This is a genomic window from Streptomyces sp. NBC_01334 (assembly GCF_035983595.1).
GTDB classification, from domain to species: Bacteria; Actinomycetota; Actinomycetes; order Streptomycetales; family Streptomycetaceae; genus Streptomyces; species Streptomyces coriariae.
On record NZ_CP130718.1, the window covers coordinates 9,616,694 to 9,674,364 of the forward strand.

The 57,671-nt window shown below is 70.9% G+C and carries 28 protein-coding genes and 2 pseudogenes (1 of these 30 cut by a window edge); 15 read left to right on the forward strand and 15 right to left on the reverse strand.

Features of this window, described 5'->3' with window-relative positions; all coding sequences use genetic code 11:
* From OG736_RS42590 to OG736_RS42605, 4 genes are all read left to right on the forward strand, one after another.
* On the forward strand, positions 1-5,829 hold the 3' portion of the coding sequence (locus tag OG736_RS42590) for a type I polyketide synthase (protein ID WP_327187261.1). Its footprint begins 4,845 nt before the window's first position; only the last 5,829 of its 10,674 coding nucleotides appear in the window; its start codon lies beyond the left edge, outside the window; it ends in the stop codon at positions 5,827-5,829.
* A gap of 2 nt (positions 5,830-5,831) precedes the next feature.
* The gene (locus OG736_RS42595; protein WP_327187262.1) at positions 5,832-21,368 is read left to right on the forward strand and encodes a type I polyketide synthase; all 15,537 of its coding nucleotides are present in this window, start codon (positions 5,832-5,834) and stop codon (positions 21,366-21,368) included.
* Positions 21,369-21,440: 72 nt separating this feature from the next.
* The gene (locus OG736_RS42600; RefSeq protein WP_327187263.1) at positions 21,441-27,953 is read left to right on the forward strand and encodes an SDR family NAD(P)-dependent oxidoreductase; all 6,513 of its coding nucleotides are present in this window, start codon (positions 21,441-21,443) and stop codon (positions 27,951-27,953) included.
* Positions 27,950-35,569: a type I polyketide synthase gene (locus OG736_RS42605; RefSeq protein ID WP_327187264.1), complete on the forward strand. Its 7,620-nt coding sequence runs from the start codon at positions 27,950-27,952 to the stop codon at positions 35,567-35,569. The genes OG736_RS42600 and OG736_RS42605 overlap by 4 nt, the downstream gene beginning before the upstream one ends.
* Positions 35,570-35,710: 141 nt before the next feature.
* On the opposite strand, the gene OG736_RS42610 is transcribed toward OG736_RS42605, so the two are convergent.
* The gene (locus OG736_RS42610) at positions 35,711-36,742 is read right to left on the reverse strand and encodes a 3-oxoacyl-ACP synthase III family protein (protein WP_327187265.1); all 1,032 of its coding nucleotides are present in this window, start codon (positions 36,740-36,742) and stop codon (positions 35,711-35,713) included.
* 393 nt (positions 36,743-37,135) lie between these two features.
* On the opposite strand from OG736_RS42610, the gene OG736_RS42615 reads away from it, so the two are divergent.
* Both OG736_RS42615 and OG736_RS42620 read left to right on the forward strand, forming a co-directional pair.
* A complete protein-coding gene (locus OG736_RS42615) occupies positions 37,136-38,023 on the forward strand; it encodes an SCO6745 family protein (protein ID WP_327187266.1) in 888 nt (295 codons plus the stop codon).
* Positions 38,024-38,050: 27 nt separating this feature from the next.
* Positions 38,051-38,182, forward strand: a complete 132-nt coding sequence (locus OG736_RS42620; RefSeq protein ID WP_327187267.1) for a hypothetical protein — start codon at positions 38,051-38,053, stop codon at positions 38,180-38,182.
* Here the strand turns inward: OG736_RS42620 and OG736_RS42625 are convergent.
* Together OG736_RS42625 and arr are read right to left on the reverse strand one after the other, a co-directional pair.
* Positions 38,166-38,708, reverse strand: a complete 543-nt coding sequence (locus tag OG736_RS42625) for a GNAT family N-acetyltransferase (RefSeq protein ID WP_327187864.1) — start codon at positions 38,706-38,708, stop codon at positions 38,166-38,168. The two genes, OG736_RS42620 and OG736_RS42625, sit on opposite strands and share 17 nt — an antisense overlap.
* Positions 38,709-39,118: 410 nt before the next feature.
* A complete protein-coding gene (arr, locus tag OG736_RS42630; protein WP_327187268.1) occupies positions 39,119-39,529 on the reverse strand; it encodes an NAD(+)--rifampin ADP-ribosyltransferase in 411 nt (136 codons plus the stop codon).
* Positions 39,530-39,607: 78 nt separating this feature from the next.
* Between arr and OG736_RS42635 the strand changes: the two are divergent.
* A pseudogene (locus OG736_RS42635) lies at positions 39,608-39,928 on the forward strand (IS5/IS1182 family transposase); the annotation flags it as partial.
* A gap of 184 nt (positions 39,929-40,112) precedes the next feature.
* Here the strand turns inward: OG736_RS42635 and OG736_RS42640 are convergent.
* On the reverse strand, positions 40,113-40,697 hold the full coding sequence (locus OG736_RS42640; protein ID WP_327187269.1) for a hypothetical protein: 585 nt from the start codon (positions 40,695-40,697) through the stop codon (positions 40,113-40,115).
* Positions 40,698-40,865: 168 nt separating this feature from the next.
* On the opposite strand from OG736_RS42640, the gene OG736_RS42645 reads away from it, so the two are divergent.
* Positions 40,866-41,303 (forward strand): hypothetical protein, encoded by a 438-nt coding sequence (locus tag OG736_RS42645; protein ID WP_327187270.1) that lies wholly within the window; start codon positions 40,866-40,868, stop codon positions 41,301-41,303.
* A 205-nt stretch (positions 41,304-41,508) separates the two neighbouring features.
* Here OG736_RS42645 and OG736_RS42650 read toward each other — a convergent pair whose 3' ends face one another.
* Complete coding sequence (locus OG736_RS42650) at positions 41,509-41,949, reverse strand: hypothetical protein (RefSeq protein WP_327187271.1); 441 nt, start codon at positions 41,947-41,949, stop codon at positions 41,509-41,511.
* 147 nt (positions 41,950-42,096) lie between these two features.
* On the opposite strand from OG736_RS42650, the gene OG736_RS42655 reads away from it, so the two are divergent.
* The gene (locus tag OG736_RS42655; RefSeq protein ID WP_327187272.1) at positions 42,097-42,363 is read left to right on the forward strand and encodes a hypothetical protein; all 267 of its coding nucleotides are present in this window, start codon (positions 42,097-42,099) and stop codon (positions 42,361-42,363) included.
* A gap of 35 nt (positions 42,364-42,398) precedes the next feature.
* Here the strand turns inward: OG736_RS42655 and OG736_RS42660 are convergent, their stop codons facing one another.
* Positions 42,399-43,472, reverse strand: a complete 1,074-nt coding sequence (locus tag OG736_RS42660; protein WP_327187273.1) for a hypothetical protein — start codon at positions 43,470-43,472, stop codon at positions 42,399-42,401.
* Positions 43,473-44,390: 918 nt separating this feature from the next.
* Between OG736_RS42660 and OG736_RS42665 the strand changes: the two genes are divergently transcribed.
* Positions 44,391-44,759 carry a hypothetical protein gene (locus OG736_RS42665; protein ID WP_327187274.1) on the forward strand — a complete coding sequence of 123 codons (369 nt, stop codon included), beginning with the start codon at positions 44,391-44,393 and terminating at the stop codon, positions 44,757-44,759.
* A gap of 263 nt (positions 44,760-45,022) precedes the next feature.
* Here OG736_RS42665 and OG736_RS42670 read toward each other — a convergent pair whose 3' ends face one another.
* Positions 45,023-45,562 carry a YbhB/YbcL family Raf kinase inhibitor-like protein gene (locus OG736_RS42670; protein WP_327187275.1) on the reverse strand — a complete coding sequence of 180 codons (540 nt, stop codon included), beginning with the start codon at positions 45,560-45,562 and terminating at the stop codon, positions 45,023-45,025.
* Between the two features lie 173 nt (positions 45,563-45,735).
* Here OG736_RS42670 and OG736_RS42675 point away from each other — a divergent pair, with 173 nt between their 5' ends.
* Positions 45,736-46,440, forward strand: a complete 705-nt coding sequence (locus OG736_RS42675) for a GntR family transcriptional regulator (protein WP_327187276.1) — start codon at positions 45,736-45,738, stop codon at positions 46,438-46,440.
* A 50-nt stretch (positions 46,441-46,490) separates the two neighbouring features.
* Positions 46,491-47,354: an SCO6745 family protein gene (locus tag OG736_RS42680; protein WP_327187277.1), complete on the forward strand. Its 864-nt coding sequence runs from the start codon at positions 46,491-46,493 to the stop codon at positions 47,352-47,354.
* 149 nt (positions 47,355-47,503) lie between these two features.
* Here the strand turns inward: OG736_RS42680 and OG736_RS42685 are convergent, their stop codons facing one another.
* Entirely contained in the window at positions 47,504-48,547 is a 1,044-nt protein-coding gene (locus OG736_RS42685; protein WP_327187278.1) for a zinc-dependent alcohol dehydrogenase family protein, read from the reverse strand.
* A 108-nt stretch (positions 48,548-48,655) separates the two neighbouring features.
* On the opposite strand from OG736_RS42685, the gene OG736_RS42690 reads away from it, so the two are divergent.
* On the forward strand, positions 48,656-49,582 hold the full coding sequence (locus OG736_RS42690) for a LysR family transcriptional regulator (protein WP_327187279.1): 927 nt from the start codon (positions 48,656-48,658) through the stop codon (positions 49,580-49,582).
* 237 nt (positions 49,583-49,819) lie between these two features.
* On the opposite strand, the gene OG736_RS42695 is transcribed toward OG736_RS42690, so the two are convergent.
* From OG736_RS42695 to OG736_RS42715, 5 genes and pseudogenes are all read right to left on the reverse strand, one after another.
* Positions 49,820-50,533: a hypothetical protein gene (locus OG736_RS42695; protein ID WP_327187280.1), complete on the reverse strand. Its 714-nt coding sequence runs from the start codon at positions 50,531-50,533 to the stop codon at positions 49,820-49,822.
* Positions 50,530-52,176: a protein kinase domain-containing protein gene (locus OG736_RS42700; RefSeq protein ID WP_327187281.1), complete on the reverse strand. Its 1,647-nt coding sequence runs from the start codon at positions 52,174-52,176 to the stop codon at positions 50,530-50,532. The genes OG736_RS42695 and OG736_RS42700 overlap by 4 nt, the downstream gene beginning before the upstream one ends.
* Positions 52,177-52,558: 382 nt before the next feature.
* Positions 52,559-52,828, reverse strand: a pseudogene (locus OG736_RS42705) (VOC family protein); the annotation flags it as partial.
* 5 nt (positions 52,829-52,833) lie between these two features.
* Complete coding sequence (locus tag OG736_RS42710; RefSeq protein ID WP_327187282.1) at positions 52,834-54,096, reverse strand: MFS transporter; 1,263 nt, start codon at positions 54,094-54,096, stop codon at positions 52,834-52,836.
* A 31-nt stretch (positions 54,097-54,127) separates the two neighbouring features.
* A complete protein-coding gene (locus OG736_RS42715) occupies positions 54,128-54,346 on the reverse strand; it encodes a cyclophilin-like fold protein (protein ID WP_327187283.1) in 219 nt (72 codons plus the stop codon).
* Here OG736_RS42715 and OG736_RS42720 point away from each other — a divergent pair.
* The gene (locus OG736_RS42720; RefSeq protein WP_327187284.1) at positions 54,339-54,497 is read left to right on the forward strand and encodes a hypothetical protein; all 159 of its coding nucleotides are present in this window, start codon (positions 54,339-54,341) and stop codon (positions 54,495-54,497) included. The two genes, OG736_RS42715 and OG736_RS42720, sit on opposite strands and share 8 nt — an antisense overlap.
* A gap of 46 nt (positions 54,498-54,543) precedes the next feature.
* On the opposite strand, the gene OG736_RS42725 is transcribed toward OG736_RS42720, so the two are convergent.
* Together OG736_RS42725 and OG736_RS42730 are read right to left on the reverse strand one after the other, a co-directional pair.
* The gene (locus tag OG736_RS42725; RefSeq protein ID WP_327187285.1) at positions 54,544-55,209 is read right to left on the reverse strand and encodes an SDR family NAD(P)-dependent oxidoreductase; all 666 of its coding nucleotides are present in this window, start codon (positions 55,207-55,209) and stop codon (positions 54,544-54,546) included.
* 76 nt (positions 55,210-55,285) lie between these two features.
* Positions 55,286-56,302: a zinc-dependent alcohol dehydrogenase family protein gene (locus OG736_RS42730; RefSeq protein WP_327187286.1), complete on the reverse strand. Its 1,017-nt coding sequence runs from the start codon at positions 56,300-56,302 to the stop codon at positions 55,286-55,288.
* Between the two features lie 216 nt (positions 56,303-56,518).
* Here OG736_RS42730 and OG736_RS42735 point away from each other — a divergent pair, with 216 nt between their 5' ends.
* The gene (locus tag OG736_RS42735; protein WP_327187287.1) at positions 56,519-57,406 is read left to right on the forward strand and encodes a helix-turn-helix transcriptional regulator; all 888 of its coding nucleotides are present in this window, start codon (positions 56,519-56,521) and stop codon (positions 57,404-57,406) included.
* Positions 57,407-57,671 lie beyond the last annotated feature (265 nt).

The following is a 57,671-nucleotide window of genomic DNA, read 5'->3' on the forward strand; positions in this document are numbered from 1 at the left end:
ACCCTGCTTCGCGACCTGATACGCGTTCCCACACGACGTGCCGCGACCACCACGGAGGCCGGTGGGCCGGCCGCCGCTCTGCTCCAGCGGCTGGCCGGCCTCACCGAACCCGAGCAGGAACGCGCACTCCTGGACCTCGTACGCACCCACGCCGCCGGAGCGCTCGGTCACCCGAAGCCGGACGCGGTCGGACCGCAGCGCGGGTTTCTCGACATGGGCTTCGACTCCCTGATGGCGGTGGAACTGCGCAACCGGCTCAACGCCGCCGTCGACCTTCGCCTGCCCTCGACCCTGATCTTCGATCACCCGACCCCGCTCGCGCTCGCCCGCTACCTGCGGACCGAGGCGGTCGGAGGCAGGCGGACGGCAGGGGAGACCCGCGCCACCACGGCCGTCGCGGCCGACGAACCGCTGGCGATCATCGGCATGGCCTGCCGCCTGCCCGGGGACATCGACTCGCCCGAGGCGCTGTGGCGGCTGGTCGACGAGGGCCGGGACGTCGTCGCGGACTTCCCGCAAGACCGCGGCTGGAAGATCGGGGACCTGTACGACCCCGATCCCGACGCACCCGGCAAGAGCTACGCGCGGGAAGGCGCCTTCCTCTACGACGTCGCCGACTTCGACGCCGAACTCTTCGGTATCTCGCCCCGCGAGGCGCTGGCCATGGATCCGCAGCAACGACTGCTGCTGGAGGCGTCCTGGGAGGCCTTCGAGCGAGCCGGCCTCGATGTGGGCGGGCTGCGCGGAAGCCAGGTCGGCGTGTTCGCCGGCGCGATGCCCCCGGACTACGTGTCGCGGCTCAACAAGGTGCCCGAAGGCGTCGAGGGCTACACCATGACCGGCAGCACCTCCAGTGTCATCTCCGGCCGGGTCTCGTACGCGTTCGGCCTCGAGGGTCCCGCGGTGACGGTGGACACGGCGTGCTCGTCGTCGCTGGTGGCCCTGCACCTGGCCGGTCAGGCCCTGCGCGGCGGCGAATGCACGCTCGCCCTCGCGGGCGGCGTGACGGTGATGTCCACTCCTCAGGAGTTCATCGAACTGAGCCGCCAGCGCGGACTGGCCCGCGACGGCCGCTGCAAGTCCTTCTCCGCCGCCGCCGACGGCGTGGGCTGGGGCGAAGGCGTCGCCGTCCTCGTCCTGGAGCGGCTGTCGGACGCGCGGCGCAACGGGCACGAGGTGCTGGCGGTGATCCGGGGCAGCGCCGTGAACCAGGACGGCGCCAGCAGCGGCCTGACTGCGCCGAACGGTCCGTCCCAACAGCGCGTCATCCGGGCCGCTTTGGCCAACGCCGGCCTGTCCCCTTCGGACGTCGACGTCGTCGAGGGTCATGGAACCGGCACGCCGCTGGGGGATCCGATCGAGGCGCAGGCGTTGTTGGCGACGTACGGGCAGGAGCGGCCGGAGGGCCGTCCTTTGTGGCTGGGGTCGCTGAAGTCGAACATCGCGCACACGCAGGCGGCGGCGGGTGTCGCCGGTGTGATCAAGATGGTCCAGGCCGTGCGGCAGGGGGTGATGCCCAGGACGCTGCATGTGGATGCCCCGTCGCCGCACATCGACTGGTCCTCCGGTGCGGTGGAGCTGTTGACGGAGGCGCGGGAGTGGCCGCAGACCGACGGACGTCCGCGGCGGGCGGGTGTGTCGTCCTTCGGGATCAGTGGCACCAACGCGCACGTGATCGTGGAGCAGGTACCTGAGTCCTCCGTCGAGGCGGTTGCCGAGAGGATTCCGGTGGCAGTGGTGCCGTGGGTGGTGTCCGCCCGTACGGCCGAGGGGCTGGTCGGGCAGGCCGAACGGCTCACCCGATTCGTCGAGGAGCGGCCCGCGTCGGATCCGGTCGATGTGGGGTTCTCGCTGGTTGCGTCGCGGTCAGTGTGGGAGCACCGGGCGGTGGTGTTGGGCCGGCGCCGGGACGAGCTGCTGGAGGGGTTGCGGGCGTTGCCGGTGCGGGGTGTGGCCGGTGAGGGCGTGCGGGTGGCGTTCGGGTTCTCGGGGCAGGGGGCGCAGCGGGTCGGGATGGGTGCCGAGTTGACGGCCTCGTATCCGGTGTTCGCGGAGGCCCTGGATGAGGTGAGCGGCGCGTTGGGTCTGGATCCCGGCGTGTTCGCGGACGAGGAACGGTTGGGGCGGACGGAGGTGACGCAGGCTGCCCTGTTCGCTTTTGAGGTGGCGGTGGTGCGGCTGTTGGAGAGTTTCGGGGTGCGGCCTGATGTGTTGATCGGGCATTCGATCGGGGAGATCGCTGCGGCTCATGTGGCGGGGGTGTTCTCGCTGGAGGATGCGGCTCGGCTCGTGGCGGCTCGGGGTCGGTTGATGCAGGCGTTGCCGGCTGGTGGGGTCATGGTCGCCGTACAGGTGGGTGAGGCGGAAGTCGCGGCCGGGATCGCGGACTTGGCCGATCGTGTGGCGATTGCCGCGGTCAATGGTCCGTCGTCGGTGGTGGTCTCCGGTGAGGCGGAGGCTGTGGAGCAGGTGATTTCGCGGCTGGGGGAGGTGAAGTCCCGGCGCCTGCGGGTCAGCCACGCGTTCCATTCGCCGTTGATGGAGCCGATGCTGGAGGACTTCCGGGAGGTCGTCGAACAGATCACCTTCCATGAACCCGCTGTCCCCGTCGTCTCCAATGTGTCCGGTCGAATCGCCGAGCCGGGTGAGCTGGTCGGGTCCGACTACTGGGTCGAGCATGTTCGGGCCGCGGTCCGTTTCGGTGAGGGTGTCAGCGCACTGGCCGCTGACGGTGTCGGTGTGCTGGTGGAGGTCGGCCCGGACAGCGTCCTGACCGCGCTGGCCCAGGAGTCCCTCGACGGCGACGTCGGCCTGCGGGCGGTCCCGCTGCTGCGCAAGGACCGCCCCGAACCGGAGACACTGCTGACCGGCGTGGCGCAGGCGTTCGTGCACGGTGTCGAGGTCGACTGGTCGGCAATGCTGCCGGGCGGGCGTCCTGTCGAGTTGCCCACCTACGCCTTCCAGCGCCGGCGTTACTGGCTGGAGGACGCCGACTCCGCCGGTGGTGATCCGACGGCCTGGGGCCTGACCGGCGCGGATCATCCTCTCCTCGGTGCGGCCGTCCTCCTCGCAGGGGACCAGGGCTCGCTCCTGACGGGGCACCTGTCGGTGCGTACGCAGCCCTGGCTGGCGGATCACGCCGTGGCCGGGACGGTGTTGCTGCCGGGTACGGCCTTCGTGGAGCTGGCGATCCGGGCCGGGGACGAGGTGGGCTGCGGACGCCTGGAGGAACTCGCCCTCGAAGCACCGCTGGTGGTACCCGAGGTCGGTGGCGTCGCGGTTCAGGTTCGGGTCGGACCCGAAGAGGCGCCCGGCCGACGCCCGCTGACGGTGCACTCGCGTCCCGCTGAGGGCGAGGAGTGGGTGCGGCACGCCAGTGGGGTGCTCACGGTCGACACGGCTGACGCGTCCGAGGAGGCCTCCGACCTGACGGCCTGGCCTCCGGCCGACGCGGAACCCGTCGACCTCGACGGCTTCTACGAGCGTCTGAGCACGTCGGGTTACGGATACGGCCCCGCCTTCCAGGGCCTCCGGGCGGCCTGGAAGCGCGGCGACGAGATCTTCGCCGAAGTGACCCTGCCCGAGCAGCAGGACGTGTCGGGGTTCGGTGTTCACCCCGCGCTGCTCGACGCCGCCCTGCACGCTGTCCCGGCCACCGGTAGCGGTCACGAGGGCGTCCGGCTGCCGTTCTCCTGGAGCGGGGTGTCACTGTTCGCGGCGGGCGCCACGAACGTGCGCGTGCGGTTGGCTCCCTCGGGACCTGACGCGGTGTCCGTGGAGGTCGCCGACGCCAAGGGGCAGCCGGTGGTGTCCGTGGACGCCCTGGTCTCCCGGGCGGTTCAGGCGGATCAACTCCCACGCGACCAGCGCGCACGGGACAAGGACCGAGGCGCACTGTTCGCGTTGGAATGGACGCCCGCTCCTGTCGTGGACGCCCCGCCCGCCCGCTGGAGGCTGCTCGGCGCCGACGAACCTCGAGTGGCCCAGGAGCAAGCCGAGTTCGTCGTCCTGCCATGGACGCCCCGGGTGGACGACGATGATCTGCCAGGGGCGGTCCGTGAGGTCACCGGGAAGGTGCTCGACGCGGTGCACCAGTGGCTCTCGGACGAGGACAAGGACGAGGGCAAGGATGAACCCTCGGCCGCGTCCAGGCTGGTCGTCGTCACCCACGGGGCCGTGAGCGCCGGCGCCGACGACCCCGTACCCGACCTCGCGCACGCGGCCGTATGGGGGCTGGTGCGCTCGGCGCAGTCGGAACATCCGGGGCGGTTCGTCCTGGTCGACATCGATGAACGGGACGACTGGCAGAGCCTGTTGACCTCGGCGCTCCGCCAGGACGAGCCGCAGACGGTCGTGCGCGGCGGGACCGTACTGACACCCCGCCTGGTCGGCGTCGCACCCGAAGTGGACGGGAACTCGTCGAAGGAGTGGAGCTGGGATCCCGACGGAACCGTGGTGATCACCGGCGGAACGGGAGCCCTCGGCCGGCTGCTCGCCCGGCGGCTGGTGAAGGATCGCGGCATGCGACGGCTGGTGCTCGCCAGCCGGAGCGGTCCCGACGCCGACGGCGCGGCAGAGCTGCGGGAGGAACTGGAGAGTGAAGGGGCCTGCGTCTCGGTCGTCGCCTGCGATGTGACCGACCCGGACGCCGTGGCCGAACTGATCGCGAAGGTCCCGGAAGAGCATCCGCTGACGGCCGTCGTGCACACGGCGGGCGTTCTCGACGACGGTGTGATCGAGACGCTCACGCGGGACAGGCTCGACGCCGTACTGCGAGCCAAGACCGACGCCGCGGTGCACCTGCACCGGGCGACGCGTGATCTCCCGCTCGTCGACCTCGTCCTGTTCTCGTCCGTCGCCGGCGTACTGGGCGCCCCCGGGCAGGCCAACTACGCGGCCGCGAACACCTTCCTCGACGCGCTCGCCCAGCACCGCAGGGCGCAGGGTCTGCCCGGGGTGTCCCTGGCCTGGGGGCTGTGGGCGCAGGACGGCGGCATGGCCGGGGAGCTGGCCGGCGAGAACCTGGAGCGCGTCGCCCGCACCGGCCTGAAGCCCCTCACCCCCGAGCAGGGCCTCGACCTCTTCGAGACAGTCGTCCGTACGAGCCGTGCCACGGGCCGGGCACTCGCCATCCCGCTGCGCGTGAACACAGGAGTGCTGCGGGCGCGCGCGGACTCCGCCGGGCTGCCGGCCCTGCTGCGGGGCCTGGTACGCGGCCCGGTCAGACGTACGGCGCACTCCACCGGCGCGGTCGGTGCGACCGGCACGGAGGTGTCCCTCGCGCACCGGCTGGAAGACATCCCGGAGAGCGAGCAGGAGCGCGTCGTACTGGATCTCGTGAGCGAACACGTGGCCTCGGTGCTGGGGCACTCCTCGGTGAGCGGCATCAATCCGGAGCAGGCGTTCCAGGACCTTGGCTTCGACTCGCTCACCGCGGTCGAACTGCGCAACCGGCTCGGCGCGGCCACCGGCCTGCGGCTGCCCGCGACCGCGGTGTTCGACCATCCGTCACCGGTGGCGCTCAGCCGGTACGTGCGGGCGCGGGTCGCTCCCGCACCTGCCGATCCCACGACCCGGCTCCTCACCGACCTCGACCGGTTCGAGGCCGAACTGCTCGGGACGGCCCCGGACGACGACGACTCCGCACGGATCACGAACCGCCTGCGCGCGGTGCTCTCGAAATGGACCGAGCAGCGCCGACGCGTGGACGCGACCGACCAGGACCAGACGGACCGGAGCGCGGTGGGCGACCACCTCGCGACGGCGACCGCCGAAGAGATCTTCGACTTCATCGACCGCGGGCTCGGCCGCAAGAAGGGCGACAGCTAGAGATGGCCAGTGACGAGAAGCTTGTCGAGTACCTCAAGTGGGTCACGGCCGATCTGCACGAGACCCGCGAACGGCTCCAGGAACTCGAGTCCGGCAGCCGGGAACCCATCGCGATCATCGGCATGAGCTGCCGCTACCCCGGTGACGTGCGGTCCCCCGAGGACCTGTGGGAGCTCGTGCGGACCGGTACCGACGCGGTGTCGGACTTCCCCGGCAACCGCGGCTGGGACGTCGAAGGGCTCTACGACCCGGATCCGGAGCGGCGTGGAAAGCTCTACGCACGCGAGGGCGGATTCCTGCACGACGCGGACCGCTTCGACGCCGGCTTCTTCGGCATCAGCCCGCGCGAGGCGACCGCGATCGACCCGCAGCAGCGGCTGCTGCTGGAGACCTCCTGGGAGGCCTTCGAACGGGCCGGGATCGCACCCGACTCCCTCCGCGGCACCCGGACCGGCGTGTTCACGGGAGTCATGTACGACGACTACGGCGTACGCATGCGGCCCATGCCCGAGGCCTTCGAGGGGCTGCTCGGCAGCGGCAGCGCGGGCAGCGTCGCCTCCGGCCGGGTCGCCTACACGTTCGGCCTCGAAGGTCCCGCGGTGACGGTGGACACGGCGTGCTCGTCGTCCCTGGTGGCGATGCACCTCGCGAGCCAGGCCCTGCGGGACGGTGAGTGCTCACTGGCTCTCGCGGGCGGCGTCGCGCTGATGGCCACCCCCACGATCTTCATCGAGTTCAGCCGCCAGCGCGGACTCGCCCGCGACGGCCGCTGCAAGCCCTTCTCCGACGCGGCCGACGGCACCGGCTGGGGCGAGGGCGTCGGTGTCCTCCTGCTGGAGCGCCTGTCGGACGCCCGCCGCAACGGGCATCAGATCCTCGCGATCCTGCGGGGCAGCGCCGTGAACCAGGACGGCGCGAGCAACGGCCTGACGGCACCCAACGGCCCGTCCCAGCAACGCGTCATCGAGACGGCCCTGGCCAACGCGCAGCTGTCCACGAGCGACGTGGACGTCGTGGAGGCCCATGGCACGGGTACGTCCCTCGGCGACCCGATCGAGGCGCAGGCGCTGCTGGCCACGTATGGCCAAGGGCGCCCGGAGGGGCGTCCGTTGTGGCTCGGCTCGGTGAAGTCGAACATCGCGCACACGCAGGCGGCTGCGGGTGTCGCCGGGGTCATCAAGATGGTGATGGCACTGCGGCACGGGGTGCTGCCGAAGACCCTGCACGTGGACGCCCCGTCGGCGCATGTGGACTGGTCGGCGGGCGCGGTGGAACTGCTGACCGAATCCCGGGACTGGCCGCAGACCGACGGACGTCCGCGGCGGGCGGGTGTGTCGTCGTTCGGGATCAGCGGCACCAACGCGCACCTGATTGTGGAGCAGGCGCCCGAGTCCTCCGTCGAGGCGGTTGCCGAGCGTGATCGGGTGCCGGTGGTGTCGTGGGTGGTGTCGGCTCGCGGGGCCGAGGGGCTGGCCGCCCAGGCTGAGCGGTTGGCCGAGTTCGTGGAAGCGCGGGTCGAGCTGGATCCGGTGGATGTGGGGTTCTCGCTGGCAGCCTCGCGGGCGGTGCTGGAGCACCGGGCAGTGGTGCTGGGCCAGGACCGGGAGGGCCTGCTCGACGCCGTGCGGGCCCTGGCCGAGGGCACGCCGAGCGCGGGTGTGGTGTCCGGCGTGGCTCGGGGGCGGGCGCGGGTGGCGTTCGGGTTCTCGGGGCAGGGGGCGCAGCGGGTCGGGATGGGTGCCGAGTTGACGGCCTCGTATCCGGTGTTCGCGGAGGCGTTGGAGGAGGTCGGGGGTGCGTTGGGTCTGGATCCCGGCGTGTTCGCGGACGAGGAACGGTTGGGGCGGACGGAGGTGACGCAGGCTGCCCTGTTCGCTTTTGAGGTGGCGGTGGTGCGGCTGTTGGAGAGTTTCGGGGTGCGGCCTGATGTGTTGATCGGGCATTCGATCGGGGAGATCGCTGCGGCTCATGTGGCGGGGGTGTTCTCGCTGGAGGATGCGGCTCGGCTCGTGGCGGCTCGGGGTCGGTTGATGCAGGCGTTGCCGGCCGGTGGCGTGATGGTCGCGGTTCAGGCGGGTGAGGGTGATGTCCTTTCCGCTCTTGAGGGGTTCGCCGATCGTGTGGCGATTGCCGCGGTCAATGGTCCGTCGTCGGTGGTGGTCTCCGGTGAGGCGGAGGCTGTGGAGGAAGTGGTTTCGCGGCTGGGGGAGGTGAAGTCCCGGCGCCTGCGGGTCAGTCATGCGTTCCATTCGCCGTTGATGGAGCCGATGCTGGAGGACTTCCGGCGGGTTGCCGGGAAGATCACCTTCCACGAGCCGCGGCTGCCGGTGGTCTCGAACGTGTCAGGCCGACTTGCCGAGCCGGGTGAGCTGACTGCGTCTGAGTACTGGGTGCGGCATGTGCGCGAGGCGGTCCGTTTCGGTGACGGCGTCACCGCGCTGGCCGCTGACGGTGTCGGCGTGCTGGTGGAGGTCGGCCCGGACGGTGTCCTGACCGCGCTGGCCCAGGAGTTCCTCGACGGCGGCGACGGCCTGCGGGCGGTCCCGCTGCTGCGCAAGGACCGTCCCGAACCGGAGACACTGCTGGCCGGCGTGGCGCAGGCGTTCGTGCACGGTGTCCACGTCGACTGGCCCGCCCTGCTCCCTGGCGGGCGCCGCGTGGAACTGCCCACCTACGCCTTCCAGCACCAGCGCTACTGGCTGGAGGAACCGTCACGTTCCGCCGGCGACCCGGCCGCGTTCGGACTGGGCGCCGCGGATCATCCGTTGCTGACCGCCGCGGTGGGGTTGGCGGACGGGCAGGGTGTGGTGCTGACCGGCCGTCTGTCGCTGCGCTCGCATCCGTGGTTGGCGGACCATGCGGTGGCCGGGACGGTGCTGTTGCCGGGTACGGGCTTCGTGGAGCTGGCGATCCGGGCCGGGGACGAGGTGGGCTGCGGACGCCTGGAGGAACTCACCCTCGAAGCACCGCTGTTGATGACAGAGGACGACTCGCTCGCCGTGCAGGTCCGGGTCGGGGCGCCCGACGAGTCCGGGCGGCGCACGGTGGGCGTGTACTCCCGGAGCGGGAACGCGGGCGACGAGGAGGAATGGGCGCGGCATGCCAGTGGTGTGCTCACCGCCGATACGCCGGGGGAGGCGCTCGACACGGTGGAGGGGGAGGTCGACCTGACGGTCTGGCCCCCGGCCGACACCGAACCGATCGACCTGAGCGGCTTCTACGACGCGTCGGCCGCGACCGGATACGGGTACGGCCCCGCCTTCCAGGGCCTGCGGGCGGCTTGGCGGCGTGGCGACGAGATCTTCGCCCAGGTGGGCCTGCCCGAGGAGGCGGAGCCGGGAGAGCGGCCGGGGCGGTCCGGCCAGGCGGACGAGGACGAGCGCGCAAGCGGGTTCGGGATGCATCCAGCTCTGCTGGACGCGGTTCTGCACGCGGTGATCGCCGCCGAGCCACAAGGTGCCCAGCCGCAGGGTGCCGAGCCGCAGAGTGACGTGCGACTGCCTTTCTCCTGGAACGGAGTTTCGCTGCACGCCGCTGGCGCCACGACCGTGCGGGCCCGCATCCGGCTCTCCGGTACGGACGCCGTCTCCCTCCAGGTGGCGGACGGCACGGGTCGGCCCGTGATGTCGGTCGACGCGCTGGTGTCCCGCCCTGTCTCGGCCGAACAGCTGCGGCAGCCGGCCGGCGGTGACGAGAGCGGCCTGTTCGACGTCGAGTGGGTCCCCGTACCCGTCGTAGCCCGGACGGAGCCCGAGCGGACGTGGGCGGTACTCGGGCGCGATGGCCTCGGGCTGGACGATCTCGGGCAGGACACGGACACCTACCCGGCCTACGTCGTGTTCCCCTGCGCCACAGCCGCCACCGACGCCCTCACCGCCACCGACGCCCTCACCGGTACCGATGACCTGGCCGTCGCCGACGACCTGGCGGTCGCCGCACGTGCGGCCACGGTCGAGGCACTGGAACTCGTCCGGCGCTGGCTGTCCGAAGAGCAGTACGCGGACTCGCAGCTGGTGGTCGTGACCAGCGGAGCCGTCGCCACGTCGAGTGACGCACCTGTGGCAGACCTGGTGCACGCTCCGGTCTGGGGGCTGGTGCGATCCGCGCAGGCGGAGCACCCGGGCCGTTTCGTCCTGGTCGATGTCGATCTGGACATGGACCTGGACCTGGATCCGGATCTGAACGTTCGTGAAGGCTGGGAAGCGGTCCTGCCCGCCGCCTTGGCGGCCGGCGAAGCCCAGGTGGCGGTGCGCGACGGTCGGATCCTGAGCCCCCGCCTGGGCAGGACTCCTGTCACCGAGGAGAGGTCCACGAGCCCGTGGGACGCCGAGGGCACGGTGTTGATCACCGGTGGCACGGGCTCACTGGGGCGGGAGGTGGCGCGGCATCTGGTGGTCACGCACGGGGTGCGGCATCTGGTGCTGGCCGGTCGTCGGGGCCTGGAGGCGCCGGGGGCCCGGGAGGTGGCGGCGGAGTTGTCGGGTCTGGGTGCGTCGGTGTCGGTGGTGGCCTGTGACGTGGCCGACCGTGATGCGGTGGACGGGCTGTTGTCCCAGGTGTCGGCGGAGCGTCCGGTGCGGGCGGTGGTGCACACGGCGGGAGTGCTGGACGACGGCACGGTGACCGGGCTGACCGCCGAGCGGCTGGAAGCGGTCATGCGCCCGAAGGTGGACGCCGCGGTCAACCTCCACCTCGCGACACGGGAGTTGGACCTCGACGCCTTTGTCCTGTTCTCGTCGGCCGCCGGTGTCTTCGGCAACCCCGGGCAGGCCAACTACGCGGCTGCCAACACCTTCCTGGACGCGCTTGCCGCGCACCGCAGGGCGCAGGGTCTGCCCGCCGTGTCCCTGGCCTGGGGCCTGTGGGGCGAGAACGGCGGAATGGCCGGGAGCCTCCAGGACGGCGATCGGGCACGGCTGACCCGTACGGGCGCGCAGGCGCTGTCGAACGAGCAGGGGCTGGCGTTGTTCGACGCCGCCACCGCCGCCGGGGAGCGGGCACTGCTGGTGCCGATCCGTCTGGAGATGGGCGTACTGCGTGCCCAGGCCGGCTCGGGGACGCTGTCGCCGCTGCTGCGGGGCCTGGTGAGGACCCCGGCGCGTCGGACAGCCGCGGCCCGGGCCCGAGCGGGCAACCAGCCGTCGGACTTCGGCCGACGGCTGGCCGGACTCGCCGAACCGGAACAGGAAGGCCTGCTGCTGGACCTCGTGTGCACGCACGTGGCCGCCGTCCTCGGTCACGTCTCCTCCGGTGGCATCGACGCGGAACAGGCGTTCCGGAGTCTGGGCTTCGATTCCCTGATGGCGGTCGAACTGCGCAACCGGCTCAACGACGCCACAGGGCTACGGCTGCCCGCCTCTCTCGTCTTCGACCACCCCACCCCTGTGGTGCTTGCACGCCACCTCCGAGCGGAACTCGCGGGCACGCGGCACGCGGTGGACAGCACCCACACGGCAGACACCCGCGCGAGCGCCGGCAGCGCCGACGAGCCGCTCGCGATCATCGGTATGGCCTGCCGCTATCCGGGCGGTGTGCAGACTCCGGAAGACCTCTGGCAGATGGTGCTGGAGGGACGCGACGCGACCACCCCGCTCCCCGACGACCGGGGCTGGGACCCGGCGGCGATCTACGACCCGGACCCTGACGCCGTCGGCAAGAACTACGCGGTCGCGGGCGGCTTCCTGCAGGATGCCGCGGGCTTCGACGCGGACCTGTTCGGGATCTCACCGCGCGAGGCACTGACCATGGATCCGCAGCAGCGCCTGCTGCTGGAGACGTCCTGGGAGGTGTTCGAGCGGGCCGGCATCGCACCCGAGTCGCTGAGCGGCAGCCAGGTCGGTGTGTTCGCGGGCGCGATGGGCTCGGACTACATGGCCACTCTCAAGGTGCCGGACGAACTGGAGGGCTACTCGGCCACCGGCAGCGCGGGCAGCGTGATCTCGGGCCGGATCGCCTACACCTTCGGCCTCGAAGGCCCCGCGGTGACCGTCGACACGGCCTGCTCGTCCTCCCTGGTGGCGATGCACCTCGCCGGACAGGCCCTGCGCAGCGGCGAGTGCTCGATGGCGCTCGCGGGCGGCGTCCAGGTCATCGCCACACCCAAGGGTTTCATCGAGTTCAGCCGACAGCGTGCGCTGGCGCCGGACGGCCGGTCGAAGGCGTTCTCGGCGGCGGCCGACGGTACCGGCTGGGGTGAGGGTGTGGGCATGCTGCTGCTGGAGCGACTGTCCGACGCCCGGCGCAACGGCCATCGGGTCCTGGCCGTCGTGCGCGGCTCGGCGGTCAACCAGGACGGCGCGAGCAACGGCCTCACCGCCCCGAACGGTCCGTCCCAACAGCGCGTCATCCGGGCCGCGTTGGCCAACGCTCACCTCACGCCCGACGACATCGACGCCGTCGAGGCGCACGGCACCGGCACCCCGCTCGGCGACCCGATCGAAGCCCAGGCGCTGCAAGCCACGTACGGCCGCAACCGCACCACTGTCGATCCGCTGTGGCTGGGTTCCATCAAGTCCAACATCGCGCACACGCAGGCCGCGGCGGGTGTCGCCGGTGTGATCAAGATGGTGATGGCCCTGGAGCACGGGGTGTTGCCGAAGACGTTGCACGCGGACGAGCCGTCGCCGCACGTCGACTGGTCGGCCGGCGCGGTGGAGTTGCTGACCGAATCCCGTGACTGGCCGCGGACCGACGGGCGTCCGCGGCGTGCGGGTGTGTCGTCCTTCGGGATCAGCGGGACGAACGCGCACGTGATCGTGGAGCAGGCGCCCGAGTCCTCCGTCGAGGCGGTGGGTGAGCGGGCTCCGGTCGGGGTGGTGCCGTGGGTGGTGTCGGCGCGGAGCGGTGAAGGGCTGGCCGGCCAGGCGGAGCGGCTTGCTCGGTTCGTGGCGGAGCGAGCCGAGTTGGACCTGACCGATGTCGGGTTCTCGCTGGCGGTGTCGCGCTCGGTGCTGGAGCACCGAGCGGTGGTCCTGGGACAGGACCGGGACGGCCTGCTCGACGGGCTGCGCGCCCTGGCCGAGGACTCGCCGAGTGCGGGTGTGGTGTCGGGTGTGGGTGATGTGCGGGGTCGGGTGGTGTTTGTTTTCCCTGGTCAGGGGTCGCAGTGGGTGGGTATGGCGGTGGAGTTGCTGGAGTCGTCGGTGGTGTTCGGGGAGGTGTTTGCGGAGTGTGATCGGGTGTTGGGTGCGTTGACGGGTTGGTCGGTGGTGGATGTGGTGCGGGGGGTGGTGGGGGCGCCGTCGTTGGAGCGTATTGAGGTGTTGCAGCCGGTGCTGTTCGCGGTGCAGGTGTCGTTGGCGCAGTTGTGGCGGTCGGTGGGGGTGGAGCCGGCTGCGGTGGTGGGGCATTCGCAGGGTGAGGTGGCGGCTGCGTATGTGGCGGGTGGTCTGTCGTTGGAGGATGCGGCGCGGGTGGTGGTGCGGCGCAGTGCGTTGTTCGCGGAGGAGTTGGTGGGTCGGGGTGCGGTGGCGTCGGTGGCGTTGGGTGCGGGTGAGGTGGAGGAGTGGTTGGTGGGTTGGGGTGGGCGGTTGAGTGTGGCGGGGCGTAATGGTCCGGGTGCGGTGACGGTGGCGGGTGAGGTGGCTGCGTTGGAGGAGTTCGTGGCTGCGTGCCGGGGTGAGGGGGTGCGGGCGCGGTTGTTGGGTTCGACGGTGGCGTCGCATTCGGTTCAGGTGGATGTGTTGCGTGAGCGGATTCTGGAGTTGTTCGCGGATATCGCTCCGTGTGTTTCGCGGGTGCCGATGTATTCGACGGTGACGGGGCGGGTGATCGATACCGGGGGGCTGGATGCGCGGTACTGGTTCGAGAACGCGCGTCGGCCGGTTGATTACGAGGGTGCGGTGCGGGCGTTGGTGGCGGACGGTTTTCGGTTCTTCGTGGAGTCGAGTGCGCATCCGGTTTTGACGGTGGGTACGCAGGCGACGTGTGAGGACGTGGGTGTGGAGGTCGTGGCGGTGGGTTCGCTGCGGCGTGGTGAGGGGGGCATGGGCCGTTTCGTGGCGTCGGTGGCGGAGGCGTTCACGCGTGGTCTGGTGGTCGACTGGGCGGGGCTGCTGGCGGGCGGGCGGCGGGTCGAGCTGCCGACGTATGCCTTCCAACGACAGCGCTTCTGGCTGGAAGAGGCTGCGGTGCTGGCCGGTGACCCGGATGCCCTGGGGCTCGCGGCGGCGGGACATCCGTTGCTGGGTGCGGCCATGCATCTGGCGGATGACCAGGGTGTGGTGCTCACCGGTCGGGTCTCTTTGCGGACGCATCCGTGGCTTGCGGATCACGCGGTGGCGGGGACGGTTCTGCTGCCGGGCACGGCGTTCGTCGAGCTGGCGATCCGGGCCGGTGACGAGGTCGACTGCGGACGCCTCGAGGAACTCACCCTGGAATCACCGCTCGTCGTGCCCGAAGACCGTGCGATCTCGATCCAGGTACGGGTCGGTCCGGCCACGGACACCGGCCACCGCCCCGTGACGGTCCACTCCCGCACGGCTGACGATCAGGACTGGGTCCGTCATGCCGGAGGGCAACTCACCCCGGACGACACGGCGGAGGCGTTCGACCTCACGGCATGGCCCCCGGTCGACGCCGCGCCGGTCCCGCTGGAGGGCTTCTACGACGGCCTGACCGCGTCCGGCTACGGCTACGGGCCGGTGTTCCAGGGCCTGCGGGCGGCCTGGCGGCGCGGCGAGGAACTCTTCGCCGAGGTCGCCCTGCCTGCGGAGGAGGCGGAGGCCGCGACAGGGTTCGGTGTTCATCCGGCCCTGCTGGACGCGGCCTTGCACGCGGGGCTCGTGGGGCAGGAGCAGGGTGGGCAGGTGCGGTTGCCGTTCGTGTGGAGCGGGGTGTCGCTGTTCGCCCAGGGCGCTTCCAGCGTGCGCGTGCGGCTGGTGCCCACGGGCGAGGACTCGGTCTCCGTACAGGTCGCCGACGTCGAAGGCGCTCCGGTCGCGTCCGCCGACGCCCTCGTCACCCGGCCGGTCGCCACCGATCAGCTTCGGCAGTCCGGTGACCCGGACCACGGAGCCCTGTTCGGCCTCGACTGGCTCCCCGCCGCCGAGACGCGGGCATCGGCCGACTCACAGTGGGCGGTGCTGGGAGGCGAGGAACTCGCGGGTGCCGAGCCCTATCCCGAGTACGTGGTGCTGCCCTGCACCCCGGTGAGGTGCGGGGATCTCGCGGACGTGGTCCATGACGTCACCGGTGAGGTGCTCACCGCGATCCAGGACTGGTTGTCGGACCCGGCCGCCGCGGAGTCCCGGCTCGTCGTCGTCACCCGCGGAGCCGTCGGGGTGGGCACCGACGACGTGTCGGATCTGTCCCACGCCGCGGCCTGGGGCCTGGTCAGGTCGGCGCAGACGGAGAACCCCGACCGGTTCGTCCTGGTCGACGTCGACGACGCGACCGACTGGGAACCGGTCCTGACCTCCGTACTGGCTGTAGGCGAAACCCAGATGGCGGTACGTGGCGGCACCGTACTGACACCGCGCCTGACCGCTACCGAACCCGCGCGCCCCGAAGCGGGCGAAGCCGCCTGGGACCCTGACGGCACCGTCCTCGTCACCGGCGGGACAGGCCTGCTCGGCCGGGTCCTCGCCCGCCATCTGGTCGCGGAACGCGGAGTACGTCACCTGCTGCTGACCAGCCGGCGGGGAGCCGGGGCGCCCGGGGCCGACGAACTGAGCGCCGAACTGTCGGCCGCGGGCGCGAACGTGACCATCGCCGCCTGCGACATGGCCGACCGCGACGCGGTCGACGCGCTCCTGACCGACATCCCCGAGGAGCACCCGCTGACGGCGGTCGTCCACTCGGCCGGCGTGCTGGACGACGGAACGGTCACCGCCCTGACCTCCGAGCGGCTGACGGCGGTACTGCGGCCGAAGGTGGACGCCGCGGTCACCCTGCACCAGGCGACCCAGGACCTGAACATCGATCTGCGGGCCTTCGTCCTGTTCTCGTCGGCCGCCGGCGTCTTCGGCAACCCCGGGCAGGGCAACTACGCGGCCGCCAACACCTTCCTGGACGCGCTCGCCCAGCACCGCAGGGCGCAGGGTCTGCCCGCCGTGTCCCTGGCCTGGGGGCTGTGGGACGAGGACAGCGGCATGAGCGAGCACCTGGCGGATGCCGACCGGGCGCGATTCTCCCGTACTGGCGCTTCTGCCCTGTCGAACGAGCAGGGGCTGGCGCTGTTCGACGCCGCCATCACTGCCGGGGAGCGTGCACTGCTGGTGCCGATCCGCGTCGACATGGCCACGCTCCGCGCCCAGGCGGGCTCGGGTTCGCTTCCGCCGTTGCTGCGCGGTCTCGTACGCCTCCCGTCCCGGCGCGCCGCGGCCGGCGCATCGGCCGGTGTACCGGCATCTGCGCTGTCCCAGCGCCTGGCCCCACTGGGGGAACAGGAACAGGAACGTGTCCTGCTGGACCTCGTCCGCGATGTCGCCGTGGCGGTGCTGGGGCACGCGAAGACGGACGCCGTGGATCCGCGGCGGGGCTTCCTTGAGCAGGGCTTCGATTCGCTGACCGCGGTCCAGCTCCGCAACCGGCTCAGCACCGCCACGGGACTTCGACTGCCTTCGACTCTCGTCTTCGACCACCCGACCCCCCTCGAGCTCGCCCGCCATCTGCGGACCGAGGTGGTCGGCGGCAGGCGGACGGCGGGGGAGACCCGCGGGACGTCAGCCGTCGCCGCGGACGAACCGCTGGCCATCATCGGCATGGCCTGCCGGTTCCCCGGCGGTGTCGAGTCCCCCGAAGACCTGTGGCGACTGGTCAGCGAGGGCCGCGACGCGGTCGCGGCGCTGCCCGGCGACCGCGGCTGGGACCTGGAGGCGTTGTACGACCCGGACCCGGCCGTACCGGGCAAGAGCTACGTGCGCGAGGGTGCGTTCGTCTACGACGCGGCCGAGTTCGACGCGGAGCTGTTCGGGATCTCGCCGCGTGAGGCGCTGGCGATGGACCCGCAGCAGCGGCTGCTGCTGGAGGCGACCTGGGAGGTGTTCGAGCGGGCCGGCCTCCCGGCCGAGTCGCTGCGTGGCAGCCAGGTCGGTGTGTTCGCGGGCGCCATGGGCTCGGACTATCTGCCCGGCCCGGACCAGATGCCACAAGGTGTCGAGGGCTACGCCATGACCGGCAGCACGGGCAGTGTCGTCTCCGGGCGGATCTCCTACGCGTTCGGTCTCGAGGGCCCTGCCGTCACGGTGGACACGGCGTGTTCGTCCTCCCTGGTGGCGCTGCACCTGGCCGGCCAGGCCCTGCGCGGCGGCGAGTGCTCGCTCGCCCTCGCCGGCGGCGTGACCGTGATGGCCGGACCCCACGAACTCACCGAGTTCAGCCGACAGCGCGCCCTCGCACGCGACGGGCGGTGCAAGGCGTTCTCCGCGGCCGCGGACGGCTTCGGCTTCGCGGAAGGCGTCGGCCTCGTGCTGCTGGAGCGGTTGTCGGACGCCCGGCGCAACGGCCACGAGATCCTGGCCGTCGTACGCGGCAGTGCCGTGAACCAGGACGGTGCCAGCAGCGGCCTGACGGCGCCGAACGGTCCGTCCCAGCAGCGCGTGATCCGGGCCGCGTTGGCGAACGCGCGCCTGTCGCCCGACGACGTCGACGCGGTAGAGGCACACGGCACCGGTACGACACTCGGCGACCCGATCGAGGCCCAGGCACTGATCGCCACCTATGGCCAGGACCGGCCCGAGGACCGGCCGCTGTGGCTGGGCTCGGTGAAGTCCAACATCGCGCACACCCAGGCCGCGGCAGGCGCCGCGGGACTGATCAAGACCGTGATGGCGTTGCGGCACGGGGTGCTGCCCAAGACGCTGCACGTCGATGAGCCTTCGCCGCATGTGGAGTGGTCGGCGGGTGCGGTGGAGTTGCTGACGGAGGCGCGCGAGTGGTCGCGCACCGAGGATCGCCCGCGGCGGGCGGGTGTGTCGTCGTTCGGGATCAGCGGGACGAACGCGCACGTGATCGTGGAGGAGGCTCCCGGGTCCACCGACGAGGTGATGGGCGAGCGGGCTCCGGTCGGCGTGGTGCCGTGGGTGATGTCGGCGCGGAGCGCGGCGGGATTGGCCGGCCAGGCGGATCGGCTTGCCCGATTCATGTGTGAGCGGCCGGAGTTGGAGCCGGTGGACGTGGGGTGGTCGTTGGTGGGGTCGCGGTCGGTGCTGGAGCATCGGGCCGTCGTGCTCGGCCGGGGCCGGGAGGATCTGGTGGCCGGTCTTGTCTCGCTTGCTTCCGGTGTGTCCGCGCCGGGTGTGGTGTGTGGGGTGGGTCGGGGTGGTGTGCGGCCGGTGTTGGTGTTTCCGGGGCAGGGGTCGCAGTGGGTGGGTATGGCGGTGGGGTTGTTGGAGTCTTCGCCGGTGTTTGCGGAGCGGTTGGGGGAGTGTGAGGCGGCGTTGGCGCCGTTTGTGGAGTGGTCGTTGCGGGATGTGTTGGGGGGTGGTGTGGGGTCTGTGGGGTTGTTGGAGCGGGTTGATGTGGTGCAGCCGGTGTTGTTTGCGGTGATGGTGTCGTTGGCGGAGTTGTGGCGGTCGGTGGGGGTGGAGCCGGCTGCGGTGGTGGGGCATTCGCAGGGTGAGATTGCTGCTGCGTGTGTGGCGGGTGGTCTGTCGTTGGGGGATGCGGCGCGGGTGGTGGCGTTGCGGAGTCGGGCGTTGCGGCGGTTGTCGGGGCTGGGTGGGATGGTGTCGGTGGCGGCGGGTCGGGAGCGGGTCGAGGGTCTGCTTGCCGGGTGGGTGGGTCGTGTGGGTGTTGCGGCGGTGAACGGTCCCCATTCGACGGTGGTGTCGGGTGATGCGGATGCGTTGGAGGAGTTGCTGGTGGTGTGTGAGGGGCAGGGGGTGCGGGCGCGTCGGGTTTCGGTGGATTATGCGTCGCATTCGGCTCATGTGGATCTGATTCGGGAGGAGTTGGCGGAGTTGTTGGCGCCGATTGTTCCGGTGTCTTCGCGGGTGCCGTTCTTTTCGACGGTGACGGGTGACTGGGTCGACACGGCGCGGCTGGATGCGGAGTACTGGTTCACGAATCTTCGTCGGCCGGTGCGGTTCGAGGAGGCGACTCGTGCCTTGTTGGAGCAGGGTTTCGGGGTGTTCATCGAGTCGAGTGCGCATCCGGTGCTGGCGACGGGGATCACGGAGACGGTGGATGCGGGGGATGTGCCTGGTGTGGTGGTGGGTTCGTTGCGTCGGGACGAGGGGGGTATGGACCGTTTCCTGACCTCGGTGGCGGAGGCGTTCGTCCATGGTGTGGAGGTGGACTGGGCGAGTGTGCTGCCGGGGGGTCGTCGGGTGGACCTGCCGACCTATGCCTTCCAACGCAAGCACTACTGGCTCGAACCCGTCAGCAGGCCCCGGCACGCCAACGGCACCGACGTCGCGCGGAACGCCGTCGACTCGCTGTTCTGGGAGGCGGTCGAGAGCGAGAATCTCGACGAACTCGCCCGAACTCTCGAACCGAGCGCCAACGGTGCCGCCGGAAAGGTGCGTTCGTCGCTGGAGACGGTGCTTCCGGCCCTGGCGTCCTGGCGCAGGCAGCACAGGGAACACTCGGTCGTCGACTCCTGGCGCTACCGCGTCGCCTGGCGCCCCCTCCGGCCGGTCACGGCCGGTGCCGCCGCGCTGTCGGGGACGTGGCTGGTGGTCGCTCCCGCCGCGCACCAGAAGCATCCGTGGGTGACGGCGGCGATCGAGGCGCTGCGTGGCGGCGGCGCCGAGGTCCGGACGGTCGTCCTGGACGCGGCAGAAGCCGAACGCGGGGCGTGGACACAAGAGTTGAGTGCGAAAGCCGCTCCGGCGGTGAGTGGCGTACTGTCACTGCTGGCCTTGGACGAGGCGCCGCTGCCGGAGCATCCCGATGTTCCGGCCGGGCTCGGCGCAACACTCACGCTGCTCCAGGCGCTGGGTGACGCGGGCGTCGAGGCACCCCTGTGGTGCGCCACCCAGGGCGCCGTCTCCGTCAACAGCATCGACCCGGGACCGCATCCGCTCCAGGCACAGGTCTGGGGGCTCGGACGCGTGGCCGGGTTGGAGATGCCCCAGCGCTGGGGCGGACTCCTCGACCTGCCCGAGACCCCCGACCCCAGGTCCGCGGGCCGGCTGTGCACCGCTGTCGCCGACTCGGGTGACGAGGACCAACTCGCGCTGCGCGCCTCGGGCGTGTTCGTACGACGCCTGGTGCGCGCACCCCTGGACGACCGCACGACGGCAGAGCAGTGGAGCCCGACCGGCACCGCGCTGGTCACCGGGGGCACCGGCGGCCTCGGTGCGCATGTCGCACGCTGGCTGGCCGCGCAGGGCGCCGAACACGTCGTACTGACCAGCAGGCGCGGCCCCCAGGCCACGGGTGCGGATGAACTGCGTGCGGAGCTTGAGGAGTTGGGTGCCCGTGTGACCGTCGCGGCGTGCGACATGGCAGACCGTGAGAGCGTGTCCGCGCTGCTGCACCAGCTCAGGCGCGAGGGCTCTCCGATACGGACGGTGGTGCACGCCGCCGGCGTTCCCGGCCGATTCGTCAGCCTCGCCGACGCACAACTCTCCGACCTCGCCGAGACGTTGGGGGCCAAGGCGACCGGGGCCGAGACCCTCGACGAACTGCTCGGACAGGACGACGAGGTGGACGCCTTTGTGCTCTTCTCGTCGAACGCCGGCGTCTGGGGCGGCAGCGGGCAGGGAGCGTACGCCGCCGCCAACGCGCACCTGGACGCCCTGGCCGAGCGGCGCCGCGCCCGCGGCGCCGCCGCCACCTCCGTCGCCTGGGGCATGTGGGACGGGGACGGGCTGGCCAACGAACAGGGCATGGGGGAGGCGCTGAGCCTGCGCGGGCTGCGGGCCATGGACCCGGCGTTGGCGATCACGGCACTGCACCAGGCCCTTGACCGGCACGAGAGCACCCTCTCCGTCACCGACGTGGACTGGGAGCGCTTCGTGTCCCTGTTCACGGTCGCCCGTCCCAGCCCCCTCCTGGACGAACTGCCTGAAGTCCGGGAGCTGTTGAAGGCCCCTGAGGAGGCTGAGGAGGAATCCGGGTCGCGGTCGGCCCTCGAACGGCGACTGGCCGGTCTGCCCGTCGCCGAACGGCACCGCGTGCTGATGGAGCTGGTCCAGGCGCAGGCGGCCACGGTCCTCGGCCACGCGAAGCCCGCCGAGGTAGAACCGGAGCGCGGATTCCTCGAATCGGGATTCGGCTCCCTCACGGCGGTGGAACTGCGCAACCGGCTGAACGAGGCGACCGGGCTGCGCCTGCCCGCGTCCACGGTCTACGACCACCCCACCCCCGTGGCCCTCGCCCGGCATCTGCACACACAGCTCCAGCCGGGAGAAGACGGCGACGAAGTGGACGCCCTCGAAGGCCTCCAGCGGATCGAAGCGGCCGTGCTGGCGGCACCGGCGGACGGCGGCGTACGCGACCGCGTCGCCAAGCGACTGCGGGACCTGCTCAGGACGATGGACGGCGGCGCCGATTCCCAGACCGACGGCGGCCTGGACCGGACGACCCTCGAGTCGGCCTCCGACGACGAAATGTTCGCGCTGATCGACAAGGAACTCGGGCTCGACTGACTGACTCGCCCGACGAGTCTTCGCCCCTGATCGGCACCCAAACGCGTGGAAGACGGGATTCACATGGTCGGCGTGGAAGAAAAGCTCCGGGACTACCTCAGGCGCGTCACCGGGGAACTGTCGGAGACCAGGCAGCGCCTCAAGGAGGTCGAGGCCGGGTCACGGGAGCCCATAGCCATCGTCAGCGTGGCCTGCCGGTTCCCCGGAGGCATCGAATCCCCCCAGGACTACTGGCGGTTGCTCGTCGAGGGCCGGGACGCCGTGGCCGGATTCCCGGACGACCGGGGCTGGGACCTCGACAACCTCTTCGATCCCGACCCGGACGCGCCCGGCAAGAGCTATGCGAGGGAGGGCGCGTTCGTCTACGGCGCCTCCGAGTTCGACGCCGAACTGTTCGGCATCTCACCGCGCGAGGCACTCTCCATGGACCCGCAGCAGCGGCTGCTGCTGGAGGCGGCCTGGGAGGCGTTCGAGCGGGCCGGGCTGGACCCCGGCGCGCTCAAGGGCCGTGACATCGGCGTGTTCGCGGGCGCCGCCTGGTCCGACTATGTCTCCGGCAGCCGCAAGGTCCCCGACAGCGCCGAGGGATACGCCATCACGGGCGGATCCTCCAGCGTCCTCTCCGGCCGGGTCGCCTACACCTTCGGCCTCGAAGGTCCCGCGGTGACGGTGGACACGGCGTGCTCGTCGTCCCTGGTGGCGATGCACCTCGCGAGCCAGGCTCTGCGCAGCGGAGAGTGCTCCATGGCACTCGCGGGCGGAGTGTCCGTGCTGGTCAGTCCCTACCCCTTCGTCGGGTTCAGCCGCCAACGCGGCCTCGCGCCGGACGGCCGCTGCAAGCCGTTCGCGGACGCGGCCGACGGGACCGGCTGGGGCGAGGGTGTCGGGATGCTCCTGCTGGAACGGCTGTCGGACGCCCGTCGCAACGGGCACGAGGTGCTGGCGGTGATCCGTGGCAGCGCCGTGAACCAGGACGGCGCGAGCAGCGGCCTGACGGCCCCCAACGGCCCGTCGCAACAGCGCGTCATCCGGGCCGCGCTGGCCAACGCCGGGCTCTCGGCGAACGACGTTGACGCCGTGGAGGCCCATGGCACGGGTACGTCTCTCGGCGACCCGATCGAGGCGCAGGCGCTGCTGGCCACGTATGGCCAAGGGCGCCCGGAGGGGCGTCCGCTGTGGCTCGGCTCGGTGAAGTCGAACATCGCGCACACGCAGGCCACCGCCGGCGCCGCGGGTGTGATCAAGATGGTCCTCGCGATGCGGCACGGGATACTGCCCAAGAGCCTGCACGTGGACGCGCCGTCGACGAACGTCGACTGGTCGGCCGGCGCGGTGGAGTTGCTGACCGTCGCACGGGAGTGGCCGGAGGTCGACCGGCCTTGGCGGGCCGGGGTCTCGTCCTTCGGAGTAAGCGGCACCAACGCGCACGTGATCGTGGAACAGGCCCCGGAGTCCCCTGTCGATTCCGCTGCCGAGTCCGGTGTCCGTGTCCCGGTTCCGGTGGTGCCGTGGGTGGTGTCGGCGCGAAGCGCGGAGGGGCTGGCAGCCCAGGCGGATCGGTTGGCTCAACTCGTGGAAGAGCGTCCCGACCAGGACCCGGTGGACGTGGGGTTCTCGCTGGTCGGGTCGCGGTCGTTGCTGGACCACCGGGCGGTGGTGCTCGGCAAGGGCCGGGACGATTTGGTGGCCGGTCTCGGATCGCTTGTCTCGGGTGGGTCCGCGACGGGTGTGGTGTCCGGGGTGACTCGGGGGCGGGCGCGGGTGGCGTTCGGGTTCTCGGGGCAGGGGGCGCAGCGGGCCGGCATGGGCGCTGAACTTGCTGCCGGTTACCCGGTGTTCGCGGAGGCCCTGGATGAGGTGAGCGGCGCGTTGGGTCTGGATCCGGGTGTGTTCGCGGATGCGGATGGGTTGGGGCGGACGGAGGTGACGCAGGCTGCCCTGTTCGCTTTTGAGGTGGCGGTGGTGCGGCTGTTGGAGAGCTTCGGGGTGCGGCCTGATGTGTTGATCGGGCATTCGATCGGGGAGATCGCTGCGGCTCATGTGGCGGGGGTGTTCTCGCTTCAGGACGCGGCACAGCTCGTGGCGGCGCGAGGCCGGTTGATGCAGGCGTTGCCGGCTGGTGGGGTCATGGTCGCCGTACAGGCGGGTGAGGCGGAAGTCGCGGCCGGGATCGCGGACTTGGCCGATCGTGTGGCGATTGCCGCGGTCAATGGTCCGTCGTCGGTGGTGGTCTCCGGTGAGGCGGAGGCTGTGGAGGAAGTGGTTTCGCGGCTGGGGGAGGTGAAGTCCCGGCGCCTGCGGGTCAGTCATGCGTTCCATTCGCCGTTGATGGAGCCGATGCTGGAGGACTTCCGGCGGGTTGCCGGGAAGATCACCTTCCACGAGCCGCGGCTGCCGGTGGTCTCGAACGTGTCAGGCCGACTTGCCGAGCCGGGTGAGCTGACTGCGTCTGAGTACTGGGTGCGGCATGTGCGCGAGGCGGTCCGTTTCGGTGACGGCGTCACCGCGCTGGCCGCTGACGGTGTCGGCGTGCTGGTGGAGGTCGGCCCGGACGGTGTCCTGACCGCGCTGGCCCAGGAGTTCCTCGACGGCGGCGACGGCCTGCGGGCGGTCCCGCTGCTGCGCAAGGACCGCCCCGAACCGGAGACACTGCTGGCCGGCGTGGCGCAGGCGTTCGTGCACGGTGTCCACGTCGACTGGCCCGCCCTGCTCCCCGGCGGGCGCCGCGTGGAACTGCCCACCTACGCCTTCCAGCGCCGACGCTACTGGCTGGAGGACGCGGAACCCGCCGGCGGCGATCCGGCGGCGCTGGGACTGACCGCTGCGGATCATCCCCTTCTCGGAGCGGCCGTCCCGCTCGCCGAGGACCAGGGAATCGTCATCACGTCCAGGCTGTCCCTGCGTACCCACCCCTGGCTGGCGGATCACGAGATCGGCGGCACGGTTCTGCTGCCGGGCGCGGGTCTGGTCGAGATCGCCCTGCGGGCCGGGGACGAGGTGGGCTGCGGACGCGTCGAGGAACTCACCCTGGAGATCCCGCTGGTGGTCCCCCAGGAGGGCGGTGTCACCGTGCAGGTCGGCGTGGGTGCCCCGGACGAGTCCGGGTGGCGCCCGATGACCGTGCACTCCCAGACCGGTCCCGAGGAGGAGTGGACCCGCCATGTCAGCGGTGTCCTGAGCCCTGACGTGCCGACGGAACGGTACGACCTCGGTGCGTGGCCCCCCGCCGACGCGGCGCCGGTGGAACTCGACGGGTTCTACGAGGCCTACGCACGGCTCGGCTATGCCTACGGCCCCTCCTTCCAGGGGCTGCGGGCGGCCTGGCGGCGTGGCGACGAGGTCTTCGCGGAGGTGAGCCTGCCTGCGGAGGAACAGGAGACGGCCGGCCGCTTCACACTGCATCCGGCGCTGCTCGACGCGGCCCTGCAGTCCGCCGGCGCCGGTGCCTTCTTCGACAGTGGCGGTTCCATGAGGCTGCCGTTCGCCTGGAGCGGCGTCTCGGTCTTCGCCTCCGGTGCCTCGACGGTGCGAGTGAGGCTGTCGCCCGCAGGACCGGACGCGGTGACGGTCGCGCTCGCCGACCCCACGGGCGCACCGGTCGCGCTGGTGGAGCGGCTGCTCATCCCGGAGATGTCCCCGGAACAACTGGAGCGAGTCCGGGGTGAGGAGAAGGAAGCGCCCTACGTCCTCGACTGGGTTCCCGTGGAGGTCCCGGCCGACGACCTGGTCCAGCCGGCGCGGTGGACGCTGCTCAGCGGCGAGGATGCAGGCGTCGGCGTCGATGTCACGGACGCTCTCGAATCTCTGGAATTCACCGATGGCGCAACGGAGTTCGTGGTCCTGCCCTGCGTCGCCCCGTCCACGCCGGAGCTTGCGGCCGCCGTACGGCAGTCCACGCTCCAGGCGCTGACGGTTCTCCAGAAGTGGGTGAACGAGAAGCGGTTCGCCGACTCACGGCTCGTGATGGTCACGCGTCGCGCGGTGGGCGTCGGCGCGCACGACGACGTACCCGACCTGACCCAAGCGGCGCTGTGGGGTCTGGTGCGGTCGGCGCAGACGGAGAATCCGGGTCGCTTCGTGCTGGTGGACGTCGACGAGGGTGTGGAGTTGGCGGAGGTGCTCCCGGGGGCGCTGGGCTCGGGTGAGTCCCAGGTGGCGGTGCGTGCGGGTCGGGTGCTGGCGGCGCGCCTGGCGCGGTCGGGTTCGAGCGGCGCGGAGTTGGTGCCTCCGGCGGGGGTGCCGTGGCGGCTGGACGTGACGAGCCCGGGGACGTTGGAGAACCTGGCGTTGGTGCCGTCGGCGGAGGAGCCGTTGGGGCCGTTGGACGTGCGGGTGTCCGTGCGCGCGGCGGGACTGAACTTCCGTGACGTCCTCATCGCCCTCGGCATGTACCCCGGCAACGCGCGGATGGGCGGCGAGGGTGCCGGAGTCGTGACCGACGTCGGCTCCGAAGTGACCACCCTGGCGCCGGGCGACCGCGTGATGGGCATGCTGTCGTCCGCCTTCGGCCCCACGGCGGTCTCCGACCATCGCGCCCTGGTACGCGTACCGGACGACTGGACGTTCGAGCAGGCGGCATCCGTGCCCACTGTTTTCGCCACCGCCTACTACGGGTTGGTGGACCTGGCCAAGGTGCGGCCGGGGGAGTCGGTGCTGGTGCACGCGGCGGCGGGCGGTGTGGGGATGGCCGCGGTGCAGCTCGCCCGGCATCTGGGCGCGGAGGTGTTCGGGACGGCGAGTGCCGGCAAGTGGGACACGCTGCGGGCGGGCGGGCTGGACGCGGAGCACATCGCGTCGTCGCGGACGGTGGAGTTCGAGGAGACGTTCCTGGCCGCGACGGCCGGCCGGGGTGTGGACGTCGTGCTGGACAGCCTGGCCGGTGAGTTCGTCGACGCGTCGCTTCGGCTGCTGCCGCGTGGCGGGCGGTTCATCGAGATGGGCAAGGCCGACATCCGGGACGCGGAGCAGGTGGCAGCCGACCACCCCGGGGTCGCCTACCGCTCGTTCGACCTCCTCGAAGCCGGCCTCGACCGGTTCCAGGAGATCCTCACCGAGGTGGTGCGGCTGTTCGAGCGGGGGGTGTTGCGGCACCTTCCGGTGACGGCGTGGGACGTGCGGCGGGCCGCGGAGGCGTTCCGGTTCGTGAGTCAGGCTCGGCATGTCGGCAAGAACGTGCTGGTGATGCCGCCCGCCTGGGACAGGGACGGCACGGTTCTGATCACGGGCGGTACGGGGGCGCTGGGTGCGCTGGTGGCCCGGCACCTGGTGGCGGAGCACGGCATGCGGCATCTGCTGTTGGCGGGCCGTCGGGGCGTGGAGGCGCCCGGAGCACGGGAGCTGCTGGCCGAACTGGAAGCGGCCGGTGCGCAGGTGTCGGTCGTCGCGTGCGATGTGGCGGACCGGGACGCGGTGGCCGAGCTGATCGCGAAGGTACCGGTGGAGCATCCGCTCACCGCCGTCGTCCACACCGCCGGCGTGGTCGCCGACGCCACCCTCACGGCCCTGGACGCGGAGCGTGTCGACACGGTCATGCGGGCCAAGGTCGACGCGGTGCTGCACCTGCACGAGGCGACCCGTGGTCTCGACCTGGCCGGGTTCGTCCTGTTCTCCTCGGCCTCCGGGATCTTCGGCAGCCCGGGCCAGGGCAACTACGCGGCGGCGAACTCGTTCATCGATGCGTTCGCCCATCGCCGCAGGGCCCAGGGACTTCCGGGCCTGTCCCTCGCCTGGGGACTGTGGGCACGGACCGGCGGCATGGCCGGGCAACTCGGACACGACGACGCGGCCCGTATCTCCCGCACCGGACTGGCCCCGATCACCGACGACCAGGGCATGGCGCTGCTCGACGCCGCTCTCGGCGCCGGCCGGCCCCTGCTCGTCCCCGTTCGACTGGACAAGGCCGCGCTGCGCTCCCAGGCCACGGCCGGCACCCTGCCGCCGATCCTGGGCGGGCTGGTGCGCGCCACGGTCCGGCGCGCCGCGAGCACCGCCGCCGCACAGGGGCCCTCGCTCGCCGAACGGCTCGATGGCCTGCCCGTGACGGAGCACGAACGCATCGTCGTCGAGCTGGTCCGCGCGGACCTCGCCGCCGTCCTGGGGCACTCCTCGGCCGCGGGGATCGACCCCGGCCGGGCCTTCCAGGACATGGGCATCGACTCGCTGACCGCGGTGGAACTGCGCAACCGGCTCAACGGAGCCACCGGACTGCGGCTGGCCGCGTCACTGGTCTTCGACTACCCCACCCCCAACGCCCTCGCCGCCCACATCCTCGACGAACTGGCCCTCGACACCGGAGGGACCGGGGCGGCGGACGGACCCGACGGCCCGGCACCCGCCCCGGCCGACGAGGCCCGGTTCCGGCGGCTCATCGACTCGATTCCCCTGGACCGCATACGGCGGGCCGGACTCCTGGACGCGCTGCTCGGCCTGGCCGGGACACCCGCGGACACCGCGGCATCCGACGACTCCGACCAGGAGGAGGACGGCCCCGCCATCGCCTCGATGGACGTGGACGACCTGGTGCGGATCGCACTCGGAGAGAGCGACACGACGGCAGACATCACCGAAGGGACGGACCGTTCATGAGCAGCGCATCCTCCGAGAAGATCGTCGAGGCACTGCGGGCGTCGCTCACCGAGAACGAGCGCCTGCGCAGGCTCAACCAGGAACTGGCCGCCGCCGCACAGGAGCCGGTGGCGATCGTGAGCATGGCCTGCCGGTTCCCCGGCGGTGTCGAGTCCCCCGAGGACTTCTGGGACCTGATCAGCGAGGGCCGTGACGCGGTCTCCGGTCTGCCCGACAACCGCGGCTGGGACCTGGACGCGCTCTACGACCCCGACCCCGAGGCACAGGGCAAGACGTACGTCCGTGAAGGCGCCTTCCTCTACGACGCGGCCGAGTTCGACGCGGAGCTGTTCGGGATCTCGCCGCGTGAGGCGCTGGCGATGGACCCGCAGCAACGCCTGCTGATGGAGACCTCCTGGGAGGTGCTGGAACGGGCCGGAATCAGGCCCGACTCGCTGCGCGGCAAACCCGTCGGCGTCTTCACCGGCGGCATCACCTCGGACTACGTGACCCGGCACTACGCGTCGGGCACCGCGCCCCAGCTCCCGTCGGGAGTCGAGAGCCACTTCATGACCGGCAGCGCGGGCAGCGTCTTCTCGGGGCGCATCGCCTACACCTACGGCTTCGAGGGACCCGCGGTCACCGTGGACACCGCCTGCTCCTCGTCGCTGGTCGCGCTGCACATGGCGGCCCAGTCATTGCGTCAGGGCGAGTGCTCGCTGGCGTTCGCCGGCGGAGTCGCCGTTCTGCCCAACCCCGGCACCTTCGTCGGCTTCAGCCGCCAGCGCGCACTGTCCCCTGACGGCCGGTGCAAGGCGTTCTCCGCGGCCGCGGACGGCACCGGCTGGGGCGAGGGCGCGGGCCTCGTACTGCTGGAGAAGCTGTCCGACGCGCGCCGCAACGGCCACCCGGTCCTGGCGATCCTGCGCGGCAGTGCCGTGAACCAGGACGGTGCCAGCAACGGTCTGACGGCGCCGAACGGTCCGTCCCAGCAGCGCGTGATCCGGGCCGCGTTGGCGAACGCGCGCCTGTCGCCCGACGACGTCGACGTCGTGGAGGCGCACGGGACGGGCACCCCGCTCGGCGATCCGATCGAGGCCCAGGCGCTGCAAGCCACGTACGGCAGGAGCCGCTCGGCCGAGCGGCCGCTGTGGCTGGGTTCGGTGAAGTCGAACGTCGCCCACGCCCAGGCCGCGGCCGGAGTGGCCAGCGTGATCAAGGTGGTCATGGCCCTGCGCCATCGCCTGTTGCCCAAGACGCTCCACGCCGAGGAGCGGTCGCCGCACATCGACTGGCACTCCGGCGCTGTCGAGTTGCTGACGGAGGCGCGCGAGTGGTCGCGCACCGAGGATCGCCCGCGGCGGGCGGGTGTGTCGTCGTTCGGGATCAGCGGCACCAACGCGCACGTGATCATCGAGGAGGCTCCCGAGTCCACCGACGAGCCGGCTGCTGAGCGGGCTCCGGTTGAGGTGGTGCCGTGGGTGACGTCGGCGCGCAGTGGCGCCGGGCTGGTGGACCAGGCGGATCGGCTTGCTCGTTTCGTCGGCGCGCGGCCGGAGTTGGAGCCGGTGGACGTGGGGTGGTCGTTGGTGGGGTCGCGGTCGGTGCTGGAGCATCGGGCCGTCGTGCTCGGCCGGGGCCGGGAGGATCTGGTGGCCGGTCTCGTCTCGCTTGCTTCCGGTGTGTCCGCGCCGGGTGTGGTGTGTGGGGTGGGTCGGGGTGGTGTGCGGCCGGTGTTGGTGTTTCCGGGGCAGGGGTCGCAGTGGGTGGGTATGGCGGTGGGGTTGTTGGAGTCTTCGCCGGTGTTTGCGGAGCGGTTGGGGGAGTGTGAGGCGGCGTTGGCGCCGTTTGTGGAGTGGTCGTTGCGGGATGTGTTGGGGGGTGGTGTGGGGTCTGTGGGGTTGTTGGAGCGGGTTGATGTGGTGCAGCCGGTGTTGTTTGCGGTGATGGTGTCGTTGGCGGAGTTGTGGCGGTCGGTGGGGGTGGAGCCGGCTGCGGTGGTGGGGCATTCGCAGGGTGAGATTGCTGCTGCGTGTGTGGCGGGTGGTCTGTCGTTGGGGGATGCGGCGCGGGTGGTGGCGTTGCGGAGTCGGGCGTTGCGGCGGTTGTCGGGGCTGGGTGGGATGGTGTCGGTGGCGGCGGGTCGGGAGCGGGTCGAGGGTCTGCTTGCCGGGTGGGTGGGTCGTGTGGGTGTTGCGGCGGTGAACGGTCCCCATTCGACGGTGGTGTCGGGTGATGCGGATGCGTTGGAGGAGTTGCTGGTGGTGTGTGAGGGGCAGGGGGTGCGGGCGCGTCGGGTTTCGGTGGATTATGCGTCGCATTCGGCTCATGTGGATCTGATTCGGGAGGAGTTGGCGGAGTTGTTGGCGCCGATTGTTCCGGTGTCTTCGCGGGTGCCGTTCTTTTCGACGGTGACGGGTGACTGGGTCGACACGGCGCGGCTGGATGCGGAGTACTGGTTCACGAATCTTCGTCGGCCGGTGCGGTTCGAGGAGGCGACTCGTGCCTTGTTGGAGCAGGGTTTCGGGGTGTTCATCGAGTCGAGTGCGCATCCGGTGCTGGCGACGGGGATCACGGAGACGGTGGATGCGGGGGATGTGCCTGGTGTGGTGGTGGGTTCGTTGCGTCGGGACGAGGGGGGTATGGACCGTTTCCTGACCTCGGTGGCGGAGGCGTTCGTCCATGGTGTGGAGGTGGACTGGGCGAGTGTGCTGCCGGGGGGTCGTCGGGTGGACCTGCCGACCTATGCCTTCCAACGCAAGCACTACTGGCTCGAGAGCACGGCTCCGGAACAGAACGACACGAGCGGTCTGCCGGCCGATGCCGCCGACACCCGCTTCTGGGAGGCGGTCGAGAGCGAGAACCTCGACGAACTCGCCCGCACCCTCGACTCCGCCGACGCCCGGTCCGCCCTGGAGACCCTGGTACCGGCCCTGGCCTCCTGGCGCAGGCAGCGCAGGGAACACTCGGTCGTCGACTCCTGGCGCTACCGCATCGGCTGGCGCCCCGCACAGATCTCCCCCCGCTCCGACACCACACTGACCGGGACGTGGCTGGTGGTCGCTCCCGCCGCGCACCGGGAGCATCCGTGGGTGACGGCGGCGGCCGAGGCGCTGCGTGGCGGCGGCGCCGAGGTCCGGACGGTCGTCCTGGACGCGGCGGAGCTCCAACGCGAGCTGTTCACGCAGGAGTTGGGCACTGCCGACTCGCAGATCGACGGAGTGCTGTCGCTGCTGGCCCTGGACGAGGCGCCGCTGCCGCAGCATCCCGATGTTCCGGCCGGGCTCGGCGCAACACTCACGCTGCTCCAGGCGCTGGGTGACGCGGGCGTCGAGGCACCCCTGTGGTGCGCCACCCAGGGCGCCGTCTCCGTCAGCAGCGTCGATCGCCTGACCCGGCCGGTGCAGGCACAGGTATGGGGTCTGGGCCGGGTCGCGGGACTTGAGCACCCGGACCGCTGGGGCGGCCTCGTCGACCTGCCGGAAACCGTCGACGCGCGGTCTGCGGGCCGGCTGCGCGCCCTGCTGGCCGAGCCGGGTGACGAGGACCAGCTCGCGCTGCGCCCCTCGGGTGCCTTCGTACGCCGCCTGACCCGTGCGCCGTTGGAGGACACCCCGCCGGTACGCGAGTGGCGGCCCGACGGCACGACGCTGATCACCGGTGGGACCGGCGGTCTGGGCGGCCATGTGGCCCGTTGGCTCGCCGCGCAGGGCGCCGAACACCTCGTACTGACCAGCAGGCGTGGTCCGGACGCGGACGGTGCCGCCGAACTCCGGGAAGAACTGGAGGAGATGGGCTCCCGGGCGAGCATCGTCGCCTGCGACGCGTCGGACCGGGACGCCCTGGCCGCGCTGCTGCGGCGGCTGCGGGACGAGGGCACGCCGGTGCGGGCGGTCGTGCACACCGCCGGCGTCGCGGGCCGGTTCACCACGCTGGCCGACGCGGACCTGGCCGACCTGGCCGAGACCCTGGGCGCGAAGGCCGGTGGGGCCACGGCACTGGACGAACTGCTGGCAGGAGAAGGCGAGCCGGACGCCTTCGTTCTCTTCTCGTCGAACGCCGGCGTGTGGGGCGGCGCCGGACAGGGCCCCTACGCCGCCGCGAACGCCTACCTCGACGCCCTGGCCGAGCGGCGCCGCGCCCGCGGCGCCGCCGCCACCTCCGTCGCCTGGGGCATGTGGAGCGGACAGGGCCTGGTGGCCGGCCAGCCCGGTGTGGAGGAGGCGCTGCGACGCCTGGGCCTGAAGGCCATGGACCCGGACCTGGCGATCACGGCACTGCACCAGGCCCTCGACCGCGACGAGACCACCCTCTCCGTCACCGACATGGACTGGGACCGCTTCGTCTCGGTGTTCACGGCGGCGCGTCCCCGCCCCCTCCTCGACGAACTGCCCGAAGCCGTAAGGATCCTGCGCGCCGCCGAAGCGGGGCACGAGGGGGAATCCGAGTCCCGTTCCGCCCTTGCCGAACAGCTGGCCGGTATGGCTCCCGCCGATCAGCACCGCCTCCTCGTGGAGATGGTGCGCGCCCAGGCCGCGACCGTGCTGGGCCACGACTCCGGCGACGCGGTCGACCAGGACCGGCAGTTCCAGGACCTCGGGTTCAACTCGGTGAGCGCGGTGGAACTGCGCAACCGGCTCAACGAGGCGACCGGGCTGCGCCTGCCGGCCTCGCTGGTCTTCGACCACCCGACGCCCGCCGCGCTGGCCCGCCGGATACGCGCCGAGGTGCTGGGCGAAGCGGAGGAGCCGGCCGCCGCCGGCCTCGCCGGTCGGGCCGTCGGTGACGCCCTCGACGACGACGCCGTGGCCATCGTCGGCATGAGCTGCCGACTGCCCGGCGGTGTGGAGAGCCCCGACGACCTGTGGCGCGTCGTCGTCGAAGGCCGCGACGTGATCTCCGACCTGCCGACCGACCGGGCCTGGGAGGCGGTCGAGCGGCTGCGGGAACTCGGGATGGAGATGCCAGGCGGGCGCTGGCTGCGCACGGGCGGATTCATCGACACCGCCGCCGAGTTCGACCCGGACTTCTTCGGCATCTCCACCGCCGAGGCACTGGCGATGGATCCGCAGCAGCGGCTGCTGCTGGAGATGTCGTGGGAGGCGATCGAACGGGCCGGCATCGACCCGCACACCCTGCGAGGCGGCTCCACCGGCGTGTACGTCGGCACGTTTTTCCAGCCGTACTGGGCGGGCTCCAACCGCATCGCGGAGGACGTCAAACCCTTCCTGGGCACCGGCGTCACCCCGACGTTCGCCTCGGGTCGCATCGCCTACCTCCTCGGCCTCGAAGGCCCCACGTTCACCGTGGACACCGGCTGCTCGTCCTCGGCCGTCGCTCTGCACCAGGCGTGCCAGGCGGTGCGTCGTGGGGAGTGCTCGACGGCGCTGGTCGGTGGTGTCACCGTGCTGTCCAGCCCGATGGGTGTGCCCGACCTCGGCGGCATGGCCGAGGACGGCCGCTGCAAGGCGTTCTCCGCCGAGGCCGACGGCACCGGCTGGGGTGAGGGAGCCGCGCTGGTCATGATCGAACGGCTCTCCGAGGCGCGCCGCCTGGGCCATCCGGTCCTCGCGGTCGTCCGCGGCTCCGCGGTCAACCACAACGGCGAGAGCAACGGCATGTCGGCCCCCAACGGCCCGTCCCAGCAGCGGCTGATCCGCCAGGCCCTGGCCGACGCTCGGCTGTCGCCCGACGAGGTCGACGCGGTGGAGGCGCACGGCACCGGCACGCCGCTCGGCGACCCGATCGAGGCCCAGGCGCTGCTGGCCACCTACGGCCGGGACCGGGCGGAGGACCGGCCGCTGTGGCTCGGCACGGTCAAGACCAACATCGGCCACCCGCAGGCGGCGTCCGGCCTGGTCGGCGTCATCAAGATGGTGCTGGCCATGCGCCACGGACTGCTTCCCCGGTCCCTGTACGCCGACTCGCCGACACCGCAGGTCGACTGGGCGTCCGGCGCGGTCTCGCTGCTGGCCGAGAACACGCCGTGGCCGGAGAGCGGACGGCCTCGCAGGGCCGGTGTCTCCTCCTTCGGTGCCAGCGGCACCAAGGCCCACATCATCCTCGAACAGGACGCCTGGCTGCCCGACGCCGACACACCGCAACCCGCGGTCGGCACCGACGGCCAGATCGCCGCCGTACCCCTGCTGGTGTCCGCCCGCACCCCGGACGGGGTCCGCCAACAGGCCCGCAGGCTGCGCGAGTTCGCGGAGACCCACACCGAGACGGAGCTGACGGACCTCGCCTGGTCCCTGGCGACCTCGCGCTCGGCGTTCGAGCACCGGGCCGCGCTGTTCGCGGTCGACCGGGAGGAACTGCTGGCAGGGCTCGCGGACCTGGAGCGGGGAGACCTCCTCGACCGGACCGTCCAGGGCGAGGCCGTGTCCACGGCGCGCACCGCGTTCGTCTTCGCCGGCCAAGCACTGCCCGACACTCCGACTCCCGCCGCACGGCAGCTGTACGAAGCGCTGCCGGACTTCGCCGACGCACTGGACGAGGCGTGCGTCTACCTCGACGCATGCGCCCAACTGGCCGGTCCGGTACAGGAGTTCGCCCTCGGTGTTCGCCCGGCTGCCGACGCGGTGACCGCCGCCTGTGTCGCGTTCGCCCACGAGACGGCGCTGTCCCGGTCGCTGCCGCGGCTGGGCGTGACACCGGAGGTCGCGGCGGGGCTCCGCCTGGGGGAGATCAGCGCGGCGCACGCCGCCGGGGTTCTGGGGATCGAGGACGCCGCAGCGCTCCTCGTGGCCGTGGCGCGGCTGCGCGACGGCACGGCGGATCGGGAGGCCGCGCTCGACGGGTTCGGTCGGACGGCGAAGAACATCGCGTCGCACCCGGCCCGGCTCCGGCTGGTGTCCGCTCTGACCGACGAGCCGCTCGACGCCGAACGGCTGCTGGATCCCGGGCACTGGCTGGACGAGGAGACCCCGGTGGACATGCCATCGGCGGACGGCGGTCCGGCGCCGCGCGTCCAGGGTGTGTTCGTCGGCCTCCCGGACGGCGTACCCGCCGGATCGGCCGGGGCCGTGACGGGCCTGATGCGTGTGCTGGCCCGGGCGCACGTCGACGGCGTCACCGTCGACTGGCGGGAGGCGCTGACCGCGGTGGGCGTCCAGGGCCGGTCGGTGGAGCTGCCCACCTACCCCTTCCGGCGCGACCGCTACTGGCTGGAGGCGAACCCGGTGGCGGTCCTGGGGGACGCTCTCGCGGGCAAGAACGTCTCCAACTGGAGCGCGGTGGAAGGAGTGGAGCTCCTCGACGAGACCACGCGCAAGGAGGTCGTGGAGGAGTACTTCCGCCGGCTCAACGCGGGCGACCTCGACAAGGTCCTGGAGCTGCTGGCGCCCGACGTCCGCATGGAGGACCCGGTCGGCGGACCGCCCAAGCTCGGGCGCGAGGCCGTCGGGGAGTACATCGCACAGGTCATCGAGGCCAGGGCCGAGATCACCGTCGGTCCGATCGTGGCAGCACAGGACGGCGTGCGGGTCGCGCTGCCGCTGGTCGGACGGCTCGCCCAGCTCGGCAGGTCCGACGGCCCGCGCATGGAGATCAACTGCGTGGACGTCATCCGGGTCAACGGCGACGGACTGATCCAGGAAGTGCTGGTCTTCTGGGGCATGACGGACATCGCCCGCTGACGGAAGCCGCTCCGTACGACGACGACCCGGCACCGCGCTTCAGGCGGTGCCGGGTCGCGTTCTTGTCGTGGGGACCGGAGGTTCAGCCGTGGTGGGCTGCCGGTCCGATGACCGGCTCACGCCGACCGGGCGTCCGGCAGCTCACCGCGGGGGCGCGGCCGCAGTGTCCCAGCGCACCAGGACGGTGCCCACGGACATCCCGCCGCCGAAGCCGGCCAGCAGGAGCGTGTCCCCGTCGCCGAAGTGCTGCTGACGCCGGGCCACATCGAGCGCGAGCGGCACGGAGGCCGCACCGGTGTTGGCATGTCCGGCGACGGTCAGATGGGTGCGGGCGCGCGGCAGCCCGAGTCCGGGCAGCACGTCCAGCAGCATCGCGCCGTTGGCCTGGTGCGGGACGAGATGGTGCACGTCGTGCGGATCGGTGCCGCAGACCGCGAGCAACCGCCGTATGGAGGCAGGCAGTTCCGCCGTGACGAACTCACGGACGGCTCGGCCCTGCATCTGGAAGTAGTGCTCGCCCGAAGCGAGGGTCTTCTCCGAGGCCGGCTTGCGACTGCCGCCCGCGGGGACCTCGATCATGTCGTGGTGACGACCGAAGCTGGTCAGATCAGAGCCGACGATTCCGTATCCGGAGCGCACCGGGCCGAGCACCACCGCCCCCGCGCCGTCACCGAACAGCACCGCCGTGCGCCGGTCGCTCGGGTCGATGATGCGCGAGTACACGTCGGCTCCCACGACCAGCCCGTACCGTCCCTCGTCCGCCGTGTCGGCGGCGACCAGGCGAGCCGCGGTGACGAGCGCGAACACGAAGCCGCTGCACACGGCGTTGAGATCGAACGCGGCGGCTCCGATGGCGCCGAGGCGGTGCTGCACGAGGCTCGCGGTCGCCGGCTGGGGATGGTCCGGCGTCGAGGTCGCCACCACGATCCAGCCGAGCTGACGCGCCTCGACACCGGCGTCGACGAGCGCTGCCTCGGCCGCGGCCACAGCGAGGTCCGACGTCGCTTCGCCCTCGGCGGCGTACCTGCGTTCGTGAATACCGGTCTTGCGTACGATCCACTCCGCCGTCACTCCGGCACGCTCGGCAACGACCTCGTTGGACACGGTGCCGGAGGGCAGGAAGGACCCCGTCCCGCGAATTCCCGTGGCGAACGGTCCCCGTTGAGCTGTCACGGTCTGCTCCTGGTCGGTGGTCCGTGGCGGCCGGCACCGAAAGGCGCAGGTCCTAGGGTCCCCTCGACCCTAGGAACGCGGAGCGACGTACGGTAACCCCTGACTCGCCCGGCGTGCCCCCTAACCTTGGGGCGCCCGCTCGGCAGGAGGCCCTGGGGTCGGCGTGGGCGCGAGTGGCAGCAGACGCGCGGAAGCCGACGGTGGTGGCGGCAAAAGACAAAATCGGGTGCGTAGTCATCGTGAACGGGTGGCGAGAACTGGGTGCAGGGCAGTAGTCGCCGGAGCCGCTCTCCGATAGCGTACCGACCAGACGGTACGTCTTGGTGTGCTCCATGCGCCGTCGCGTGCTCGATCAACACAACGTTTCATCCGCCACTGGATGGAGAGCCGCTCATGACGCAGAACGTGAACCGCGACAGCCTGGCCCTTGCGCGCAAGACCTGGAGAACTCTCGAGCCTTACCACGGGGCTGTCTACTTCTCGCCCGAAGCCGCAGATCAGTACGCCGCGTTGGGCGTGGACGCCACGACGGGGTATTTCGCGTCCCGCTCCGCCGCGCTCGGCGCTGCTCCGGCAGATCTGGTCATCGCCACGTTCTACAACTTCAATCCTCAACTGGTGCGCCGCGTCATACCCGCGGCATGGGAAGCCGCGACGCCGCAGCGGTTCGCCGCCGCCCGGCTCACCGGGATCGATACCACCCTCCGCCGCATCCTCGGCGCGGACATCTCCTCACCGGCGCTGGCCCGCGCGGCGGAGTTGGCCCGCAGCGCGGCTGAAGTGACCGTGTGCCATCCTCAGGGCCGCCCCCTCTTCGCCGCGCACGCGGCACTGCCGTGGCCGAGCGCACCCCACCTCGTGCTCTGGCACGCGCAGACGCTGCTGCGGGAGTTCCGCGGCGACGGTCACGTGGCGGCACTGCTGACTGCCGGACTGAGCGGGATCGAGGCTCTCGTCACGCACGCCGCCACGGGGGAGATCGACGCAGGGGTGCTGCGCGACTCACGGGCATGGACGCCGGAGCAATGGGAGCAAGCGGTGCGGAACCTGCGCGAACGTGGATGGCTCGACGACGGACCCCGCCTGGCTCTGACCGAGGACGGTGCGCGGCGCAGGGCGGAGATCGAGCACGCCACCGACAGGCTGGCCGCCCTCCCCTACATCACGCTCGGTCCTGCCGCGGCCGCCGAACTTCGTTCGCTGATGAGGCCGTTCAGCCTCGCGGTCGCCAAGGAGCTCCTGCCGTGGGCCGTCGACCGCCTCAGCGAGGAGAGCGCATGACAGGAGAGAGCGAAGTCGGCACGTCGAGTGACGAATGACGCTCGGAACGGCCTTCCGGCAATCGCCTCAAGAGACATCGAGCCGGTCACCAAGCAGGACGAACTCGCGGTCCGCTACGAGGCTGCTGTCCTCGGTGCCGTCGTCAACGAGTGGTCGTGACGTACTGGTCCGACGACAACTCGAACACCCGTACTCGCCGACCGCAGGTGGGATTGACGGTCTCACGGAACAGATGCATCCCCAGTTTGGTCATGATCCGTTCGGAGGCGTCATTGCCCACTTGAGTGATGCTGACGATCCGCTCCAGCCCTCGCTCTTCGAACCCGAACCGTACAGCGGCCGCAGCGGCCTCGGTGGCCAAGCCCTGCCCCCAGTGGGAACGTCCCAGCCGCCAGCCGACCTCGACCGCCGGCAGTACCTCCGGCAAGAATTCGGGCACCGAGAGGCCGGTGAACCCGGCCAGCTTGCCGGTGGACCGGATCTCCACGGCGAACAGGCCGAAGCCCTGAGACTCCCACTCGCTCTCCCATGCCTGGATCCCGCTACGAGTCTGCTGTTCGTCACGGACGCCGCCGTCACGGATCCAACGCATGACCTCGGGGTCGGCATTGACGGCAGCCATGGGCGCAACGTCTTCCTGGCGCCAGCGACGCAGGATCAAACGGGGAGTCTCAAGCGTGACCATCCAATCATTCTGGATCACAAATGGGCTCTCCACCATCTTCACCAGGCACTTTCGACACACGCTCCAAAGCGCGTCCGGTCGTGCCGGAGCGTGACCGGACGATGTTCACTGCCGGACGTGCACCGTGATCCGGACGACGCCGGCTGCCGTTCGTGCTGGCCGTTCGAAACCGCATCGAACGCTGAGATCGTGCTGCACGGCCAGACTCTGGACATCGCACGCTCGAGGCCCCTGCTGTTGTCAGACGCTGCTGGCGCGATGCCCAGACGTCACTACGAGCAGGAGATCACATGGGCATGGTGCGGGTGATCCAGTGGAAGCCGGCCCGGACCGTTGGTCCCTACTACGGAAACGACCGAGTGAGTAGCACGAGAGGGCCACTCCAACGCGGAAGATCGTGACACGAGCCCTTAGTTGATGATTTCGGCGCGGTCATCCAGACGGATTGCGGCCAGCCGGTCTCGCCACACTCGGAGAGCTTCGGGTGTCTGTCGCGTCCAGTCGGTGACCTCGCCAACGATCCGGAGTGGTTCCCTGCTGCGAAAGGAGCGGGTGGGATTGCCAGGGAACTTCTTGTCGGTGACGTTCGGATCGTTCTCGAACTCCCCGGTCGGTTCGACGGCATACACTCGCGGGGCCCCGTCGCCGGCGGCGAGTTCGGCGGCGAGTCCCGCGCCGTCGCGCAACGCGGTGAAGTAGATGTGGTTCATCACGATCTCGGGCCGGTAGTTGGAACGGAAACCGGCGGTGAGGTGATCTCCGACCCGCAGCTCGGCCTTGGTGCCGTGGAAGAACGGACCCTCGTCCAACGCCTCGTTCATCGTTGCAGATTATCAAACCAAGCTGTCGTGACGGCGAGCAATCCACGACGCCTCGGACGCCGTTGCCGAAGGTGGTCCGAGCGGGGTGGTGACGGGACCGCGGATCGGCCGTCCGTGGGGCGTGCCGCTTGCCGGCCGGGTACTGGTGGTGGCTGTCCACTGCCGGACGAACCTCACCACGCGGCAGCTCGGGCCGGCCACGGTGTGCAGGGTCATCCAGCGTCTTGAGAGGCTCCTCACGCTCGAGCCCGCCAGTCCTGTCGATGCCGCGGACCGACTGTGGATCGTGGACGGCACGCTGGTCCCGGTCCGCGACCGCAAGGTCGGCGTTTCGAGCCCCAACTACGGTTCTCCGCGAACGTGCAGGTCATCATTGACGCCGGCACCCGCCTGGTCGTGGTGCAAATCTGCACGACAGCCAAGCTCTGATCCCCCTGGCCAAGGGAATCCCATGGCCAGGCTCGCCGGTTGCCGATGTCTCCACCGACGCTACGAGCGCAGAGCGGAACACCTTCTTGCCTTCGCGAGCATCCTGCATCCTGATCTGCTCCCGCGGGCTCGTGCCCAACCGGCGTGGCAAGACTCAGGTGTTGGCGGCGCCGTAGCCCAGGACGTCGCCTTGCGGAAGCAGGTAGCCGATGTCCCTCGTCCGTGGCAACTTCCCTGCCAGCGTGGAGGCGTCGGTGCAACCAGAAACCTCGAAGCCGATGACCCCCATGCTGAAGGAGGCGCTCTTGAAAGTCTCGGTCGCGATGGCAGCCAGCCAGTCGTCCATCACGTCGGACCTGAAGAACGGCTGACCGTCCCAGTACGCTAGACCCGCGTGCTCCAGCGCGCCCAGGGGGACGTAAAAGTCCAGCCAGTCGCCGCTTTCATCACCGCCGCGGATCGCCACGCAACCGCATACGGCCAGTTGGCCCGTCGGCAGACGGACCTGGCCGTGAAGGTGGCCGAAGTCGGTCAGAGAACCAACCGTGCACGGCACGGGATCCTGCTCCTCGGGTTCACGGCCTCTCTGCCCAAAGCACCCGTGAACGTCTGCTGCGGACCACAGAGCACTCAGGACGGCCTGAAGCTGGTCGTCATCAGTCGATCCAACCTCTATGGCCAGTTCGTAGTAGCCACCGGACCAGTTGGTCTGGTCCCGGAAGAGAGCAGGGCTCGTCATGACGTGATCATGCGGCAGAGTTCAGCCCGGTGTCACCCGCGTTTCAGTACGCAGTCGGGTCAAGTGAGATGACTTCTGCGGATTTGTGTCAGTGGAGGAGGACCGCTGGAGGTGCTTAGCGGCTGCGGTGCGCTGCTGCTCCCTTGCTGGATGTGACAGGCTGACGCGATGCGCAAGCCCAAGCCCCGCACCGCGCTCATATCTCTGGCCGCCGCCATCACTGTCTCGGCGGTCGCCACGACGGTTCTCGAGTCCTCGGCCTTCCCCGCAAGGGACGACCCCAAAGCCAGGGAAGCGTATGAGCAGGGCTACGAGTGGGTGAAGACCCGTACCGAGGCAGAACCTGATCCGACAACGAGGCTCAACCCCACGCCGACGCCGTCGCCGAGCCTCGTGACCGAGATGCAGAGGGATACGGTCACGCTCAGCGCACGCTCGGTCGGCGAGTTGGGTGAGGTGGACGACCGGGAGATCTGCGACTACTACGCCTCGGTATCCGAGTACACCAGCGGCCTTCCGGCGAAGTACCGGGATGACTGGGTACGCGGCTGCCAGGCGGCCATGACGCCCCAGTCCGACAGCGGACCACGCCCCAGCGGACGCTGATCACGCACAGTTCCCAGGTGATCAGCTCGCGCTCACCCGCCGAGGCGCAGCATGTGACTTCGCCGAAACCGCTGAGAACCCCCACCAGAATGGACCGCCCGACAACCCGTTCACCCATCGGATGAACAGCATGCACAAGTACGTGGCGGTCCGGTGCTCGTACAGCGGCGGCCTGCCTCTGCAAGGGTTGTTCGGTGATCCCCGGTCAGCGGTGGCCGGTTGCCAGGATGACGAGGAACTGGCCGCCGCCGGTCTCGATGCCGGCGGTCACCGGCAGTCCCGGTACCAGTCGGGAGAACCGGTCCACCAGCCAATCCGCCGCTTCCTGGGCGTCCTGCCTGGTCGGACAGCGGCCCACCATCTCGCGGCCCCCCTTGCGTTCCAGTCGCGCGGCAACGGTGATCAGCGGCGCGGGTTCGACCACGTACAGGCGGTCCGGCCAGGCGATGACCGCCTTGACCGCGCCCTTGCGGGTGTTGCACCCGCGGTGCGCGAGCCGCTCGGCGACCTTGGCCTTCCGGTCGGCGGTCCGGCTGTCGACGCTGGGCCCCTGCGGGTCGTTCACCGACTTGTCGGGGTCGACCGGTTCGTCGCACACCCAGCAGCGCCAGCCGTCGCGCTCAGCTACATCATCAAGGAGACTCACCCGAGCAAACTAGCCTGCCCGGCCGCCACCCCGCGCACCAGGGCCTCGGCAATCAGGTGAGCCGTGGTCCCTGTTGTTCCTGGACAACGTGAGAATGATCAAGTGTGCCACCGGCAGGCGCGATGGGGCCCGGTGTCGTTGGTGGTGATGTCGACCCTCGTCTGGGCCCGGGGCGGGATGGCGACCTCGATCGAACGGACCGCGTATCCGCGGTTCAAGCGGCTGATCACCGCACATGAGCTGCATCTATATCTATACCTATACCTATATCTACATCTGCATCTGTTCTTCGCGCTGACCCGGGAGGAGGCGGCGTGGGCGGCTGAGCGGATGGATTCCGACGGCCATCGGCTCGCTCTGATGCCGGCGTCGAAGTCCTCTCAGTGGCTGGGCCGGTTTCCGAAAACCGGATGAGTACCCGGAGACGGTGGTGGAGGCGGCCGGGGCGATCAGTAGAAGCGGCGGATGAAAACGTCCGATTTGCCGTTGGTGTCGTTGGGCACGATGCCGTCGGCCGTGGAATGGAAGACCACGTCGCGTCCACCGGCACTGACCGCGTCGGTCCCGGCCGAGGCGAGCTGGTTCGAGACGATCTCGTCGGTGCCCGTCTCCAGGTCGCGCAGCGTGAGCGACGGTCCGGTCGTGTCGTGTGGGGCGTACAGCAGATAGCGGCCGGTGGGATCGATGGCCACGCCCCGCACGTTCGGCACCAGTTGGTCGGTGCCCGAGCTCTCGTCGTGGACGTAGGTGTCGGAGCCCGAGAGGTAGACGACCTTGCTGCCGTCCTTGCTGAGCTGGACGAGTGTCGCCGCCTTGGACGGGCCCTCGATCGGGCCGGAGGAGGTGTTGTCGGTCCGGTCCCACACGAAGACGTCCTCCGTCTGGCCGTCCTGGTAGGCGACAAAGCGGCCGTCGCCGCCGATGGACGGCCGGGCCGAGACGGTGTGGTCGAACTCGGCGACGGTCTGCGCGGTGTCGGCGCGCCAGTCCCGTACCTCGATGCGCTGCCGGGACGGCGGTCGGCTGAAGGTGGCGACCTGGGCGATGTAGCGGCCGTCCGTGCTCAGCGACGGCTGGCTGCAGCTGAGGCCCGAGCAGTTGACGCCGATCGTGCTTCCCGAGCTCACCTGAGACAGGAAGGCCTTCGTGTCTCTGAACAACAGCCCCCACAGGGCGACGTATTGCCCATCACCGCTGATCACCGGGCGCTGGATCGGGGAGGTGAGGGTGCTCATCAGCGTGGTCTGGCCCGTCCGCTGGTCGCGGACGAACACCCTTTCCCCTGTCACCGGGTTGGTGGGTGTGAGGTTCTTCGCCAACGACGAGAAGGCGATGCGTCGGCCGTCGGCCGTGATCGTGGCGCCGGCGGAGTCGCCGTCGCCCTGGGTGCCGTCGGGTGCGACACTGATCCGCTCGACCCCGGCTCCGCTGTCGCTCGCGACGCCCGGCACGGTCAAGGGCTCAGCCGAAGCGGCTGCGGGCAGCACCGTCGTGACCGCGCAGACCACGACCGTGGCGCTCAAGGCGGCCCGCACACGTCTGGTGGCGCCCCGATTCGCGGTTCCCCTCATTTTCCCCCCAAGGCAGACATGGTCCCTCTCTCCGGTTCCCCACCGGAGGGCCACAAGCATGCAACCGCGATGGCGCTGTGGGGTCAATGCGTCGCATGGCTATCGAGAGGTGCGGTTCCGGTCAGGTGAGAGCGGTCGGCCGGGCAGGGCCACAGGGGCCCGATGACACGCCGGACGGGAAGGCCGAGCAGGGCGAGGACGCAGTCAAGGCCTGGCCGGTTCGCAGACCTCGGCCGCTGCGTCGCCGGGAGGGCTTGAGCGCCGAAGCGGTACCAACTGCTCCGGTGGCGGCCTCCGTTGCAAGTCCGTGAACGCTTCTTTAAGGCCCCGACGTCATCGGTCGGCCGCAACGCGGAACCGGCTGCATGAGGCATTCGCTCCAGCAGACGGCCAGAGATTGTTCCTATGAGGGGTGGTCGGCCGACTCGCATAGGCTGTCGTGAAACAGGCCCCTACGACACCAGTCGGATGAGGGCCCCTCCGCGTCGCGTCGACGGCGAATAACTGGAGCAACCTCCCTCTGTTTGCACCCCGCAACGCTTCGGCCATCCTCACCTGGCCGAGAGTGCAGCGGTGGTAATCGCCCCAAAAGGGATGAGCGGGTCCGTTTCTCGATCTCGCGTCGGTCATGTGCATCGTGTACCTTCCGATTGCTTGCGGAGATGACTGACTTGTTTTGGCCTGTGCAGCGTCCTCCGGGGGGAAGGCGCAAGATCGTGACGGGCATGAAGATTGGTTGGGGGAGGCGTAAAAGGCATGTCTGCACGACCCCTTGAACGAACACAGCGCCCCTGCGGGCGATGTACCGAGAGGCGCTGAGCGCCGCCCTGGCGCCCTATGGTCGCCGGCGGCCTGCACGCCATCCGGGAGATGCTCGACGAAGAACTCGCACCCACCGTCGCGGCCCTCGACCCGGGCGGGCGCCCGTATCTCTTCGGTGTCGACGCCGTGGCCCAGGACCTCATCGACGACCTGGTCGTCGGCTGCGAGGAAGCCGACATGCTCGCCCCGGCCGTGGCGGAAGTCGAACGAGCCGGTAACGAGTTCGTCGGAGCAGACCTCAGCTGCGCCAAACGGGACGGAGTGCTCCTGGAGGGAATCCTGTGGGACGCCACCACGTTGTGGCCCGCCCAGTGGGAGACCCGCGTACGTCATGCGTCGCTGCCGTGCGGCGAGGCGGAAGGGATCCTCATCGTCGCTGCGGAAGGCTCCGATTCGGTGGTCCCAGCGGAGGCGTAGGACCCCGCGCGTGCACCGCAGGCCTTGGACGCGCGGCCCGCGGACACTGCCTCACGGTGCCGGCGGAGTCGGGAGCAGAGGAGGACGGTCGGGCAGGTGGGTGTGGCGCCATGGGCTCGGACGAGCACAGGCCCACGTCACCCCACGCCTACGACCAGTCGCCGTGCGGCTGCGCGCCCAGGGGCAGCGGGAGCCGCTGAGCCTGGCGGCGTCGACCAGGTGGAGCGCCTGGGTTCGCGCTCGGCAGGCCTCATGACTGTTCCTCAGGCGGGCGTTTCGGCGGTGGCGGTCAGGACCGCGCGGCCGAGGATGTGGCCGGCCATGGTGAAGCCGAGGGCGGCCGGAGTGGCGTCGGCGGGGACACCGATGGCGTCGACGTCGAGGGCGTGCACCACGGTGAAGTAGCGGTGCGGACCGTGACCCGCCGGCGGGGCGGCGCCGATGAAGCGGGCCGCTCGGGCGTCGTTGGGCAGCTGGAAGGCGCCTTCGGGAAGGCCCGAGCCGGCGTCGTCTCCGGCGCCTTCGGGCAACTCGGTGACGGTGGCGGGGATGTCGGCCACCGCCCAGTGCCAGAACCCGGACCCGGTGGGGGCGTCGGGGTCGTAGACGGTGACGGCGTAGCTCCTGGTGCCTTCCGGGGCGCCGCTCCAGGACAGCTGTGGGGAGACATCCTTCCCGCCGGGAACACCGGAGAGGCCGGAGTACTGCTCGATCGACCAGGCTGCGCCGTCGGTGACGGTGGTGCTGGCAACGCTGAAAGAGGCTGCCTCGGGGAGGCGGGCGAAGGGGTCGGCGGCGCTCATGGCGTCGTTCCTTTCAGTCCGTGCTGCGGGGTGGCGGTGATGCGGCCGACGGAGGTTCCGCCCTGGCGGCGCCAGGAGTCGCCGCCGTCGCCCGGTGCTCATCACGGCGATCAACTGAGATCGACGATAACATCAATAATCGATTATCCATGGGATCGTCTATTCTGTAGCTCATGAGCCGAACGACCCACACCTCCGCCTCGTCGGGTAAGCAGATGCTCTCCGAGCAGGTCTACACACACCTGCGGGACGCGATCATGCGCGGAGATCACGCCCCCGGTGACGCCCTCAGACCCCAGGACCTCGCCAAAGAGCAGGGTGTGAGCCTGGCCGTCGTGCGCGAGGCGCTCGTGCGGGTGGTCGGCGAGGGCCTTGCCGACCGGCTGCCCAACCGGGGCTTCGCCGTCCCGGCCTTCTCCGACCGCCGCTGGCAGGAGATCGCGGAAGCGCGCCGGACCGTCGAACCGGCCATGCTGCGCATGTCGGTCGAACGCGGCGACGTCGACTGGGAAGCCCGCGTACGAGCCGCCCATCACCGACTGAGCCGTACCCCGGCGTACGTACCGGAGGAGGGCGAGCACTACAGCAGCGCATGGGCCGAAGCCCATCGGGTCTTCCACCGCACCTTGCTGGAGGGGTGCGGCAACCTCGTCCTGCTGGAGACCTTCGACCGGATGTGGACCGCGAGCGAGCTGGCGCGCCGCTGGTCGGCACACCGCAACCCCGGCAGGGACGGCGCCCTGGAACATCGCCGGCTGGAAGAGGCCGCGCTCGCCCGCGACGCCGACACGGCGGCCGAGGTACTGACCCGACACCTCACCCAGACCGCGGCCGGACTGACCGACTGCCCCCACCACGAACCCACGGACGAAGCCTGATGCGCCCCGCCCGCACGGCCACACCTGATCACCGACACCGGAGCCACAGCATGACTTCCTTCCAGGCGAGCACAGGCCGCCACTGCCACAACGCCGTCAGCCCCCTGCACTCAGCTGTGTACTTCGCGCCGGAACGGCAGGACGAACTCGCGGCGCTCGGGCTGGAGAGAGGGGCCATGTCCTACTACGCGGGACGCGCCGCCCCGCTCGGCGCCGTCGGCGCGGGCACCGTCACCGCGACGTTCTACAACTTCAACCACGAGCATGTGAAGCGGTACATCCCCGCTGTGTGGACGGTCACCACACCGGAGGCGGTGCTCGCGGCGGTGCTGCGCGGTGTGGACGCGATGCTGCGACGACTGCTCGGAGCGGAGGTGCTCGCGTCGAAGGAGATGGCCGAGGCGGCCGGGCTGGCGCTGCGCGCCACCGAGGCGTGCCACCGCGAGGCGCGCCCGCTGTACGCCGCGCACGCCGGCCTTCCGGTCCCCGAGGAACCGCACCTGGCCCTTTGGCACGCCGCGACGCTGCTGCGCGAGCACCGGGGCGACGGTCACCTCGCCGCCCTGGCCATCGCCGGCCTGTCCGGCGTCGAGGCGCTGGTCCTGCACAACGCCACCGGCACGGCACCGACTTCGGCACTGTTCATGCGGACCAGGGGGTGGTCCGCGCAGCAGTGGGACGCTGCCAGGGAGCAGTTGCGCGAGCGCGGCCTGCTGGACGAAGCAGGGGACCTCGAGCAGGCGGGCGCGACCCTGCGCGGCGAGGCCGAGGTGCTCACCGACCGCCTCGACGCCGCCCCGTACGACCACCTCGGCCCGGCTGCCACAGCACGCCTGACCGAACTGGCCGGTGACTTCTCCAGAACCATCAGAGCAGCGGGCGCCTTCCCCGCGGCGCTCTTCGGCAAGGGCTGAGGGCTGAGGGCGGCGGGCGCAGGCCAGTCCGAGGCCGGGACCGGCGCCGACGAGGCAGCGCGCCGAGCTGCAGTTCGGCTGCTAGGCACTCCCGCACATCGGGCCGGCGGCTCTCATGGGGAGTCCTGAAGGTTGTGGCAGTCGCGCCTTCAGAAGGCGATGCGGATCTTGAGGGCCGTGCGGTCGTCCATGGCGCGGTAGCCGTCCGGAACCCCGTCGAGGTCCACGGTGCGGTCGAAGACCAGGCCGGGGTCGATCGCGCCGGACAGCACGTCCGGCAGCAGCTCGGGAATGTACGCGCGGGCGGGGGCGACGCCGCCGGCCAGCATGACGTTCCGGTCGAACATCTGGGAGATGTCGACGCCGGCGCTGCCGCCGTGCGGCACGCCGACGTAGCCGACCGCGCCGCCGTCGCGGGCGATGGAGATCGCGGTGCGCATCGACTCCTCGGTGCCGACGGCCTCCAGTACGGCGTGTGCGCCCTGACCGCAGGTCAGCTCCTTGACCGCCTCGATCGCGGCCTCTCCGCGCTCGGCGACCACGTCGGTGGCGCCGAAGCTACGGGCGATCGCGGTGCGCTGCTTGTGCCGGCCCAAGGCGATGATCCGGCCGGCGCCGAGGCGCTGCGCGGCGAGCACACCGCACAGCCCGACCGCGCCGTCGCCGACCACGGCGACCGTGGCGCCGGGCCGGACTCGGGCGGCGACCGCGGCGTGGTGGCCGGTGCTCATCACGTCGGAGAGGGCGAGCAGGCTGGGCAGGAGCTTCTCCTCGTCGGCCGTCTCCTTGGGCAGTTTGACCAAGGTGCCGTCGGCGAACGGGACGCGGACGGCCTCGCCCTGGCCGCCGTCGGAGCCGACCTCGCCCCAGAAGCCGCCCTGCGGGCAGGAGGTCTGCAAGCCCTCGCGGCAGTAGTCGCAGGTGCCGTCGGACCAGACGAACGGGGCGACCACGAAGTCGCCCGGGCGCAAGTCCCTCACCTCGGAGCCGACCGCCTCTACCATGCCGAGGAACTCGTGCCCGATCCGCTGACCCGCCGTGCGGGAGGCCACACCGCGGTACGCCCACAGGTCGCTGCCGCAGATGCAGGCGTTCACCACCCGCACGACGGCGTCGGTCGGCTTACGGACCACCGGGTCGGGCGCATCCTCGATCCGGATGTCGTGGGGGCCGTGGATGACGGTGGCACGCATGAAGACTCCTGGACACTGATCGGGACATGGGTTGATTACGCCAGCGTCGCCGCGCATATGTTCTGGTGTCCATCTACATCTCCTTCACCTCCTCTTTAAGATGAACTAATGCTTGATGTCCGACGACTCATCCTCCTGCGTGACCTGGCTGCCCACGGCACGGTGACGGCCGTGGCCGAGCTCCACAGCGTCACGCCCTCCGCCGTCTCGCAACAACTGCGGCTGCTGGAGGACGAGACCCGCACCCGCCTGCTGGAACGCACCGGCCGCTCCATCCACCTCACGGCCGCCGGCCGCCGACTGGCTGACGACACCGAGGATGTGCTCGCGGCACTCGAGAAAGCCCAGAACCGGCTGCACACCGACACCGGGGAGCCGACCGGACCCCTCCACATCGCCTGCTTCCCCAGCGCGCTTGCACCGGTGGCCGCCCCCCTCGGCGAAGCCCTGGAGAGCGCCCACAGGGACCTGCGGCTGCATATCACCGAGGCCGAACCCGAAGCCGCCGTAAGGCTGCTGCTCGAGCGACGCGTCGACCTCGCGCTGCTCTACCGCTACACCAACCTCGCCGCACCCCCGCACCCCAACGTCGAGGCCCACACCCTGAGGGCCGATCCGCTGGTCGCGATCCTGCAGACCGACCACCCGGCGGCTGCCCCCGAGCGATCCCCGATAGACCTACGGGAACTCGCAGACACCCCGTGGATCACCGCCCCGCCTCAAACAGCCTGCGGGGACGCCGTTCTCCAGGCCTGCCGAGCGGCCGGCTTCACACCCCGGGTACGGCACACCTGCACCGACTTCTCCGCCATGATCGCCCTCGCCGCCAGCGGTGGCCACACGGTCCTCGTCCCCCACCTGGCCGCAGCCCACCTCCCGCCGACCCTGACGGCGCGACCGGTGACGGACAACACGCTCACCCGCACGATCGAGATCGCTGTCCGTCATGGCACAGCGCACGAACCCGCGATCGCCGCCTGCCTCAACGAACTTCGCACTCTCGGTAGCCGGCACGGCAGACACAACGGCGAGTAGAACCGTCCAGGAAAGCGTCGGGAGAATGGCCGTCTGCCGACACTCGCAGCCGTGATCACGCACCCGCCCGCAGGCAGGCGCTGCCGGCGATTCGCGTCGGAAGGCAACGTCGATGAACGGTCGGTCTGGACGGCAGCTTCCGACACATGCTCACCGGCTGGCGCGGATCTCGACCGTCGGCCAGAATCCGATCATCAGGTCAGTGCCGCGCAGCGGGCGGCCTGGCGTGGACGGCGCTCAGCGGCAGTCGTAGGTGAAGCGGACCTCGGCCGCGTGCGGCTCGGGGGTGAGGACGTGCAGTTCCGCCACGGCCCGCAGCCGTCCCGGTCCCTCGAAGGTCCACAGCAGTTCCAGCCGGACCGTCCGCTGTCCCCGGACGACATCGGCGTGCTGTATGACGGAGGAGGTGCCGTCGCTGCGCCGCCAGCGGTAGGTGAGTGTGCCGGGGCGGCCGTCGGTGCGGACCACCCCCACGATGCCCGCCGTGGAGTCGCAGTCCAGGGCGTCCCGCGCCGCTGTCACCGACACGTTCTGCACTCCGGGCCCTGTGTTCTCCCGCCACAGCAGGAAAAGGACGGCGGCGACGAGCACCAGCGCGGGCAGCGCGTACCGGCGCAGTCGGCCGCGCCGGAGGGCGGGCGGCGCGGGCACGGTGGGCAGAGTGCGGTGCGGCTGGCGGGCCAGGGCGGCGGTGACTCCGGGGCCGAAACGCAGCACGGTGCCGTCGTCGTGTGGCGTCGGCGGTGCGACCGCGGTCCGACCCTCGAGGGAGGCCCCGTCCTCGGAGGGGTTGGGGTCGTCGAGGACGGCGGTCGGATCGGTCTCGGGCCGCTGGATCCAGTGGCTGGCCAGCACCGTGGCGCTGTAGTCCTCGTTGTCACCCGGAGGCGCCGGGGGCGCCGGAGGAAGAGGTGGGGGCGCGGGCCGGTCGTGCGGGTCGGGTCTGTTCATCGGATGTCGCACCGCCGGGTCAGGAGCTGCTGGGAGGCTTCGCCACCGGCGACGGGATCGGTGGTGACCTGGACCGTCCAGTAGCAGCCGGTCCCGGCGAAGGAGTGCTGGACGGTGAAGCCGTACTGCGTGGAGCCGCTCAGCCTTCGGACGTCGGCAGCCCCGTCCGAGGTGCCCGGCTGCCCGGACGCATCGCCCGAGAACCAGCCGATGGTCACCGAGACCGGGCCGGTGCCGTCCGTTGTCACCGTGATCGACGCTGTACCTGTGCTGGTGCCGGTCTGCCGGAACTCTGCGATGGCGACGTCCTTCACCCCGGTCCGCGGCGGGGGAGAGGGGCTCGCGGTGGTGCCACTCGAGGAGGGTGGTGCCGACGGCTCCTCAGCCGGTGTACCGCCGTTGGAGGTGGTCGGCACGGGGGCGGTGGATGGCGTGAGGGACGCGGACGGCGTGGTGGAGGCGTCGTTCGTACCACCGGACGGTGTGGCGGAGTCGGAGGACGGCGATCCGCCAGGGGGTGAGGGAGACACCGGACCGCTTGTGGACGAGCCGTCCGGCGTGGCGGTCGTGGTCGCCAGCACCTCGGCCGCCTGGCCGGTGGCCACCCCGGCGCCGTCCTTCCCGCCCAGACCCTGGGCCAGCAGCGCGACCAGGACGGCGACGGCTGACACGAGGACGCCCGGCCAGGTGGGGCGCCACGGACGCAGCCGGCCGGGTCCCGTCCCCTGACTGAGGACCGTGCGGGCGGTGTCGGTCCCGGGGTGGGGCGCCTCCCTGGCGGACGGACGCAGGAACAGGAGCAGCGCCACGAGTGCGGCGAGCCGTCCGCGTCCACGCTCCTCCCAGTCGGGGCCGTAGGCCCCCACCGCGATCCGCTCCAGGTCCTCGACGAAGGCCGCCGCGTCCGAGGGACGCTCGCTGGGCGACTTCGCCAGCCCACGCCCGACCAGCGGACGCACCTCCTCCGGCACTTCCTCGACCGGGACGGGGCCCTCGACGTGCCGCAGCGCCAGCTCGGCCATGTTGTCGCCCGTGTAGGGCCTGCGCCCCGTCAGGCACTCGAAGAAGGTGGCGGTGGCCGCGTAGACGTCCCCGGCGGGCGAGGCGGGGGCACCGGTCCATTGCTCGGGAGCCATGTACGAGGGCGTTCCGGCCACTCCGGCCCGGACGCCCGCGTCCACCGCGATACCGAAGTCCACCAGCTTGGAGCCACCGTCCGGCTCGACCAGGACGTTCTCCGGCTTGTAGTCCCGGTGCACCACCCCGACCCGGTGCGCGTCGGCAAGACCGAGCAGAGACCCCTTCAGGACGACGAGGGCGGCCTCGGGGGTCAGCGGGCCCCTGCGGGCGAGGAGGGTCCGCAGTGACACTCCCTCCACCAGCTCCATCACGATGGCGGCGCCGTTCGTCGCCTCGATGTACTCGTAGAGCCCGGCCACGTGAGGACTGCTCAGACTGCCCAGCAACTCCGCTTCGGCCCGGAAGCCGTGCACGAAGCCGGGGCGGGTGCGCAGCGAGTCGCTCAGGTACTTCACCGCCACCGGTACGCCGGTCGGCTCGTGCACGGCGCGCACGACGCGCCCGCTCGCCCCGGAACCCAGCTCCAGAGCCTCGGCGTACCCCGGTACCGCCCATGCGTTCATCGTCGTCCCCCTGCCCACGCAGTCCGCGGAGTGTTCCCGGTGCCGTGTCCCGGCATGTCGGACCACGCGGACAGAGACACGATTATGGCCGCCACGGTTGCAACCGCACCCGCTCGGATCACCGACGAACAGGGCGCCCCGCTTGTCGTACGCGCCGCCGGCACCCACGGAATCCGCACTCGGCCCATGCCCTCGGCTCGTGTACCGAGATCCTCGGTCAGCGCCGCGGACGGCGGCGAACGAACGTGACCGTGGACGCATCGGGCAGGCAGTCCTGTCGTGGGTCCAGCGGGTCAGTCGCTTCCAGCGTCTGTGGTCGGCGAGGGCGTGTTCGACGGTGATCCGGTCGGATGAGTGCCCGTGATCACGCACCAACTCGTCGTCAGGCGCGGTCGTGGAGAGTGACCTGGCAGCCGTCGGGGTCGGCGAAGGTGAATGTCCGGCCGAAGGGGCCGTCAATCGGTGCGGAGACGATGGTGTGACCGTCGGCGACGAGAGCATCGTGGATGGCCTGGACGCTGGTGGCGTGGAGCCAGATCGCGACACCGATGCCGGGCTGGGCGACGGATGCGAGATCGGTGCCGGGAACGACGTCGCGGAGTGCGAACGCGATCGGCTTCGTCTCGAAGACGACGGCGTGCGGACGGCCGGACCGGTTCAGCTCCTTGCCGACGTCGCTTCAGTGGTCCCCCGTGCTGCCGGGACAGGCATGTCGGGAACGCCGTGGGCGACGGTGCGCGTAGTCCCGCGCCTGGTCGTGATGGCCAAGGCGATCAGCGGCAGCAGGGTCAGGGCTGCGAAGACGGCACCGACCAGGGCTGGTCCGGTCACGCCGAGGGAGGAGGTGAGGGCCTGCCCGGCGAGAGCCGAGCCGACGGCGATGCCGGTGTTGTACGCGGATGTGGTCAGCGCGGAGGCCAGAGTGGGAGCGTGGCCGGCGAGACGGACGGCGAGGGCGGTGACGACCGGGTTGATCGTGAACCCGGTCAGTGCCATGAGGAAGATCAGGCCGACGGCGGCGACCGGGGTGGTGGACAGCGGGATCAGCGCGAGCAGGATCAGCGCGGTCGCGGCGGCGGCCGGGATCGTCGTGGCCATCGGGCGGCGGTCGCCGAACCGGCCGCCGATCGCGGTGCCGCCCAGCGCGCCGGCTCCGAATGCGATCAGCACAAGCGGCACGGCAGCTTCCGGGACGCCGGCACGGTCGGTCAGCAGCGGGGTGATGTAGGTGTATACGGCCAGGACACCGCCCATGATCAGCACGGCCGAGGCCAGAGCCAGCCACAGCCGGCCCTGCCGCAGCGCCCGAACTTCGTCCCGCACGGAAACCTGGGCGCGCTGCTCCGTTCGGGGGATGAAACGCCCGATCACGGCGGCGGCGAGGGTGGCGAGAGCGGCCAGGGCCCAGAACAGTCCGCGCCAGCCGGTGACGTGCCCGACCAGCGATCCGGCGGGGACGCCCACGACGTTGGCCAGGGTCAGCCCGCCCATCATCACGCTGACGGCGCGGGTGGCGTTCGCGGGCCCGGCGGCGGTGGTGGCGATGACGAAGCCGACGGCCCAGAACGCGCCGGTGGCCAGCGCGGTGACGAACCGGGCGGCCAGGACGACGGTGAAGGAACTGGTGAGGGCTGCCACGACGTGCCCGGCGGCGAAGACCGCCAGGGCGAGGACGAGGGTGAGGCGCTGGGGCAGGCGCAGGGTGGCCAGAGCCATCGTCGGACCGCCGACGATCATGCCGACGGCGAAGGCCGTGACCAGCAGGCCGGCGTGGGAGACGTCGGCGCCGAGGTCGGGGGCCATGTCCGGGAGGATGCCGGCGATGACGAACTCGGTGGTACCCATCAGGAAGGTGCCGACGGCGAGCACCCACACGACGAAGGGCAGCTCGCTCGGCGTGCGAGCGGCGGGAGCGGACATACGGGGAACTGCTCCTTGGGAAGGTGGACGGTCAGGGGGCGGGCCGGATGTGGACGCGGTCGGCGTCGGCCAGGCGTGCGATGTCGTCCCGGTCGGTGAGGTGGCCGAGGATGACCAGTCCCGGCTCGGTCTCCCGGAAGTCATCGAGATCGAGGGTGAGCGGCAGCAGCGCGGCGAAGTCGGTCGCGGTGGCGCTGTCGTCCAAGGTGGCGTCCACGCCGTGGCCGTCGATCGTGAGACGGATGTGCAAGGCGCTGCTCTCCTCGGAGGGCTCGGCTGTCGGCCGCCCGGTCGCGGACTGCCGCGGTGAATCCTGGGGCGGCGACGCTGCGGGCGTGGTGTCCGGCGTGGTGCTGCATGCCGGCACGGTCAGCAGCGGCGCCGCGGTCGGGACCGCGTGAGCACAGGTGCGCAGGGCGGAGCGGGGCATGACAGACCGTCTCCGGCTCAGCCGGGCATCGGTGCGGCGTAGTGCCGAAAGCCGTCCCGATCGGTGTGCAGCGTGTACAGCCGCTCGGCCAGCACGCTCGGGCTGGAGTGTTCGGACCCCGGGCTGATGGCACCGGGCACGATGAGCTGAGCGGCGTGGATGTTCTCGCCCGCGAGCGCGTCGTGCAGCATCGCCGCATACGCGCTCTCACCGGCGAACGCGATCGAGGTACCCGCACGGTCGGGGTGCGGGCGGACCGCACTGCCGCCGTTGACGAACAGCAGCGTGCCGCGCCCCAGCGCCCGCATCCCGGGCAGGACCGCGTTCACGCAGGTCAGCGGGCCCTTGATGGAGAAGGCGAGCGGATCGTCCAGGTCGGCCGGGCTGGTGTCGAGGACCGGCTTCATGAAGTCGGCGCGCGGCACCGGGCTGAACTGCAGGATTTCCACCGGCCCCAGCTCCTCACCGGCCCGTCGCAGGGCGGTGCTGAGTGAGTCGGGTTCCAGGACGTCGGCGGTGTAGCCGCGGGCCTGGATGCCGTCTCGGTTCAGCTCGGCCACGAGAGGGTCGAGGTGTTCGGCGTTGCGCGAGAGCAGGGCGACGGTGTGGCCGGCGGCGCCGAAGCGGCGGGCGCAGGCCAGTCCGAGGCCGGGACCGGCGCCGACGAGGGCGAAAGTCGTCATGAAAGGTTCCTCCGAATGATCACAATGAGGTCAGTCAGCGCTCGGGCACCCGGCTCGGCAGGGCGAGTTCCCCTGGTCAGGGCTTCAGGAGCGCCTTGACGGCACGGCGCTCGTCCATCGCCCGGTAGCCCTCGGCGACCTCGTCGAGCGGCAGGGTGAGATCGAATACCTTGCCCGGGTCGATACGGCCCGACTGGACGAGGCCGATGAGGTCGGGCAGGTAGCGGCGTACGGGGGCGGGACCGCCGCGCAGGCCCACGTGGGAGAAGAACAGTTCCTGGCCGTCCACGGCGACGTCGTGGGGGACGCCGACGAAGCCGACGTTGCCGCCCGGGCGGGCGGACTGCAGGGCCTGCCGCATGGCCTCGCCGGTGCCGACGCACTCCAGCACACTGTCGGCGCCGATCCCGCCGGTCAGCTCCTTGATCCGCTCGACGCCTTCGTCACCGCGCTCGACGACGATGTCGGTGGCACCGAACGCGCGGGCCAGCTTCTGACGGGAGGCGTGGCGGGACATCGCGATGATGCGCTCCGCGCCCATCTCCTTGGCGGCGATCACCGCGCACAGGCCGACCGCGCCGTCACCGACCACCACGGCGGTCGAGCCGGGCTTCACCTCGGCCGCCTCCGCGGCCCACCAACCGGTGCCCATGACGTCGGAGACGGCCAGCAGGCTCGGCCACAGCTCCTCGCCCGGGACCTGGTCGGTGGCGACCAGCGTGCCCTGGGCGTTGGGGATGCGCACATGGTCGGCCTGGCAGGTTGACATGAACTGGCGGTGCAGACAGCTGGACTGGAAGCCGTTCGTGCAGTTCGCGCAGGTGTTGTCCGAGGTGGCGAACGAGCCGATCACGAACTGGCCCGGCTTGACCGATGTCACCTCGGAGCCGACCTCCTCGACGAAGCCGACGTACTCGTGGCCCATCGGATGCGGCTCGTCCGTCGGCTCCAGCCCGCGGTAGGGCCACAGGTCCGAGCCGCACACACAGGTCACCGCGGTGCGGATGATCGCGTCGGTCGGATGGAGGATTTTCGGGTCGTCCAGCGTCTCGAAGCGGATGTCGCCGGGGGCGTAGATCATTGCGCCGCGCATGAGAGGGGTTCCTTTGCGTGCCGAGGCGACGTACCCAGGGGCTGGCGGCCGTCGCCGAGTGCAGAGCCGGGTGGCCTTGTGCCCGGCCGCTCACGGCCGGACGAAAAGCACCACGCCATCCAGGTAACCCGTTCTCGGCGCGCGGAGCGAGGCACGCTCAAGGGGTGTACTGCCAGTACATCCCTGTGGCCGCGGGCGGGACGTACGGTCGAAGGCGTGGACAACCAAGCAGAGGTCCGCGAGTTCCTTACCTCGCGGCGAGCGAAGATCACCCCCGAGCAGGCGGGCCTGCCCTCCGGCAGCCGGCGCCGGGTGCCCGGCCTGCGCAGGAGCGAGGTCGCCGCGCTGGCGGACATGAGCGTGGAGTACTACTCCAAGCTGGAGCGCGGCAATCTCGCCGGCGCCTCCCCGGCCGTCTTGGAAGCCCTCGCCCGCGCCCTGAAGCTCGACGACGCAGAACGCGCCCATCTGCTGAACCTCGCCCACGCGGCGGACGGCTCCGACGCCCTCACCCGCCCCCGGCGGCGTAGCCCCCAGTGGAAGGCGCACCGCAGCCTGCAATGGGTCCTGGACGCCGTGACCGCCGGCCCGGCCTTCGTCCGCAACGGCCGGATGGACCTGCTCGCCACGAACAGGCTCGCCCGCGTGTTCTACGACGACGTCTACGCCACACCCCACAACCAGGCCAACCTGGCCCGTTTCAACTTCCTCGACCCTGCGTCCCGGCGCTTCTATCCCGACTGGGAACTGGCAGCCGACGTCGCCGTGTCGATCCTGCGCACCGAAGCCGGCCGCAACCCCCACGACAAGGGCCTGCACGACCTCGTCGGCGAACTCTCCACCCGCAGCGACGACTTCCGCACCCGCTGGGGCGCCCACAACGTCCGACACCACGGCACCGGCACCAAACGCTTCCACCACCACGCCGTCGGCGAACTCACCCTCGCCTACGAAGGACTCGAAATGGCCGCCGAACCAGGTCTCACCCTCACCATCTACACCGCCGAACCCGGCTCACCCTCCGAAGAGGGCCTGCGCCTCCTCGAGTCCTGGGCTGCCACCCGAGATGCCGACGTCATGGAACCCTCCGCGACACGCGAATAGGCTCACTGTCACAGAGGCCGACATGACTGGTTCGTTCTTCGCCGTGGCGCTGTTTTTCGTCGGCTTACCCCGCACCCGAGCCTGCGACCTCGCACGATGCTTCACCGACGGCACCCGGATTCTCACACAACTGTGATCACGGACAGCCCGGCAGGGCTCAGCCGTCCACGGTGAGCGGCTGGGCCGGTGGGCCATCCATCAGCAAGGACGCCAGCAGTTCTGGCAACCCAGCGGGCACTCGGGCGCGGCACGAGGCCCCCTTCCA

What these genes read in the sequence shown, in the direction of transcription:
- arr (WP_327187268.1), bottom strand. Translation starts at nt 39,529, where the DNA reads ATGAACGAGGCGTTGGACGAGGGTCCGTTCTTCCACGGCACCAAGGCC.
- OG736_RS42710 (WP_327187282.1), bottom strand. Translation starts at nt 54,096, where the DNA reads ATGTCCGCTCCCGCCGCTCGCACGCCGAGCGAGCTGCCCTTCGTCGTG.
- OG736_RS42685 (WP_327187278.1), bottom strand. Translation starts at nt 48,547, where the DNA reads ATGCGTGCCACCGTCATCCACGGCCCCCACGACATCCGGATCGAGGAT.
- OG736_RS42645 (WP_327187270.1), top strand. Translation starts at nt 40,866, where the DNA reads ATGCGCAAGCCCAAGCCCCGCACCGCGCTCATATCTCTGGCCGCCGCC.
- OG736_RS42695 (WP_327187280.1), bottom strand. Translation starts at nt 50,533, where the DNA reads ATGAACAGACCCGACCCGCACGACCGGCCCGCGCCCCCACCTCTTCCT.
- OG736_RS42675 (WP_327187276.1), top strand. Translation starts at nt 45,736, where the DNA reads ATGAGCCGAACGACCCACACCTCCGCCTCGTCGGGTAAGCAGATGCTC.
- OG736_RS42665 (WP_327187274.1), top strand. Translation starts at nt 44,391, where the DNA reads ATGCTCGACGAAGAACTCGCACCCACCGTCGCGGCCCTCGACCCGGGC.
- OG736_RS42640 (WP_327187269.1), bottom strand. Translation starts at nt 40,697, where the DNA reads ATGACGAGCCCTGCTCTCTTCCGGGACCAGACCAACTGGTCCGGTGGC.
- OG736_RS42595 (WP_327187262.1), top strand. Translation starts at nt 5,832, where the DNA reads ATGGCCAGTGACGAGAAGCTTGTCGAGTACCTCAAGTGGGTCACGGCC.
- OG736_RS42690 (WP_327187279.1), top strand. Translation starts at nt 48,656, where the DNA reads ATGCTTGATGTCCGACGACTCATCCTCCTGCGTGACCTGGCTGCCCAC.
- OG736_RS42615 (WP_327187266.1), top strand. Translation starts at nt 37,136, where the DNA reads ATGACGCAGAACGTGAACCGCGACAGCCTGGCCCTTGCGCGCAAGACC.
- OG736_RS42730 (WP_327187286.1), bottom strand. Translation starts at nt 56,302, where the DNA reads ATGCGCGGCGCAATGATCTACGCCCCCGGCGACATCCGCTTCGAGACG.
- OG736_RS42680 (WP_327187277.1), top strand. Translation starts at nt 46,491, where the DNA reads ATGACTTCCTTCCAGGCGAGCACAGGCCGCCACTGCCACAACGCCGTC.
- OG736_RS42655 (WP_327187272.1), top strand. Translation starts at nt 42,097, where the DNA reads ATGTCGACCCTCGTCTGGGCCCGGGGCGGGATGGCGACCTCGATCGAA.
- OG736_RS42605 (WP_327187264.1), top strand. Translation starts at nt 27,950, where the DNA reads ATGAGCAGCGCATCCTCCGAGAAGATCGTCGAGGCACTGCGGGCGTCG.
- OG736_RS42720 (WP_327187284.1), top strand. Translation starts at nt 54,339, where the DNA reads ATGTGCAAGGCGCTGCTCTCCTCGGAGGGCTCGGCTGTCGGCCGCCCG.
- OG736_RS42700 (WP_327187281.1), bottom strand. Translation starts at nt 52,176, where the DNA reads ATGAACGCATGGGCGGTACCGGGGTACGCCGAGGCTCTGGAGCTGGGT.
- OG736_RS42725 (WP_327187285.1), bottom strand. Translation starts at nt 55,209, where the DNA reads ATGACGACTTTCGCCCTCGTCGGCGCCGGTCCCGGCCTCGGACTGGCC.
- OG736_RS42625 (WP_327187864.1), bottom strand. Translation starts at nt 38,708, where the DNA reads ATGGTCACGCTTGAGACTCCCCGTTTGATCCTGCGTCGCTGGCGCCAG.
- OG736_RS42670 (WP_327187275.1), bottom strand. Translation starts at nt 45,562, where the DNA reads ATGAGCGCCGCCGACCCCTTCGCCCGCCTCCCCGAGGCAGCCTCTTTC.